We start from the raw sequence: 57,477 nt of genomic DNA, 5'->3' as shown, positions 1-57,477 counted from the left end.
TGGTTATTGCAAGCAGTTGACGCACCATTAGCAATGGCAATAGAGAAGGGATACTTTGCTGAAGAGGGAATTGCAGTCAGATTTGATCGGGGTTATGGATCGGCAGACTCAATTAACAAGATTGCCAGCGGTGTCTATGACATCGGAGAAGGTGATATGTACTCTATGATGGAGTTCAACCAAAAGAACCCAAACGATAAATTGGTTGCTGTAGCAATAAAGTATAACCGTTCGCCGTTTGCAATCGTCGCTCTTGATAATGCTGGAATTTCCTCTCCCCAACAACTTGAAGGCAAGCGATTAGCAGCCCCTGCGGGTGATGCGGCAAGGCGGCTTTGGCCTGTTTTTGCTCAAGCAACAGGAGTTAATCCCGATTCTGTCACTTGGAATAATGTTGAGCCAAGACTACGCGAAGCACTTTTGGTTCAAGGAGAATTTGATGCAATTTCTTGTTTCAACATTTCAAGTTTACCACCTTTAAATAAGCTAGGTTATGGTCCTGATCGCCTCAATACTTTTCTTTATGCGGATCATGGTTTGGATCTTTACGGTAATGCATTGATTGTGCGCGAATCTTTTGCGCAGCAAAATCCAGAATTAGTGAGGGCATTTGTCAGTGCGTATCTGCGCGGCTTACAAGATACGATTAGAAATCCTGATGAAGGTTTAGCTGCGGTGATGAATCTCAGCGAAGATGGATTGATGGATCAAACACAAGAACGCGAACGACTGCAAATTGCTTTAGATTCGCTGTATGTTAGTCCAGAAGTAGAGCAAAATGGTGTGGGTGGTGTCGATCAAGCACGATTGCAAAAAACGCTAGAACAAGTTGCAGAAGGCTTTGGTTTGGCTCAAGTTCCGACAGCAGAAGAAGTATTTAATGACAGCTTTTTACCACCTCAAGAACAAAGAGCAATTGTAAGGATACATGCGTGGCAGATCTAGATAACGCGTTTACTAATGCGACTTTGCCAGATCGTGAGGGGCGATGGTGCGTTGGCGTGGCAGAAGGTAAGATTGTTGCAGTTGTGGAAGGCAATCGCCTTGATGCTCAAAAAGTTTGGCATCTTGATGGCAAACTTCTAACTCCAGGTTTAGTTGATGCACACACGCACCTTGACAAAGCTTTGACCGCCGAGTCTGTAGGAGATGTTTTTGCTCAAAACGGACTAGCGACAGCGATTCAAGCTGTACGACAGTTAAAGTCACGCTTTACAGTTACAGATGTCGAACAGCGCGCCACGCAAGCTTTGCAGTGGAGTCTCGCAGCAGGAACAACCGCAATTCGCACAAATGTGGAAGCGGATAGATTTGTCGAGTTGCGGGCGGTAGAAGGATTGTTGAACGTACAGCGATCGCTGGCGCATCAAATTGATATTCAATTGGTTGCTTTTCCGCAAGAAGGATGGTTTGCAGTTCCCAATACACTAGAGTCGGGTGCAGGGTCATATGTCGAACAAGCGCTGCAACGTGGTATTAAAGTGATTGGCGGTAATGTCAATCAGGGTTTATGGTCATCGAGTCCCGAAGCGCAAGTTGATGCGTTATTTGATTTTGCACTGCGCTACGACTGCGATCTCGATTTACATCTCGATAACTGGGATGGCGTGGAAGCATTTACACTACCGTATGTCGCGCAGAAAACGATTGAACATAACTATCAAGGGCGAGTTGCAGTTTCACATATTGCTTCGCTGGCGTATGTTTCCAACAGTCAAGCCCAAGCTGCGATTGAACTAGTGAAAAACGCTGAAATTTCAGTCACCGTGCTACCAACGCGGATTAAGTTAACGCGAGTTGCTGAACTTCTCGAAGCAGGAGTCAATGTTGTTTGTGGAACAGATAACTTGCGCGATCCGTTTGTGCGTTATGGCGATGCAGATTTACTTAAAGCTTTATTGTTGCTGGCCCAGCTGACAGGATATATGGCAAATCGAGACTTGGAACGACTATGGCAAACAATTTCAGATAACGCCGCTAAAATGTTACGGTTGCCCTATGGAATTAAACTTGGTCATGCAGCAGATCTAGTTGTTTTCGATGCTTACTCAATTTCTGAAGCAATTCTCCATCAAGCAACACGATTAGCTGTCTTCAAATCTGGTCAACTCGTTGCAGGTAAAATGCACGATCAATCACCAAATTTACACAACCCTGATGTGATGAAGTCCACGGAGGTGGACAGGGTTTTTTAGCTGCGACTGAAGTCGCTAAGCGTCTTGTTTTTCTCACCTTTTACCAATGTCAGAACAAGCGATCGCCCAACTTATTGAAAAGACAGAAGCACTGCAAACCGGACATTTTCAGTTGGCGAGTGGACTTCATGCGTCTCGATTTTTTCGTTGCATCAAACTGTTACGCTACCCCCAAGCTGCTGAGATTATTTTTGCAGAAATCGCTCACCGTTTTGCGAATGAGAACATTGATTATGTTTTAGGTGCAAACGAAGCTGGAAGTATTTTAGCTTTTGAAGTCGCGAAGCATTTAGGAGTAGAAGTTGCGATCGCCTGCGAAAAATCAGGTACTTATAAGTTAATTGAAGGTTTTGCTTTTCCTGTTGGGGCACGAGTTTTAGTCGTCGATGACATCACGACCACCGGAGGTACTGCAAAACAATTGCTCGCGATCGCGCGTCAAGCGAGTGCTGAACCTGTAGGTGTTGGACTCGTTGCAACTAAAGGACTATTTAATATTGATTTATCTTGTCGTACCGAAGTCTTAATTTCACTTCAAGGTATGGATGCAATGTCCCCAGAAAATTGCACTTTGTGTCAGCAGCAAATACCGCTCACTACCTGAGTTGTGTATCCTGTTATCCTGTCAGGGTTACAAGTTGAATTTAAAATTTTATGCGTCCTCCAGGGTGGATCGGAATTGCGCTTGCCTTTTACGCTTTTATTGCAATTGGAATTGCAGAGGGAGGACTCGGAGTCTTATTACCCTCAATCTTGACTGCTTATAATCTTACTCCAGCGACGGTAACATTTTTATTTCTCAGTCAAGTCAGCGGTTACATGGTTGCGGCATTTTCTAGTAGTTTGCTAGCTAGCCGCATCGGATTAGCGCGGATGTTGTTGATGGCGTCAGTGACGCTAACGAGTGCGTTAGTCATTTATGCGATCGCTCCACGTTGGCATATTATGGTTGCGGCGGGAACGTTTTTAGGATTAGGAATTGGATTCATTGATGCTGGACTCAACACCTACATTGCCAATCAGCGTAACGCAAATATCATGGGCTTGTTACACGCATTCTATGGTGTTGGTGCATTACTTGGTCCTGCGTTAGCGACAACACTTCTCGCTTTCGGAATGAACTGGCGACGCATCTATTTGCACATCACTGCAATTGTCGGAGTTACTGTGATTGGGATGTTGTGGGCGGTTGTCTCTAACTATCAGCCGATGGCTAAGCGCGTTATTGCGCAGGATACCGATGCAAGAGCAAGTCTTAAACTAGCATTGAGAACACCCGCCGTCTTAGTCGCAGGGATCTTATTACTTGTTTATGTTGGTACAGAAGCCTCTTTAGGTAACTGGGCTTATAGTGTTCAAAGTTTAAGTCGCGGAACACCCGAAGTCGTTGCGGGTTACAGCGTTACTGCGTATTGGTTAGGGTTAACAATTGGACGCTTGATTATGGGGCGTTTTGTCGCGCGTTGGGGTGCAATTCGCACAATGGATTTAGCGATCGCGTTGTTGACAATCGGTTTAATTGCTTGGTGGTTGTTACCAAATCAGTTATTCAGTTTACCTGTGATTGGTTTTGCACTCGCGCCAATTTTTCCTGCAACGATTTGGTTGATGCCGCAGCGAGTTTCTTCTAGTATGGTGCCAGCGGCTATTGGGTTTATTACTAGCGTCGCCAGTTTGGGTGCGGCGACGATTCCAACACTTATTGGTTGGATTGCGGACTGGGCTGGGTTAGAAATTATTCCTGTATTGATGGTACCGCTTGCGGTTGTCGTGCTGGGGTTACACCGTTGGTTGGTTAGATATACGCCTATAAAGAGTGAACAAACCTAACTAGACGCAAAGTCAACATTATATAGCAGAGGTCAGAGGTTAGGCTTGAAAATGAGTCGGGGTAATGGTTATTCGTACCTTCAATGTCCTAACTATTCCAACAAGACTGCTATACCTCCTGAATGAATGCTTGATGAATAAATTCGCAGCTAAACGAACCCTGAAGTGTAACTTTGTACACTTTGTTTGGCTAGCCCCGACTTTAGCGGGAGGGCGTTTGTGATTGATGCTATTGATTACATTTTTGATTGAGGGGTAAGTTTCATTTCCGGTTGTAGCTGGAGGTTGGTTTCGGCAATTAGAAGTATAAGTAGGATAGCGAGCACGATGCCTGCGAGTAATAAAATAAGTAAAACTAAGTTATTGTTTTTCTGATTTTTCGAGTTACTGCTCGTAATTGTTTTTTCGGCCGTGGAACTTTTTTTATAAGGATCTTTCCATCCTCCTGTTTGCACAAGATTAGATAATCCCCGCCACACTCCGGCTGCAATTAAAGTTGATTCAGATTTAATACCGGTGACAACAAGTAAGGGCGCATTTTCTTTTGGTAAATTGTGTTGTTCGAGTTCGTAGGCGAGTTCGTCGCGTTGCTGTTTTGAATTTTTGCCAAGTTTTTTATCTAAATTGGCGGGAAAGTTGTGTACGCTAATAACTTCTTCAATTGCTAAATCATTTAGTGCATCGAAGTTGACTTGAAAACCATTGTTACTACTAAAAGTAACAGCATTGTCAATTTCTACTCTTAAATTTTCTCGCAGTTCATCGCGTAAAGCACACGATGCGAGCGCGCGTAACTTTTTTTCATTTACTTCTGTATCTTCTCCTACCCAAGCAACAGAATTTCGGATTATGCGTCCTTGAAAATCTTTTCTTTCGCTTGATTCTAAGCTAGTGATGAGTAGGAGGAGAGTGCTATTAAAACGCGCTAGAATTACTGACGGTGATTCGCTTTGAATTAAGTCATTGATGCGATTTCTTTTGAGAATATTCGGGACTTCGGGTTGCCAGCAATAATCATCGTCTGGAGCAACACCGCGACTTTGAATGTAGATATTCATAGTTCATAATATCTAATGAGTAGGTGGACATAATTAAATATCACACGTAACATTTGTCAGGTAATGGGTAATAGAGACTCTTTCCAATGACCAATGACCAGTTACCAAATACCTGCCCTTAAGTTATGTTTATTTTTACCCACTTACTTATGTAAATAGGATTTTGTAAAACAAACTATAGAGGCTCAGAGGTCGCGAAGGAAAGAGATAGAGAGAGATTTTAGAGGTTTTAACTAATTTTTAACAGTTCTTCTCCTTGAAGTAGGGCGAAGCCGTTGTTTGTTTTACATTCACTGGCGAATTGACTCACAGCTTGCTTCAGGTGATAATCTCTTCCTAGCCAGTCGCGGAGGAAACTGAATAGTCCCCAATTACGCGATCGCGTATCGATATGCAACTTTAAGATAAACCGCAATAAGTATCTTAATGGTTGTTCACTATTTTGCGGATTATAAACGGCATCATGGCTAATTTTACGGAAGCGAAAATGTGGTGTACTATTGTTCGTATCAATTCTGGAAAAAACGACGCTACCGACTGTTTGTACCGGAGTCACCACCGCAGCAACTTTAGGAAGTAGATTGGCTGAGTTAAATAAGTCAATAAGTTTGCTATATCCTTCTTTGACGCGTTGCAAAAGTTCTTTAGCAGAGGTTTTGCTTTGGAGATATTTTTCACATTTTACTGGCGCAAATATGACTAATCTTGGTGAATCTAAATCTTGATACGCCGTTTTGAATAAATCTGTCATTTGCTGCGGGCGATTAATAAATTCATGCCATTTACCATTTTGTTCCATCAACGCAGGTGCATCAATTGCAATGAGAACCGCGACACAATCAGTCAGTAAACTCTTGACAAATTGCTTTTTTTCTGGCGTAGCTTTTGCCGCATGATAGCCACCAGGATAATCTTGAAAATGTAATTGTAAAGAAGGTTTTTGACCTTTTTGCCCTAAACCAAAGATAAACGATCGCAACTCTTCCGGTTCGCCTTCGGTTCCTTGAATTCCCCCAGTTGCTTCAAAATCGTCAAGTAAAGTCTTCAGTTCCACTAACCTTTCTTGCAGAATTGCCGAACTTTCTTCATCAGGAGTAAGCTGTAAATTCGTTTTACCAATATTACTTTCAAATTGCTCATAAATTGCAGTCAGTAAAGTCGTTTTACCCACCCCACTAGGACCCAACATCGTAATTTTAATTTCGTGCATCAACCCTCATCTTTCCCCTATACCCACGATACTCAGACTCAAACAAAAAAACTCTCCTTATCTCTTTCCTCCGTGCCCTCTGCGCCTCTGTGGTTCGTCTCAATCGCCTCCACTTTACCCCAAAAACTGCATCGCCTTCGATCGATTCGCCGCCGTAGCGTGCGCGATCGCATCAAACCATTCCCGTCGCAGTCGCGTGCGATCGCCTAAAGCCATAAATTCCGCTTGCCAAACTTCCGCCCTTGCTTCTTCCAAAAAAATCCGCCATTCTGATTTTGCCCCTTCTGCGCGAAGAATGCGATCAACAAACTCTTCCACAATCGCAAACGCTGCTAAACTTGGTTCGCTGAGTAAGTCTTCTAACGCCGTCTCGCAGCCATACACCGCTTCTGCATGAAGAGTTTTTAAGTTAGATAAAATTTCTTTAGCCGCAGGCGATTTAGAAAGTTGTAACGTTGTTTCATCAGGAGTTAACCCATCTAAGCGCTTGCGAATTCGATGTTGAATCAATCCGCGATAAGAAATCTCAAACTCTGCCAAGATTTCAAATCCCAGTTTCAATGTAGGTAAAGTATCAGGTAGCTGCTGCGCAATTTCTTGTAGAAATTCCACACCTGTTGCAGAAGTTATACCACCTAACCGCGCTTGATGAATTAACACATCAGCAACTTGTGACTTTACCCGCGTTAGCGATCGCTGTAAACCAACATCCAAAGCTAAAAAATGCTGCGATAGATGTGCGCGAATTTCGTGCAAATACTGGTAGTAAGCATTCGGATAACCACCTGTGCGATCTCGTCGTTTTTCAATTTGCTCGATACTCGGAATTCCGGTATCCTGACGACACGCCGCAATTGCTGTGGCGACTTGTTGTTTAAAATCACTGTTTTGTTCGTTGCGTTGCGCTTTCAGATGTCGTAGCAGTGCTTCTAAACCACTTGTTAATTCATCCCACAATTGCTCAAACAACTCAACAAACAAAGGAAACCAATTCTCACCTACCGCTAGTGCTAAAGCTTTATTTGCTTTTTCTAACTCAATATTTACTGTGTTTTGAAGCCGCATGACTCGCTCTTGGCAAGATGTTGCATACTTCTCATCTAAAGTTGTAATATGCGCTGCCAGGTAGTCAAGAATTTGATCTAAAACTTGGTTTGCAGCCGCAGAATCGGCACAATTAGCAATAACACAATCAACTACCTTAATGTGTTTTTCAGCTAGCGTGTCGGCTAAGTCTTTGCAGTTGTTGAAGTTATCGCCGTTTTTCGAGTCAGCGGCGGTGCGATTTAGCACCATAAATGACCACAATTCGAGTGGCAAGTCAACTAACGCTGCGCGTGCCGTATCATACAACCGGACATCGACATCCGCCCAGTAGTCGCCGGAGGATTTGGGCATTCGCACAAACAACACCACATCGACATCGTTTCCCAGCGTTTTGACGAGTCTTTCCGCATCACCAACGCCTGTATCGCCTAATCCTGGCATATCAACTAAGGCAATTTGTCCCACATCCGCGTGCGGGAAGTTACAGACGATTTTTACTTCACGAACGGCAAGATAATTGAAAAATAGGCGCTGACCATCAATGGTATCTTGTGCAACGTATTCGCGAATTTCTTCTCTAGAGATTCTACGCGGCGAAGGCGATCGCAATAAGTGACGGTACTTGTCAATATTGGCGTGATATCTCCCTAAATGTTCGTACATCGCGCCTGGTTCAGCATATCCAGGAAGTTCGCGCGGTAAGGGTGGTAGTGGTTTACTCGTAAACTCGGTAAGTGTAATTGGTTTAGCGCCTAAGCGTAGTTGTTCGTAATAAGGCGCGATCACTTCATCCAAAAACGATCGCTCTGAATGAAACCATACTTCACCGTAAATATCCAGGCTCAGATTGTGATGAATTGTACTGCGTACACCTGTACAATGCTGGCGATCGCCATCAGGAATTTCGGCGGCGGTAAGTCCGGTTAAACTTTGCAGTAATCGACTTTTTCCTTGGCGGGCGCGTCCTACTACGCCAATATTTAATGTATTCCGTGCGAAACGCTGCTGAAGTTGTGCCAGTGTTTGTAATTCTACGGCAATGTTATTCTGTATCGATGCTAAATCAATTTCTTGCAAACGTCCCCAGCTATTGACATCATCTACTTGCGCGAGAATGTGTTGGCGATGCGCTTCGAGATTTTGTAGTGTTTGCGAAAGCGTTTCTAAATTTGCTGCTGTTGTCGCGATTTTATTGGCTAAAGGACGGCGTTTTTCGACAATGCTGGCAATTTCCTTTGTGCGATTGGCGTTCATTTGTTCGTGTTGTCTGAATGCAATTGCGAATAATTTCTGTTATGAATGGGGTTAGAGGGGTAAGGCTTGCCTTACCCCTACTGGCTGGCTGGCATACTTATTGCGTTAATCGCGCCGCATTAAACCCAACATCGGACCTAAAATTGCGCCGAATACGAAACCACCAGCGTGCGCCCAGTAGGCAACACCGCCGCCTTCCATTCCTATGTTAGTGCGTGCAGGTAAGCTAGCTAAACCGTAAAATGCTTGTTGGACAAACCAAAATCCTAAAAAGAAATACGCAGGAATGCGGAATGTCGTGATGAAAAACCCGATAGGAATTAAAGTTAATACTTGAGCTTTAGGATAGCGGAGAATATACGCGCCCATGACTCCGGCGATCGCCCCACTCGCCCCTAGCATCGGAGTCGTAGAATTTTGCGAAAAATACCACTGCGTTAATGCTGCTAAAACACCACAACTGAGGTAGAAAATAAGAAATTTGATATGACCTAAGCGGTCTTCAATGTTGTTACCAAAAACCCACAAAAATAACATATTGCCTCCTAAATGCAGGAGACCTCCGTGTAAAAATTGTGATGTCACCAAAGTCAACCATTCGGGAATTCCTTGATTAACAGGAACCGGACAGGTTGCTGATAGTTGACATGGCACGACTGCTGCCCGATTGAAAAACGCTTGTAATTCTTGCGGTGACAGCGTAATTTGATATAAAAAAATAAATATATTTGCGCCAACTAGCGCATACGTTACGTAGGGAGTGATCGATGTTGGGTTATTATCTCGCAGTGGTACCACAGATTTGCTTCCTATTCGTCAAATACAAATGCTAATGTATCGTCTGCCGCTTTACCACCACTAGTTATTCATAATAACTAAAAGCTCAATGCTTTGTTATTTTCAAGGATGTCTTTTTACAGTCAATTTTGTTTGTGATTCAATCTTTAGGCAGTTGTAATCGTATTTTCTCTCCAACTGAACAACAATGAATGCTAAATTTTAAAGCTATCCTACATAATTTTATTACAAAGTTAGATGGCAGAAGTAAAAGGAAAATGTTTTCCCTTTACATTCTGTACTTAGAGATATTCTTGCTGCGAATCGTCCTTAAATAGACCTAAGATTGGACCTAAAATCGCTCCAAAAACGAAACCACCAGCGTGCGCCCAATAGGCAATACCACCGCTTTCCATACCAATATTGATGCGGGCTTCTAAACTGGCGACGCCATAAGCAGCTTGTTGGAGAAACCAAAAACCGAGAAAGTAAAACGCGGGAAGTCGCACTGCTGGAAAGTAAAATCCTAAAGGAATTAATGTTAACACCTCAGCCGTGGGGAAGCGGATAATGTATGCACCCATCACGCCAGCGATCGCGCCACTCGCACCCAAAGAAGGAATTGACGAACTTTGCGAGAAGAACCACTGCGCCAATCCTGCTAAAACGCCGCAAGCGAGGTAGAAGAACAAAAATTTAAAATGTCCCAAACGATCTTCGACATTATTGCCAAAAATCCACAGAAACAGCATATTTCCTCCCAAATGCAAAAGACCACCGTGGAGGAATTGCGATGTAATTAACGTCGCCCACTCTGGTACAGGCTGATTTACCGGAATTCCTGCAAAGCTAGCAGATAACTCACGCGGTATGATCGCCGCTAAATGGAAAAATGCATCAAGTTGTTGTGGTGGTAGACTAGCTTCGTACAAGAAAGCCAGAATATTAGCCGCAATCAGCCCATAGGTCACATAAGGCGTAATTGATGTGGGATTATTATCTCGAATAGGAACCATGCGATTTATTGTGCGAAACTGGCAATCACAATAACCAATTTTTTAACTTATATCTTCTAACTAGTGGATGGATTTAGCAACGATCCGATGTGGGAGCATGACTTAATGCGGCTATACGTACGCGTAGCCCAGTGGGGGATGTGAGGGTAAACTCTTCCAATTCAACAATCACAATGCCCCAAGAGTTGATTTTATGACTCCTGAGGCATCAGTAGAGGTTGTCTTGTGCGAGGTTAATTTATGCCACGCAACACGCGAGGAGTAGGATTAGCCTTCAACAGTGATTTTGCCAATCATACCAGCACCACGGTGAGGTTCGCAGTAATAAGTGTAGTCGCCTGCGGGTGCATCTTCTGGGAAAGTGGTCTTGACTTGTTGACCTGGAGTCATCAGCAACTGCTTGTGAGACAGATTTTTCGCTAAATCTGCACTCTTAGTAGGATTATTCGCTGCATCGAAGACAACGTTGTGGGGAGGTACTTTGTTGTTCACCCATTCAACTGTGTCACCAGGCTTGATCGTCAGTTTTGCTGGATCGAAAACTAACATTCCTTTATCAGAACCTAGTTTAACTTGATAAGTTTCAGCTGCTGCTGTAGGAGCAAAGAACGCAAAGCTACCGACAACGAGTACGAGTGCTAATACAACTGTACCGAAGCGCCGCAAAGTTGCAGCAATAGATTTCATAGTTTTCTCCAAAGAGGTGTATTGTCGCTATTTAATTTTAAATAAAAACAAACACCAAGTACGACGAGTTGTCATAGATACATTTTTTCTTATCAAAAAAAAACGAGAGAAAGTTGCTTAGAAGCTTTCTGTACCCCAGCCTTTAGCCTTTTGTGCTGCTGTCAGAACAAACGCAGCTAAGCTTTCTATTTCCTCTTGTGTCATCCACGATTCAGGTACTTGACGACACCAGTACGTTTCTTCCGAACCATCATAAGTCATAGGTTGTCGAAGAAAGGCGACGAGATTATTCACATTATCTCTAGGAGGGTTTGCGCCTTTGAGTTTGTTGAGTGCTAGTGAAGTTTGCGGATCTGGAAGTGTTGCGCCGCCTACGTGACAGTTTAAGCAGTTATTTTCAAACAGCACTTTGCCTTGTGATATCTCTTCGAGAGAAAACTCGCGGGTAGTCCCTTGTTCGTCAACTTCTAGGGCGATTGGTTCTTTAAGACGCAAATAGCGCGCGAGATAAGGGTCAACAGCGGCATGGGCTGGGGGGGTAATCTGTAGTAACAAAACGACAACGATAGACAAAAGTATAATTACACGGCGCACACAGCTTGTACTTAACATTTATTTAGATTGAAACACGATTACGATAGGGTGAGTGGCTAGAAATGGAGATACTTGTAGAAAAAAGTTAAGCTTGCTTTCCAAATAATAGAAAAGCAATTAGCTCTTAGCTTTGATTTAGTTGGTTAACTATTCAGGGTTTTGCTAAAAACTAATTGCTATAAGCTCATCGCTTTTTGACAAGACTTTAGTAGTAAATCTTGCCGCCGCCCCAGCGATCGCCAACAATTTTCGGCTGAAGCAGAACATGACCTGCGATCGCCACTAAGTCGTCTTCGGTAAGATTCCGCATTGCTGGGTAAATATCCGCACTTTTGGTGCTTGGGTGTAACTCCGCAATTTCTTCTTCACCATCATAGGTGGTGGGGTTGTGCATATAATCGACAAGCCCTTCAATGTTGTTGCGGGGTGGTGTTGCTAAAGCAAGCGTTTCGGGATCTAGCCCTACGTTTTGGTTTGTCTTGGTGACACCTCCAGCATGACACTGCGCACAAGCAAAGTTAAATAAGCGTTTCCCTTCTTGGACTTGTTTGAGGCTCAGCACAATGGTATCACCTTGGTTATTCAGCGGTACTGTCCGTACAGCTTCGCTTAGTTCCACTGCGGCTGCATTGCCAACAATTACACCGAATGTCAGCAATATAGTAGCCACCGCAAGCCCGATCAATCTTTTAAACATTGTTTCCTCTTAAAAATTTCGACCTCAACACAGCTTTATAGCGGTAGCTTAATCTCTTTCTGAAGCACATTTCATTTGAGTTGTGATGGCGCTTGCCAATTATGGGCTTTGCACCTGGAAATACGCGACACTAATACAATTAGGTTCCAACGCAATATCATGTAGAAGTCTTTGTTTGAGAATCTGAATTCTTCTCCATAACGTGGGAAATAATTGCTTTGGCATCCTCTAAGGGCAGACGAGTCTTAGAGGACTTGTAAGCAATACCCAGTTGCTCGCACAAAGAAAATACTTCTTCTACCGTGAGGTTGTAGTCCGCTGCTAATTCTGCAATGGACACATCTGCAAAACCCATAATTAATGATTGTTAAGTGACAGTTAGAGATTAAGCTGCTCTAATATCAATATCATGTCACTGAGCAATTTGTTTACTTTTAATAAGGATTGGGGATCAATATAGAGGTCAGAGGTCAGGGAAGTTACGAGTTGTGAGGGGTAAGACATTTCTTACCCGTATGTGTTGAGTTGACAAACTTTTCACACTTCAAAACCTAAAACTAATCCTCGTTCCTCATCCCTCTCTGGCAGTTAAAGCAATTGTCTCTAGTTGCAATATCTGATGGTGAGTAGGAGCAACCGGTTGGTGCAGGTCGATTAGCTGCGCTAGAGTTTTTTTCAGTTGAGTTCTTGGCACGATCGCGTCGACAAAGCCGTGCTGTAATAAATCTTCGGCAGTTTGAAACTCTTCTGGTAACTTTTCGCGTAACGTTTGTTCGATAACGCGGCGACCGGCAAACCCGATCGTTGCTTTGGGTTCAGCGATAATGATGTCTCCCAACATCGCAAAGCTGGCGGTGACTCCGCCGGTTGTCGGATTTGTCAAAATAGGGATGTATAAGAGTCGCGCTTCGCGATGGCATTCTAACGCAGCTGAGATTTTTGCCATTTGCATAAGGCTGAGCATTCCCTCTTGCATTCTTGCGCCACCTGATGCACAGACAATAATCACGGGATAGCGCTTTTGGGTAGCGCGTTCGATTAAACGCGTGATTTTTTCGCCAACAACCGAACCCATACTACCGCCCATAAACCGGAAGTCCATCACCGCCAAAGCAACCGGAAATTTGTCAAGTTGCCCGAAACCTGTTTGGACAGCATCGATTAACCCCGTTTTTTCCTGAGTTTCACGAAGACGATCGCTATACGCTTTGCGATCGCGAAATTGTAGCGGATCAGCTGGACTGATAGATTCATCGAGTGGTTGCCAGGTATTCGCGTCGATCAATTGTCGGATGCGTTCGTTGCTATCTACCCGTACATGATGTCCACACTCTGGACAAACCATTTGATTGGCTCGCAGGTCTTTGGTATATGCCAAAACTCCACAAGCCACACATTTACTCCACAACCCATCAGCAATGTCACGCTCCTGACGTTCCTGGCTAATAGGACCAGACTTTCGCCGATTTGCAAACCAATCAAACAGAGACATTAAACTGTGCCATATTTTGAGTAGCATTATTTATATTAATCAAGTCGGGAGCCGCTTGGAAATAAACTCCTATAATTTTTAGTTTTGGATTGGCTCGCGACAGGCAAAAGGCAGGAGGTGAAAATCGAGATAATTGCTAATGTTGCAATTTTTAAAACGTTCTAAGCTTACAGTGCGATCACGATTAATAGTTCATCAGTAAAAATCCGGGCGAGATAGCCAGTCAGTTTATGGCTCGTTATCATCAACTTCAATCGGACTGAGTAAAAGTAACGCTGCCCATTGGTCTTGAGCGTGGACTTGTACAGCGGCTGGGCTACCACTGCCAAAATAAGACGTTATTCCCAAATCAACTATGCGCGCTGGAATGTCGTGCGCCGTTAACAATTGACACATTAACTCGGCTTCCCAGCGCCTGCTCGTAGTTCTTAGCGTAATCCATGACACAAGAAGATTTTAGCAAAACCGAGGATTCAGGATAGAACTGGGGAGCCGTTACTAGATTCTAAATCGCGGGAAAGATTAACCGGAAATACGCAGCGAGAATCGCGTCGCCGCTAAAAATTGTAATGAATGCGCCTAGTGCGAGAAAAGGACCAAAAGGCATTTTTTGCCGCCGCGAGAGGATACCTAAAGCGATCGCCCCGCCACCGATAAACGCGCCAATAGCACACGCTAGGAACCCCGCTAACAAGAGATATTTCCACCCTAACCAGGCGCCTAACATCGCGGCTAATTTGGCGTCTCCTGCGCCCATTGCAGCTTGTCCTAGCGCCAGCGAACCGAAAAGCGCGATCGCATCAAATATCCAAATTCCCAACACCGCGCCAACAACTCGCGACATCAAGTGATACACGACTCCATTGACAGGGGCTTGTACGATTAAACCTGCGACGACACCAAAAACCAAACCGATCGCGAGTCCTGATTTTGTCAAGCGATCAGGTAGCGTCATTGTATCGAGATCGATGAGTGACAGCGCCAATAGCCAACTGCAAAATATCCAATATCCTACAGTTTGAATCGAAATACCAAACTGCCAAAAAACGAGTAAAAATATCAAGCCCGTCGCGGCTTCTACTAGCGGATAGCGGACTGCGATCGCCGCATGACAGTGACGACAGCGCCCTTTTAATCGTAGCCAACCTAAAACGGGAATATTTTCCCCTTTACCTAAGCGATGCAAGCAACGCGGACAGCGCGAAGGCGGTGAAACGATTGATACTCCAGCTGGTAAACGGTAAACAACGACATTGATGAAGCTACCAATTGATGCTCCTAATGCAAATACAATGAAATTTGCGAAGCTCGTAAATAGAAGGTCGATCATTAAGAGTAACTACAAACAGACGTAGGGCTTTTTTCTTTAATTATGTTTCCCTACTTTTTTTGAAGCACTCGCAATCAGTGACTAAAAATCAGATTCGTCTTCGTTGCTTTCAATTTCAACGATGGGGATGAATTCCTCTAAAGGTAGAAGAATTGGTTTTTTGGAAAAAAGTAACCTCCCACGATAGGTTAAGCGATTAATTACCACGCCTGTTGGTTGTTCTGCGGTGTCTGGTCGCAATTCTCGATAGGTGAGATATATTTGACGAGCCGCTCTTAGCAGTATAGGGTCACTCAATTCTAGTAGGTCGATTAAGATCGTTTAGATTTTATATGCACTACTAATTTTTGTTGCACCTTGCTGTCAGTTTTAATGAGTTAACTCGCCACTTAAAACTTCAATTAAAGCTTCACCCATCGCCCGACAGCCCAAGAGATTCATTCCTGGAGACATAATATCGCCGGTGCGATCGCCGCGGTCTAAAACTTGCAATACCGCATTTTCAATGCGATCGGCGGCTATTGGTTGATTTAATCCGTAGCGCAGCATCATCGCCGCACTCAGAACTTGCGCTAGAGGATTCGCTTTATCTTGTCCCGCGATATCGGGGGCGGAACCATGAACAGGTTCAAACACTCCAGGACCAGAAGCGCCTAAACTTGCAGAAGGTAACATTCCGATACTTCCTGTTAACATCGCCGCAGCATCCGAAAGGATGTCACCGAAAAGATTACCAGTAACAATCGTGTCAAATTGCTTGGGATAGCGCACTAACTGCATCGCGGCGTTATCAACGTACATATGCGAAAGTTCGACATCAGGGTATTCGGTGGCTAATTGGGTAATGCGATCGCGCCACAACTGCGAGACTTCTAAAACATTCGCTTTATCGACTGAACAAAGTTTTCCTTGACGTTTTTGTGCGGTTTCAAACGCGACACGCCCGATGCGATCAATTTCGGCTTCGGTGTACGCCATTGTATTCACACCGCGTTTTTCTCCGGTTTCGGTGGTAAAAATGCCTTTGGGTTGACCAAAATAAACTCCGCCAGTGAGTTCACGTACAACCATGATATCTACGCCGTCAACAACTTCCGGTTTCAAGCTAGAGGCATCGATTAGCTGTGGCAGAATTTTAGCTGGGCGCAAATTGGCAAATAACCCCAAACCCGCACGCAATCCAAGTAATCCGGTTTCTGGGCGTAAATGACGCGGTAGATTGTCCCACTTGTAACCACCAATCGCCGCAAGTAAAACAGCATCACTGTCTTTACACATTTCTAATGTAGTCGGTGGTAGCGGTTCTCCTGTCGCATCAATCGCCGCACCTCCAATCAGGGCTTCTTGAAATTCAAAACGAATATCTAGCTGCTTACCCACTACCTTCAGTACATCTACCGCGACTAACATAATTTCTGGACCAATGCCATCGCCTGGTAAGAGGGTTATACGGTACTGAGTAGTCATAGTTTTTCTGGCAACGCTTGCAAGTCATTGATCATACAGCAAAGGAGGGGTGAGGGATAGAAGTATTGAACATGGTTACAGTTTTGAGAACGTATTATGTATCGTTGAAGAAATACGCTACGCTCGTGAAAATGTTTTATTAAGTATTTATGGCAAGCGAACTCGCGGTTCGGACTTGCGGTTTAACGAAGCAATTTGACCGTCATATTGCCGTCAATGACGTTGATTTGCAAATCGCAGCGGGTGAAGTCTATGGGTTAATTGGACCTAATGGCGCGGGTAAAACAACGTTAATTCGGATGTTGGCGACGGCGGAAGAACCGACTAAGGGTGAGATTTATATTCTTGGCGATCGCCTACGATTAGACCAAAGTAATGTTACGCTGAAACGCCGCTTGGGTTATCTCCCTGACGATTTTCCTTTGTACGATAATCTCACAGTTTGGGATTACCTCGATTATTTTGCACGGTTATATTTCCTCAAGGAACCGCGTCGCACGCGACGATTACATGAAGTTTTAGAACTTGTGCAACTGCAATACAAGCGCCAAAGTTCTATCGCCACGCTTTCGCGAGGAATGAAACAGCGTCTAAGTCTAGCGCGAACAATTCTACACGAACCAATTTTACTCTTACTTGATGAACCGGTTTCAGGTCTTGATCCTGTTGCGCGAATGCAGTTCCGCGAAATTATCAAGGTACTCCAAGAAGCCGGAATGACAGTTTTAATTTCCTCGCACGTTTTAAGTGATTTAGCCGAATTATGCACGTCGGTGGGGATTATGGAACTTGGTTATCTCGTTGAGAGTGCGCTGTTGCAAGATTTGTATTGGCGTTTAAGTCGTCGTCAAATTTTGTTATCAACTTTAGGCGATTTAAAAGAACTCCAAATAGAATTAAAGAACAATCCTTTAGTCAAAGCGTGGGAAGTTATCAATCCAAAGCAGGTGCGCGTAGATTTTGATGGTGATGAAAAAGCGTGTGCAGAATTGTTGCGATCGCTTGTTAGTGCAGGTATCACTTTGAATGATTTTCATTGTACGCAAGACGACTTAGAAACAATTTTCCTCAATTTAGGTCATCACCAAGCATCCTAGACTAAAACTTAAAAGCTGGCGATCGCACTAACTTTGAAAGTTTATAAATCGAACCAGAGGAAAGATGAAACTGAAGTGGATTGATCGCTTAGGAGATTTGAATCCTCAATTGATGCGAGAAATTCAAGAAATCCGCATTAGTCATTTATTAATTGCTACCATTGTTTCGCTGCTGGGACAGTTTTTGTTAATAATATTTTTTCAAAGTCAACTCCCTCTGGATTTTGATCCTACAATACCAATTATCAATAAATATTGCCTCACTAATTCTTACTGTCTGCGAGATTCTGTAGGATTTTTTGTGATTCATTGGCAACTATGGTGGGCAAATTTATTTACAATCCTCAGCATACTTGGAGTTTTGATACTTTTAGTGGGAGGTGTTTATTTATTAGTTTATAATTTAGCCAATGAACAGCGGCGAGGTACACTAAATTTTATTCGTCTTAGTCCCCAACCGCCGCAAATTATACTATCTGGTAAGTTGTTGGGAGTTCCTAGCTTACTGTTTTTAGTAGCTATCTTGGCTATTCCACTACATTTATACGCGGGGCTGAGTGCTGAAATCTCTTTATTTTTAATTCTTGAGTTCTATATTTTTTTACTTGCTGGATGCTTTTTCTTTTATAGTACAGCAATTTTATTTGGCTTAGTTAGTTCCTCCTGTGGATTTGCTCCTTGGTTGGCTAGTGGTGCAGTTCTATTATTTTTGCTTACAACTCATTATTCTGTTACAGGTACTTTAGTTGATTGGCTATTTTTATTTTCTCCAATGCAAATAATCTCTTATTTAATTAAAGCAACTCATTTAAATTTAAATTATATAGACGAGGGGCTACTTTTGCCCACATCGCTTTACTCAAGGCATTGGTATAATGTTTTGCTAGGTGCAAATGCTGCCAATTTAGTTATGAGTGCGTTATTGAATTACAGCCTCTGTAGCTATTGGATTTGGCAAGCAATCAAACGATGTTATTCGCATCCTCAAAAAACTTTACTGAATAAACAACAAAGTTATCTTTTATTAGTTTTTTTTGAAACCGTCATTATAGGTTTTACTGTAGTCAAAGGAATTGTGCCTGCATGGAAGGAAGGAATGATTTACCATTATCGGTTTTTACTCATGTTTAACTGGGTTATGTTTTTGGCATTAATTCTATTCTTAAAACCTTCCAGACAAGGCATACAAAGTGATGCAAGATATCATCATGGTGAACAACCAATTCAAAATTTGGTTTGGAGTTCAGTCCTGTCAGTAATAGTGGTTAATTTAGCGATCGCCTCAATATTTTTAGTTTCTTGGATACTTTTTAGCTTAGAAGCATCAGAAAAAATACCAGCCTTATTTAGTTTGTTAATTTGCTACAATTTCATTTTGTTTTGTGCAGTAATTACGCAAATTATTACATTAAGAATAGTTCAAAAGCCAGCACTTTGGATAACTGGAGTTTTTGCCATTGTTACAATCTTACCTGTTATAGTTCTGAACTTACTGGCGCGTAACTCCAGCGATAATTCCCTGCTGTGGTTGTTTACGCCTTATGCTTGGGTAGTGACTCAATCAACTAGTCAAGTTAGTATTTGGCTAGTGATTGTGATGCAATGGAGTATCTTGGGATTATGCACTTTACAGCTGATGCATGACATCAAAAAAATTGGTGAATCAGCATCTAAATGATTATTTGTGAGTCAAGATTTACGCAACAAGCGTCATAATTATTGATTGTGAGTTGCTAAGATTGATTGCCTATCAAATGATTTCAAATTTAGATTTTTCCTGAAGCTAGGATCAAAGGTTGAGCTAATTCACAAAAGCCTTTACCCTCAGCAGCATCGGTGATATACCTCGGCTGATAAGCAAGTTTCTCAATGTAATGCAACACGTTGGAAACGCCCACAGAAAGCGGAAATTTGCTCGCATCAAATAGACTTTCGTCATTTGGGCTGTCGCCTACAGTGATAACTTGCTCTAAAGTCAGTTGAGGATAGTACTGGTGTAAAACTTGCAATAACCCGACAGCTTTATCTTGCCCAAGTGGTTTAATGTGACACTGTACATTACTGTAGGTAAAGCCCCAACCTTGAACCTGACAAAGTTCTCCTAGTTTTTGCAGTTGAGTAGGATTCAGCCCAAAGACATCAAATGTCCAATCGGTGATGCGAAAACAATTATCATTCGATTCGCGAATTTGAGGAAATTCAGTTTGAAGTTGTTGAAAGCATTGCGCGAGTTTTGTACGGTGCTGAGTTAGATTAGGAATCGCTTTTAAAAATAAGGGATTTTCGTTACCGGATTGATAGAATAAACCACCATTTTCGGCGATCGCTCCTGCGATGGGTAAATAATTTGTTAAACCACTTACCCAACCTGCCGAGCGTCCTGTAACAATTAACACATCAATACCTGCGGACGCTAAGTCTGCTAATGCTTGTAGAAGCTCCGTTGTGAATTTACCATTCTGCGTTAGCGTACCATCCATATCTGTAGCTACCAACCGAATATTGCGAGCATGGGTAGCAACGAATTGTGACAAAGGAGCAAAGGTCATAGGTTATTTTATCAAGTGCGATCGCTTTGTGATTTGACTGTGTACCAACATCTTAGGTTTTACCGTTATCCTTAATTAATACTCAAACGTCTGCACTTTGCTCAAGCTCAAACCGCGAATCAGTTGCTGTAATTTGTTGTGAAAGTCCAATTTAACCGCGCTACATTTGTTGTGTTGATACTTGCCTATCTCTTTGTTGCAGGATTTGGATTTTTCAACATGGCAAAAATGCCGAAATACACAAGTGAACTACCAGCTGGTATACTCAGTGAAATTGAAGTTTCTTTGCTGCATCCAGCCCAGCCAGCGTTGGGTTATCGCGAGGTAAACTATCGCGTTCAACAATTCAAAGCCATGAGTAGCAAAGAGTTGGATGCTTATCTGCGCGAACACTTTCTTCCGGTGGCGATCGCACCTGATGGACTTCCTTATGTCGTGGATCATCATCATCGCGCCCGTGCTATCCAGCTAACAGGGCTAAGAAAAACCGTATACATCAAAGTTTTAGAAAACTGTAAAGACTGGACAGAAGCGGAGTTTTGGCAAATGATGCAGAAGAATGCGTGGGTTTATTTGTATGACAAGGATGGAAATTCCATCGAACCCAATGAAATACCTGCTAACTTAGCCCAATTGCAGGATGACAAGTATCGGAGTTTAGCTTGGGCTGTTTTGGAAGCAGGCGGGTATCAAGAATCTAACGTTCCCTTTCAAGAATTTATGTGGGGGAATTACTTTCGCCAACGTATATCGTTTGAGGACACGGACGAGGAATTTACAAAAGCGGTTAATGAAGCACTCATTCTGTGTCGAAAACCGCAAGCGAGTAAATTACCAGGTTATATAGCAGGGGTTGGGGAGGGGTCAGCGTCAAAAGCTAAGTGAAGCAATAAAAACTCCTGTGCGGAGGTATTTGAAGGTAAGCGCATTAACAAGGCAATGCCTCTGATCTTTATTACAAATCGGATACTTTATACCATTTGACTGAATGAGTAATTTCTCCTCTGCTCTCTATTTGTAGCAACTTCAAAACGAAACAGTATGAAACTACCGTTACTTCAATGCCTTTTTTACTAAGCTTGGAATCTGAGAAGGGCGATCCGCAACAGGGACTTTGGCTTCCTGAAATGCGGTGAGTTTACTTTGGGTAGTCCCAATATTCACACCGCGTCCGACAACCGCAGCAAGAGTCCCTGTATGTCCCCAGTGTTTACCTGGGGGCGCGTTTCTACCAGCAATATAAGCAATCACGGGTTTATCGATTGTTTCGGCGATATAACGGGCGGCGGCTTCTTCGCTATTTCCTCCAGGTTCTCCGACTAAGACGATCGCTTGGGTATTTTCGTCTTCATCTAATATTTGCAGCCATTGCAGGAAAGAAGATCCTGTAATCGCGTCACTGCCAATACAAACACCAATTGATTGCCCTAAACCTGCTTTAGTTAACTCTAAAGCGATTTCATAAGTTAGCGTACTACTGCGGCTGACGATTCCCACAGATCCTGGAGTATAAAATTCACTCGCATGAGTTCCTAAGAGAATTTTTCCTGGGACAATAATTCCAGGGCTATTAGGTCCAACGATTAAAGTTTCTGTCGCTTCAGCTTTACGCAATAGATGCACCATATCCATCGGTGGTACTCCCGCAGGGATAATGGCAATTTGGCGAATTCCAGCCGCGATCGCTTCCAAAGCCGCATCGAGTGCTTGATACGGAGGCACTAAGATAATTGTCGTGTCGATCGCCCCAAATGCTGCTACTACTTGTTCGACTAAATCAAACACAGGGATATCATCAAGCTTTTGCCCACTTTGTCCTGGACTAATTGCCGCGATCACATTTGTGCCATAGGCTTTCATGCGGGCGGCGTGCGTTGCCATAAGTGGTTCGCAATTGCCCTGGATGACAACTTTACTTTCTGGGGTTAGTTTCATTTTCTTCTTCCAGAGGACTTGGCAAAACGCGCTACTTGTGATACCGCTTCATCTAGACTTTCAGCAACAGAGACTTGCACTGTAGCAAGTTGTTCTTTCGCAGCGTCTATCTCTGCACCTGCAAACCGCACAATGACGCGTGGCGAGTATGATTGCGTACGCGATCTGTTAGTGGTCATTCGTTCTCGACGCTGCACAAAATTCACAATCACTTGTGCTAGTTCTGCGGGGGTTGGCACCGTACCGAGAATATTAACTAACACAACTTGAATATTTTTTTGTTCGCTCAAGAATTCGAGTCCTTGTTGCAGGCGATCGCTAAAGCTGGGTGTTGTTGCATTCCAACTTCTGCCATGTCCAATATTGAGACAAATTGCTGGCTTACTTCCAGCATCGGTAAGTAAATCCATCGTCGCCATGACTAAACCTGCGCCGTTACCCAAAACCGCGATATTGCTTGCCGGATCGACTTCATCCCAAGTTCCTAATTCTAGCGAATACTTGCGTCCTTTCTCGCGCTGTACCATTTTTTCCGCCATCGCGGCGACATCAGAATGACGCGCGATCGCGCGGTCGTTGACGCTGACTTTGCCATCGAGTGCCATAAGTTCTCCTGTCGAACTGACACCGAGAGGATTAATTTCCACTAAGTCTAGGTCTTTCTGTACGAACAACTGATACATTTTCTCGATGATGCCACTGACTGATTGAATTAGCGGTCCGTGTAGACCCATTTTGATCGTTAAGCGTCGCGCATAAAATGGGGAAAATTCTTGGTCAACGACGACTTGCTGTAAGAGTTCGGGTGCTGATTCGACATCAATACCACCTTGGGGAGAACCTAAAAGTAGTGGTCGATGCGCCGCTGCATCTAAGACGATAGCTAAATAAAACTCTTGATCCGCGTCGTATTTGGCTTCTGCGAGCAAGACTTCGGGTAATTCACCCAAAATTGATAAATGAAAAATTGTTTGCGCAGCGGCGATCGCATCGATTGTATTCGTCACAAATCGCACTCCTCCTGCCCTACCTCGACCACCAACACGTACTTGCGACTTAAGTACCACAGGATAAGGAATTTTGAGCCGTTTGATATCGCTAGGGCGGTCAATGCGTTGCGACGGCAAGACAGGTATGCCCATCTCCCTAAACCATTCCTTTGCTTGGTACTCTAATAGATCCATGTTTAGCTTGTTACGCTCAGCTTTGAGAAGATTAAGAAAATAGAAGGTAGAGGGCTTTGATGAATTTTCATCGATAAATTTGGCAGATTAACTATGGACAAGAAATGCCTTGTCTCGACTGCAATGCCTTATACCTCAGTATCGTATTTCTGGCGCTGTGTTTCGCAAAACACATCTGTTGTTTATTTTTCATCACTCAATAGAGGAACTTGCCGCAATCAAGCTAGAGTGAGATATAAATGCTTCCCTTCTGCCTTCTACCCTCTCAGTTGACCTCCAACCCTTTCTTGAACTGATTCATACTTTAACGTATTGGTTATCGCTATTTCTTCATCCCTGATAATTAATTCCTTAAAGCAATTTCCATAGAAATCAACTACATAACTTTTTACTTCCTTGCTGCTTGACTAGTTTGCCAGTCTTTTGCTACCAGATCTATACCATAAAATTTCTGCCAAAAAGCGTCTACTATTTTTGTTGGCAATACTTTGGTCATCATAAATATTAAGATTCTGCCACCTGTTGCCGCGACATAACGCGGACGTGGGTTACGCGCAACTAACGCTTTGATAATGACTTCAGCAACGCGCTCGGATTTCCAAGCTTGACGACTTGTTTGTGATTCTAAGTTTTTGAGTTTGGTAAATGCCGTACGGTAGGGACTTTTTTCTGGCGCGGCAACATTTTCTTCTACTGCTTGGGCTGATGCGGCAAAAAAGTTAGTGCTAACAGGTCCAGGTTCGATGACACTAACTTTAATATTGAATGGCTCAAGTTCCATTCGCAAGGCATCACTCAACCCTTCTAATGCAAATTTCGACGAACTATATAAACCTCCGAAGGGAAAAGCTAATCTTCCTCCCAAGGAACTAATATTAATAATTCTGCCGCCACCTTGATTTCGCATTTGCGGCACAACAGCACGGATCAGCGCCAGTGGTGCAATTAAGTTAACTTGGAATTGCTTTTGAATTGCTTCGATAGGAATCAATTCCACAGGTCCCATTTGTCCGTAACCGGCATTATTCACTAAAGCGTCAATGCGACCAAAGTGTGCGATGACTTTTGCGACGATTGCTTCAACTTGCTCAATCTTTTCTAGATCTGTAGGTACTATTAAGACTTCGGCTCCCACTTTGCGGCAAAAATCAGCGACGTCTTCGAGTTTCTCGACACTGCGGGCAGCGATCGCTAACCGAATACCCATGTACCGCTCGGATAAAGTTTTTGCCAGCGCCGCACCAATGCCCGTGGAAGCTCCAGTAATCAGTATTACCTGTTCCGATAAAGAAGACATATTTAGGTTGCTTATTTATTTCATATTGTCTTCTAATTTAAAACGCAACAATATCAACTCAGGAGAGATTTTTCCACTACTTGACCAACTGTGCGGCAGCATTAAAGAACTGTCTACAGAGCCCTTGTGTCACTAATATTGCCGTAATTAAGTTAGCAAACGCCAGAATAAACAAAATTAATATTTGGTACGATGCCGCATCGAGGGGATCGACACCACTCAAGAGTTGACCTGTAATAATTCCTGGAAGTGTCACAATCCCTACGACAGTCATTTGGTTAAGAATCGGAATAAGTCCCGCTTTGATGGCATCTCGGCGATACTGTGCGACGGCTTGTTGGGGAGTTGCACCTAAACTTAAATGCGTTTCGATTTCTAACTGACTTGCATTAATTGTACTGACAAGGCGTTCTCCGGCGATCGCTGCGCCATTAATCGCACTACCAAAAACAATTCCTGCAAGTGGAATGAGGTACTGTGGTTCGTACCACCGCACAGGTTGAATAATCAGCAGGTTTGTGTAAGCAAGCGTCACCGCCGTGCTGAGAAAGATTGCTCCCCACACTAACGGCAAAACAAAAGGAATTTTTTTACTAATACGATTACGTGCGACAACCGCCGCGATCGTCAGCATGACTGCTAAAATTGCCAAAACTGCCCAAGGATTATCCAGCGCAAAGACAAACGCCAAAATATACCCAACTACCAACAGTTGTAGTATTGTTCTTCCGGCGGCGATCGCTAAGCTGACTTCGAGTCCTAATCGTTCCCAAGCCGATAACCCAATGGCGATCGCAATTAATCCCACCGCAAACATCAAATCAAGTAAATCTAAGCTAATTAATCCTGTTGAGTTCATAGTTTTCTTCCTGAGGAACGAGGGGCTAGTGACTAGAGAAACCCAATCCCTGACCTTTGACCTCTAACCTCTCAATCGTGAAACAACTTATTGAATTTCTCATTCTAAAAGCTTAAAAGAAGCCGAAACTGGATTTTCTTGTAGCACGACATTTGATTTGATATTTTCAAGAATAAATACTCATGGATCTAAGCGTGAATATCCCTCCTCTAGATTTGGTGCGACAGTACACAACGATTGAAGCGGAAGTAAGTGATGCTGTTTTAAAAGTTTTGGCTTCTGGTGGTTATATTGGCGGTCCTGTTGTCAAAGACTTTGAACAGCAGTTTGCTAATTATACAGGTGTTGCTGAATGCGTTGCGTGTAATTCGGGTACAGACGCGTTATTTTTAGCACTCAAAGCCTTAGAAGTTGGTGCAGGCGATGAAGTCATTACCTCACCGTTTACTTTCTTTGCGACGACTGAGGTGATTACAGCGGTTGGTGCAACGCCTGTTTTTGTGGATATTGACGCGGCGACGTTTAATCTCGATGTAGAGAAATTAACCGCTGCAATTACGCATAAAACTAAAGCAATCATGCCCGTTCACTTGTTTGGACAGCCTGTGGATATGACGGCGGTGATGAAAATTGCCCAAGCAAGCAACTTATATGTTATTGAAGACTGCGCCCAGTCTACCGGGGCGATGTGGGAAGGGCAAAAAGTAGGTAGTATCGGGCACATTGGTTGTTTTAGTTTTTACCCGACAAAAAATCTGGGAGCGTGTGGTGATGGTGGTGCAATGACGACGAATGATGCGGTGATCGCGGCAAAAATCCGAATGCTCCGCGAACACGGTAGTAGAACGCGCTATATCCATGAAGAAATAGGCGTGAATAGCCGACTAGATGCGATCCAAGCGGCGATTTTACAAATCAAACTCCGCTATCTCGACCACTGGAACGAACAACGACAGGCGATCGCGCAACGCTATCACGAATTTTTAGCGCACATTCCCACCGTTGCGATTCCGCAGGAACTTACACGTGGTGTTGGCGTGTGGAATCAGTATACAATTCGGCTAGCAAAAAACGACAGCAACTATCGCGATCGCGTCCGTCAAATGCTGCAAGAACGCGGTGTGAGTTCGATGGTTTACTACCCGCTGGCGCTACATTTACAACCAGTTTATGAAAATCTTGGTTATCAACCAGGTAGCTTGCCAGTTTCAGAACAAGCTAGCCGCGAAGTTCTGTCTTTACCAATGTTTCCAGAAATGACAATCGAGCAGCAAGATAAGGTAGTTTATACGCTGAAAGATTGTCTGAGCTAAAGCGGTAATAGGTAATTGGTAATCACTGAGAATTACACAACTTCAATTACCCATTACCTGTTACCGATAAATGATTTACACCAAAGTGTAATTTCGCGTCGCTAATGCATCTACTAAGCCACGCACCGCAGCAATCATCGCGACTTCGCTGTTCAGCTGATTGATTGCCGAACCAACGCCAACACCCGCAGCCCCAGCGGCGATCGCCAGTGGTGCCGTGACGCTAGAAATTCCTGAAGCACAGAGTACCGGAACCGATACAGCGCGAGAAATTTCGTAAGCAGCGGCTAAAGTAGGTGCCGCTTTTTCAATCAGTCCTAGCGTTCCTGAATGCGCCGGTTGACTGCTCGTTCCGCCTTCGGTTTGGATAATGTCAGCGCCAGCTTTGACGAGTTCTTCGGCTAGCTGCACTTGCTGATCGAGTTCGAGAATATGCGGAACAGTAACTGATAGCGTGATATTGGGTAAGCGCGATCGCGTAGCTTGTGTTAACGCCAGCACTTCTGCGGCTTCAAATCGCCGCCCTTGCGCGTAGAAACTATCAAAGTTGCCAATCTCGATTAAATCAGCCCCAGCTTCTTGCGCAATGACAAACTTTTCGGGTGCAACTGCTGATACACAAATTGGTAAATCTGTCAAGCTTCGAGCAAGTTTTATCAGTTCAGGCTCAGCCGCAATATCGACAAAAGTAGCACCACCGCGATCGGCTGCAATGACCGTAGCAGCAACTCGATCTGCGTCAAAGTTATTCAAGCCACTGATGATTTTGATGACGCGTCTTTGTTCAAAAGCGCGCTGCATTTTAAGATGCATTGTCATGATTTATCCGACACAGCTACAAAGAAGTTACGCTATGCATTGTGACATTCCTCAGTAGCTAGAAGCTAGGGGAAATATGGAAAAGTTTTGAGTGGTGAGGTTTGAATTAAAGAAATATTGTTCACTCAACATTGAGAATTCATAACTTTCTTAGCACCGTGAAAACTTTAGTGAAACGGCATAAGTCCGCACGGTGACACGCGCTAAGTTCGTTTTTAAACAATCTCACCGAAATTGAGCCATGGCTCAGATTTTTACTCAAAATTGTTATGACAATCTGCAAAGTGTCATTCATCCTCCTCAAAGTTTAGCGAGAACCGATATACACTTCTAATTGTGTGAGGAGTAATACGAACAAAAAAGCTCTCGGGGTCGAAACACGGCAAGACTCCCAAGAGCTTTTTTTAACAAGACAGCCTAATGAAAGCAATTGCTGGCTGGTAGCAGTTATATCAGCGGACTACTGTGGAAGCGGCATATCGGGCGCATCGGTGGAATATTCTTCAGCAGTGCTAGGACCAACGACTAAAAGATCGCTGGTTGCAGTAATCTTTCCTGAACGATAAACGTATTCAACAGCTTGTCTTAAAGCTTCAACACGATCCATCGTGACATTCTGCGGCGGAAGAAGATCGAAAATTCCCAAACGTTCTAACCGACGCTTGACTTTGTCTGTCGCCCCAACGATAAAGACTTGACGTCCTTGTTCTACCGCATCCTTGATGGCATTTTCGATCGCTAATGAAGCTGTTACACCAAGGATAGGTACATCGCTCAAATCTAAAATGAGAACGTCGTGGTCTTGCATTGCGGTATGTTCGCGGGCGATCGCTTTCGACAATCCAAAAATCATTGGTCCACTGAGGTAGAACAGCAACACGCGACTATTCGCTTGCTCAAGTAGCTGCTTTTCTTCTTGACTCAGGATAATGTCATCATCCGTATCGCTAATCACTTTGACATCTTGCGACTGATGCTGTGATAGCCGTTCGATCGTCAGGATGTTTGCAATAAATACGCCAACACCCACTGCAACAATCAAGTCAACAAATACAGTCAGGAACAGCACGCCGTACATGATCAGCGTTCCCTTCAGCGAAACTCGATGCGCGCGCTTGAGGAAACTCCAGTCAAGAATATCAATTCCCACCTTCAGCGCAATCCCCGCGAGTACTGCCATCGGAATTGGTTGCGTTAAACTTGCTGCTCCCAATAAGACAACGAGTAAAATGATAGCGCGAGTCAGTCCTGAAACTGCGGTGCTAGCACCCGCTTGGATATTAACTACCGTCCCCATCGTTGCGCCTGCGCCAGGTAATCCACCGCATAGTCCAGAAACCATGTTGGCAATACCTTGACCAATCAGTTCTTTGTCTGAATTGTGTTGTGTCCGCGTGATGCTATCAGCGATAACGGCGGTAAGTAGGGTATCAATACATCCTAGCATTCCTAACACAAGACCATCGACTGCCATAGTGGTCATTTGTCCGGCAGTAAAGACGGGCATTTGCAACTGTGGCAATCCGGTAGGAATCTCACCGATGCGGCGAATCTCAACGCCTTGAAAAAAGATGAGAGACACTATTGTGCCAACAATCAAGGCAACAAGTTGCGGTGGGACGATGCGCTTGAATTTGCGTGGCATGAAAAACAGAATTGCCAAACTTAGCGCGCCTAGAATAGCTTCCGCAGGATTAATATTGGAGAATAACTGCGGTAAGCTTTGCACTGTACCGAGAACGCCGCCTTTAGGAGCCGCTTGTCCTAAAAACGGAGCAATCTGCAAGATAATGAGGATGACTCCAATCCCAGACATAAAGCCTGAAATCACGCTGTAGGGCATCAACGTGATGTATTTTCCCAGCTTGAATACGCCAAAGAGGATTTGAAATAGCCCTGCTAGCATGACGACTGTAAACGCCATTGCTAAGCCATTTTCTGGGTTGCTTGCAGTCAAACTGGCGATAATTCCAGTAATGACTACCGTCATCGGTCCTGTTGGTTCAGAAATAAGTGTGGGCGTACCGCCAAACAGTGCTGCAAAAAAGCCAACGCAAACAGCACCGTAAAGACCTGCTACCGCACCTGCGCCAGAGGCAACACCGAAGGCTAGCGCGAGGGGTAACGACACAATTGCAGCCGTGATTCCACCGAATAAATCACCGCGCAGGTTGCGAAAATGGATACGATTAGTTAATTGCATTCTTAGGCTATAGTTATGAATCAATCAAAGTATCTCTATGCAATAAAACCAGACAAGAAATAAGGTGTATTTCTTGCACTATTTACGCATGATGAAATGTATAAATAGCTGCCTGGGATCAACGAAGAAAGAAGAAACAACGTACTTGCTTTCACCGATTTTCAAAAATGCACTATTTAAAATATAGTGATATGCTCCTTAAGGAATAGAAGAATATGCTCAAGCAGTACGTTAAACAATAGAATACAGCTTCTAATGCAGATTTAGTTTAGTCTAAGTCACTAATTATTAAAGAAATATTAAATATTACTAATAGAGAAATCTCTATGGATTTTAGACAGAGTAATAAAGAAGTCTAAGTAATAATTTAAATTAACTAAAATTATTCTATAAGAACAAAGGATAATTTGTACCAACTGGGCTAATGGCTAGTCGCTAACAGCAATAAACAATAACTCCAACGAAAGACTTCGGATCTGCTGATGTTGTGCTGTAAATTTCAGTTGCGATCACGCGCAAATGTCCGATTTCTCCTTATGCTGGTATAGTCGCAAGTTGATAGCCGTGACCGATGACAAATCCGCGTGTGTTATGCCTGGGGGAAATTTTATTTGATTGCCTTGCCGATCAAATCGGGCGATCACTTGAACAAGTCGAATCGTGGACACCATACCCAGGAGGCGCACCGGCAAACGTCGCGTGTGCTTCAGTTAAGCTAGGAACACCCTCTGGATTTGTGGGGTGTGTCGGTGAAGATGAGCCAGGAAACGCCCTTGTACAGCTATTACAAAAAGTAGGTGTAGATACTACAGGCGTGCAACGTCATCCTAGCGCACCGACGCGACAAATTTATGTGGTACGTTCGGAATCTGGCGATCGCACGTTTGCAGGTTTTGGCGAATTTAAAACCGAAGACTTTGCAGATACGTACTTGCAAGCTGACAAGTTACCCGTACAACTCTTTGAAAGCGCCGACTTTCTTGTCTTAGGAACTTTAGAACTCGCTTATCCAGATAGCCGCGCTGCGGTCTTTCGCGCTTTAGACTTAGCTGAGCAGTATAATGTAAAAATTGTCTTAGATGTCAACTGGCGTTCGGTATTCTGGGATAGTGAGGCGACTGCACGCGAAATTATTCCCAAACTTTACAACCGCATCGATTTTCTCAAACTTTCACAAGAAGAAGCCGAATGGTTATTTGAAACCACCGATCCAGGCGCAATTAACTATCGGCTGGAATCGATTGAAGGCGTACTTATCACCGCTGGCGAACATGGCTGTGCTTACTGTTTAGGAGAAAATGAAGGCAAAGTTCCCAGTTTCCCCGTTAAAGTTGTCGATACTACAGGCGCAGGAGATAGCTTTCTCGCCGCGTTCATTCACCAGTTAAATCAACAAGGTATCAGTAGTTTACAAGATCCAAACGTTGCGCGCTATATCGTGAAGTATGCAAACGCCGCAGGGGCATTGACAACAACAAAACCAGGGGCGATCGCTTCGCAACCCACCGCAGCCGAAGTAGAATCGTTTCTAGCTACTAACCACTAGCTACTCGTCACTTATCTTTAACTCATCTTTAACTCAACTGACTCCGAAAGCGATTGACACTCACTGTCAACAAAACGACAACAAAAGTGAAAAGTGCCAACACGTGCGGGAATAAAATATCAATACCAACACCTTTTAGGAGAATTCCGCGAGAGATGGCGACAAAGTGACGCAGGGGATTGAGTAGTGAGAGGTATTGAAAGAAAACTGGCATACTTTCAATCGGTGCGATCGCTCCTGAAAGTTGAATTAGTGGTAAATTGATAAAAAATGAAGTTAAAACGACCTGTTGCTGGTTTTTTGCTAGAGTCGCTAACATCAATCCAAAACCAATTCCTACAAATAAGTAAAGTCCCCCAAGCGTCAAAAATAGCAACAAGCTTCCTTGTAGCGGTACTCTAAAAACGATACGAGCGACGCTGAGTGCTAATAGTATATCTCCCATCAACAGCACAAACAATGGAGCAATTTTTGCTAATAGAATTTCCCAAGCATCTGCGGGAGTCATTAACAATTGTTCTAACGTTCCAGAGTCTTTTTCGCGTACCAATGTTGTAGAGGAGACAAGTGTACTTGTTAAGGTAATTACGGTTCCCAAGACTCCAGGAACTAAAAACCAACTACTTAATAAACCAGGATTGTAGAAGAAAACGCTTTGTGCTTGTACTAAAGGTGGTGTCAGATTCTCATCTAAACTTCGACTATACTGATTAACGATCTGAGTAGCATAACCGCTAGCAATTCCTGCGGTATTTGCATCAACTCCATCAATTATCACTTGCACTTCCGCAGTTCTATTTTGTGCCAAATCGCGATTAAACTCTGGAGGAATCACTAGCCCAGCCGTAATTTGTCCCAGGCGTACTTGCTGCGCAATTTCTTCTTGACTCAAACTGTAATTTTGCGGAATAAAGATTTGATTTTCTGTTAATGCAGCAACTAACTCGCGACTTTCGTAGGTATTAGCATAATCTACAATTCCTAACTTGAGGTTTTGGACATCGGCATTAAGTGCAAAACCAAAGATTAAAAGTTGTACTGTTGGTGGAAATAATAGTAAAAAAAGTAATTGTTTGTTTCTTATTATTTGATTAATTTCTTTAATACATAATGCCCAAAAGCGACTTTCTAGAAGGTGAATAAGGAATTTCATATAGAAATAGAATGTAAAAGGAGACTTCTGATTTTTTTTTATTTAGTATGGTAATTGCATTCGGCTTAATGCTTTTCTTGCTGTGTTAAATAGTAGCAAGCCGATAACTATGAGAACTAGGGGAATAAACCAAACTCCTATCCAACCTGTACCACGGACAAATGCATCGCGGCTGAGTTCGATGTAGTAGCGAGCGGGTAAAATACTAGAAATGAGCGATAGTGGAAAAGGAATGTTACTCAAAGGATATATAAAGCCAGACAGTAAGAGTGACGAAAGAAAACCAATTGTTGCAACTCCTTGTACCGCAGCGTTTTGATTACTCGCTCTGACTCCGATGAGTAAACCAAATAATACACTTGTCCATAAATAAAGTGAAGTTCCCAGAATAAACGCTGTTGGTTCAACAGCAAAACTTAGCTGAAATAAGAGTGAACCTAGGCTGATAATGACAATTGCTTGGGCAATACCAATCAGGAAATAAGCAAGTCCTTTACCTAATAATAATTCGGCAGCGGTGAGGCTGGAAGCGTAAACTTGTAGAATCGTACCGCGTTCTTTTTCGCGTACCATTGCGATCGCCGCCAGCAATGACGGATAAATCCACAAAATTACGCCATAAACTCCAGGGACAATATACAAGGACTCTCGACGTCCTGGATTAAACCATATCCGAATTCTCGCTACAATATTAGGCTGTTCTTGTTGGATACCAGAAGTTTGTAAAAAAGCATTGGTTGTCGCTCTAAATGAGTTTTGAATAATTCTGGCATTGTTAGCGTCAGTCCCATCAATTAACACTTGTATGGTAGTAGGTTGATTTGAGTTAATTTGTGCGTCAAAATCAGGCGGAATGATTGCACCTGCATTGGCAATTCCTCTTTCTAATGCTTCTACTATGTTATTTTCCCAGCGCGTAGGTTGAAATTGATTCGTCGCCATTAATTGCTCAATATAACTACGACTAAGCGGACTATTATTTAAGTCTTGAATGACAATCGGAATATTTGTTGCTTCTAAACGAATCGCAAAACCAAAAATAAATAAAGTGGCTAAAGGTAATAAAATTGCTAACGCAACCGTAAGGCGATCGCGTCGAAATTGTGCTAGTTCTTTAATACACTGTGCTAAAATTCGTTTCATTTAATAACTTTTCCATATAAACGCAAGGAATTTGTGTGCCGGAACTCAAGGCATGAAATGAGCGTTCCAATACTTGATAGCCATGTGCTTGATAAAAAGGCTCAGATGTTGTTGAAGCTATAAGTTTGAGCTTTGTGATATGTTGAAATATTGCTTCTTTTTCTACAGCATTCAGAAGCCGCGTACCCACTCCTCGACGAGTGTAATCAGGATGAACATAGACAGCATATATTTCATTTTTGAACAAAGAAGAAAATCCTGCAATCGCTCCCGCAATTTCAGCAACAAATACTATTTCACCTCTTTCGAGTAGTGCTTTGCGAAAATTTTCTGGTTCAGAGCTACCTATCCAGGCTTCAATTTGCTCAGGTGTGTAATTGTTTGCACATAATGTACGTACAGATACACAATGCACATGACATATAGCTTCTGCATCTTCTTGCCTTGCTTTGCGTACTGTAATATCTCTCGGTGAGTTTTTATTCATGATTCTGAACACGGACAAGTAATAGCTTCGTTACAATTAAGAATATTTAATACAGTTGTATTTTTGCTGATTGTCATAAAATTCTAATAAAAACCCTATGCATTCCTTCAAAGCTGATTACCAAACGCTGTACGAGACAGATTATTTAGAATGGATTGAGTCAACTGTAAAAAAACTACGAAGTCAAAATTATGAAAGTGTTGACTGGGAGAATTTGATCGAGGAAATTGAAGATATGGGGAGGGGTGAACGCAGAAGTTTAGAAAGTAATTTAATTGTAGTTTTGCTTCACTTACTCAAATGGCAATATCAACCTGAATACAGAAGCGGTAGTTGGGAAAGCAGTATCATTGAACATCGCAGGCGGATTAAAAAATTACTCAAAGAATCTCCCAGCCTTAAGCCTTATCTGGAAAGCATCTTTGCTGAAGCTTATACAGAAGCAGCCAAACAAGCAAAAGCAGAAACCGGATTACCTTTGGAAACATTTCCTACGCAATGTCCATATGAGTTGGTAGAAGTAGTAAATGATGAATTTCTACCAGAGTAAGATTATTCACAACTATAACTTGCACGTTGCACGATACCGATAAATGCATCTTCTAAAGAAAAGGGAATTGGGCGAAGTGCGTGAATTTGTAATTTTGCCTCCTTTAAAGTTGAACGAAGTTGAGAAATTTCTTCTGGATGATCGAGAACAACATGAAGTTTCTCGCCAAAGATTGATACGCGCCAAGGTTCGAGTTGCGTTTTGAGTAAATTCGATGCAACTTGTGTATTATCGGTAATGACTTCTAAAAGTTGTCCTGGTTGTTCGGCTTTGATTTGACTCGGTGAACCTTGCGTGACGACTTCCCCCGCAACCATAAAGCCCATACGATTGCAGTGTTCGGCTTCTTCGAGATAGTGTGTAGTTACTAAAATTGCGGTTCCGTTGCGAGCAAAATCTTCTATTAAGCGCCAAAATTGTCGCCTCGCTAGCGGATCGACACCGGATGTGGGTTCATCAAGAAATAAAATTTCCGGTTCGTGCATTACTGAAGCCCCGAAGGCAACTCGCTGCTTCCAACCTCCAGGTAATTGCCCCGTAATCATATCTTCTTGACCCACCAAGCCACAAGTTTCTAAAACCCAATTGATGCGATCGCGTCGTAATCTCCTCGAAACTCCATACACTCCGCAATAAAATTCCAAATTCTGCACAACGCTCAAGTCATCATACAGCGTAAACTTTTGGCTCATATAACCAATCCGCTGTCGCAGTTGATTACTCCGTAAATTTTGCGTTTCTCCCGCCAGCGAAATCTTACCACTGGTTGGTTCAAGCAATCCGCATAGCATTTTAATTGTCGTTGTTTTACCTGCACCATTTGCCCCCAGCAACCCGTAAATTTCCCCATAGCGAATTTCTAGATTGACTCCTTTAACGGCTTGAAAGTTACCAAAAACCTTTTGTAAGTTGTTTGCACCAATTGCAACTGATGAAGTAGAAGTATTATTCCCTCGCTTTTTTCTGGGAAAGGGAATAAACGGTGGATCGGAACCCGCAGTGCGTAAGCGCGTGACAAAGACATTTTCTAAAGTGGCTGCGCCAGTTTCAATTGTGTCTAACGGGATTTTGTTTTGATGCAATAATCTGCGAACTTGTGCTTTACCTTTTTGGGCGTTTGGTACTAAAACATCGAGGCGATCGCCAAAACTCTGCACATCTGCGATCGCTTGATAATACCGCTGGGCATCAATCACATCAATCTGAGAATTCGACTCTGCGTCTGTGGATAGTAAAATCTTTTCTGCGACTTCGAGGGCTTGTAAATTTCCTGTCCGCACTTCTAAGCGTTCTAAACCTAAATCATCGCGCAGCTGTTTGAGTGTACCAATTTGCTGAATTTGTCCTTCATACATTAACGCAATGCGGTTACAGCGTTCAGCTTCATCAAGATAGGGTGTTGCGACAACAATCGTCACGCCTTCATTCGCTAACGTTGCGAGGACATCCCAAAATTCCCGCCGCGATACCGGATCGACACCTGTCGTTGGTTCATCTAAAAGTAAAATCTGCGGTTGAGATACTAACGCACAACAAAGCGCTAATTTCTGCTTCATCCCTCCTGAAAGTTGTCCTGCGAGGCGATCGCCGAATCGTTCTAATCCCATTAATTTGAGATATTTATTTCGCCGTTGTTGCAGTAAATCTGAAGGAATTTTACGTAAGCCTGCACTATAGCTGAGATTTTCGTTAATACTCAAATCGAGATAAAGTGAAAATTGCTGAGTGAGATAACCGATACTTAACCGTGCATCGCGGGGAGGTAACCCCAATACTTGTACAGCACCTTCACTCGCTTCCATCACTCCGGCGAGGATGTGAAACGTTGTCGTTTTTCCCGCGCCATCGGGGCCAATTAAACCAAAAATTTCTCCTTGACGTACTGTAAAATCAATTCCACGAACGGCGACAAATTTACCGTAGCGTTTCTCTAGTCCTTCAACTCGAATGACTAATTCTGTCGTTAATGCTGTTGTATCTGTAGTTGTCATTGAAGTTGCAATTTTTTTATTGAGTCAGAATTTCCCCATCGGCTGGCATTCCTGGCTTTGCAAATCCTTGGGGATCGTCAATACTCAGCTTGACGCCAAAAACTTGTCGTACTCGATCTTCACGGAAGTAGATATTTTCTGGAGTAAATGACGCTTGCGTATCAATTGCGGTGACTCTTGCCGCTAACGGGCGATCAGGGGCAGAATCGAGAAAGACATTCGCACGTTGTCCAACGCGCACATTGCCAATTTGTCCTCCAGGAATGAAACCCCGCAGATAAACCGTGTTGGGATCGATCACTGTTAACAATGTTTTACCTGTCGCTACAACTTCCCCAGGTTCGACACTACGAGTTAACACGACACCATCAATCGGGCTGACAACGTTGAGATCGGTGATTTGTGCTTGAATTTGTTGGCGGGTAGCTTGCGCATTTTTAACTTCGGCTTGGGCTATTGCAAGTTGCGATCGCGCGACATCGAGTTGTCTGCGTAAAGCATTCAATTGCGTATTACGAATATTCGGGTTCAGACTAGCGGTTTGGGCTTGCACTAATCCGCCTTGGGCTGCGTTGACTTGTCTTTGTGCAGCACTGATTGCGGCTTCTCGGCTTTGCAGTGTGGCTTGGGCGGTTTGAAAGGTTGCTTGCGTTTGATCGAATTGCTGCTGTGTAATCACGCCTGCTTGTAGTAATTGTTGAAAGCGATCGCGTTCTTTCTGGGCTAAATCGAGTTGCGATCGCGCTTCAATAAATTGTGCTTGTGTTTGATTTAACTGTGCTTCGGCTGCGGCTACGTTTGCTTCTGCTTGCGCAATTCGTCCTTGAGCGTCTCCCTGCGATTGTTGTAAATTAAACTGTGCTTCTTCAATTTGGCTTTGGGCAACGGCAATTTGCAACCGTGCTTGTTGTTCTTGTTGCTGCGCAGCACTTAAACGTGCATTTGCGCCTTGCAATTGTGCTTGAATTTCTGCATCATCGAGCCGCACAATCGTTTCATTCTTACGAACCGAATCGCCTTCTCGCACTGTCACAAGCTCAATCCGACCACCTACTTTAGCCCCTACATTTATTGGATAGCCTTCAATTCGACCGCTTAGCTGTAGTGCATCAGTTCTCGGACGCGATGAAAAGTACCAAATTGAAAAACCAACTGCACCAACAATGATTAGCCCAAGCGGAATCAACAAACGCGGATTGACTTTACGACGTACTTTCGCTGAGAATTCAGGCGTTTGGGCGGGTTTTTGCGGCTGTGATATCAATTGCGACATCGGTTTTTAATTTTGAGTTAGAAACTCTTGCCCTTGTTGTTATCGCAGGCATGACTGTTGTTTGTAATACTATGAGTCTTTATAAGACCAAAGTGCTGATAAAATCATACTAGACCGTACAGTATGATTAAACAAGCCTTTTTACAAAAATTTAAGCTTTGAGCAATATGGCTAACTCCCCACTGAGAAATTCGCATTCAGCAATAAACTACCTCAATGAAGTCGGTGTATTAGCCGCGCAGATTGAGTCAGAACCTCTGGAAAGTGGCAATACGAAGCGCGAACAGATTTTGCAAGGCGCGATGCAGGTTTTTCTCAAACAAGGTTATGCCAAAACAAGCATGGATCGCGTTGCTGCTGCTGCTGGTGTATCCAAACAGACGATTTATAGTCACTTTCAAGATAAAGAAGGATTGTTCGTCGCGTTGATTGAGCGCGTGACGATTCGTAGCTTTTTGTCTGAGTTTCAAAATCCGTTTGAAGGCGAACCACAAACCGTATTGCGGAGAATTGCGGAGAAGTTTTTAGCTAAAATGGATGACCAAGAATACATTGCTTTTTTTCGGTTAGTTATTGCTGAATCGGCGCGGTTTCCTGAATTAGCGCAACTTTATACGCGCACAGTTGTCCAGTTTGGATTTCAAAATCTCAGCAATTACTTTACAGCACATCCAGAACTTAATATTGCCGATACCGAAGCAACAGCCCGCATTTTTCTTGGTTCTTTGGTTGCATTTGTTTTAGCACAAGAAGTCTTGCATGGTAAGCATACTATGCCCATGGAAAAAGAGCGCTTGATTAGTAGTTTGATGAATTGCGTTTTGTGTCAAGCGTCGCTTAACTGAAACGAACCTTACTAATCACTGATATCTCATTCCATCAGGCAGAATTGCGCCTTCAAGCCTAGCACGCGATAAATCAGTGCCATCTAAAATTGCACCTACTAAGTTCGCATTTCTCAGATCAGCGCGTGACAGATTAGCACGACTTAAGTTTGCACCACTCAAATTGGCGTTTCTCAGCCGAGCGCGTGATAGATTAGCATGACTTAAATTGGAGTCGCTAAGATCGGCTCTGTCGAGTCTGGCTTTCGTTAGGTTGATATTACTTAGATCTCTGCCTCTGAGGTCGATTTGTTTTAAGTTTGCTCTTTCTAAATTTGTTTCTAGAAAGTTTGTTGGAGTCCTTCCTCGACTTTGCGTTGGTTGGATTCCAGCAACAGTTGCTGTTACTAGACTGCCTAAGATAAATGCTGCTGCAATTGCGATCGCATTTAGGGGGAAATTGCTAAACTGTAATCTACGCGTTGGTTGTTTAGAATTTTGCTGCGCCTGAACTTGGGCGATCGCTTTTTGGATATATTCGGGTGGAATTCTCGCCTCCAAACCTGCTTGAATGATTTCTTCAGCCGAATAGCTTTGGTTTTTCTCTGCGTATAATCGTGCAGCCCGATCAAATATTTCTGGTATTTTATCTGCGGGAATCTTTGGCTGATCTTTCATAAAACACTTGTCAAATGTGATTGAGTAATATGACTCTTTGATTTAGAAGTTTATAATTTCAAATGCTGGCTCTAAAGAAATTTTATTCTGTTGACAAAACTTGCTAAAATAGTATCCTTATCCTTAATAATTTAGGAAAGCTGATTCACTACAAAAATAGTAATTAATGATTAATGCTCCTATTATAAACTGTAGAAAATCGCTGAAGTTATAAAATTTGTTTCAACACTTAAAATATTCATATTACTCGCCACATTATCTTCTCAGCACTCTTATGCAATCAGCAACGCAATCGAGTTATAGGATGTTTACGTGGTACGACAATTGAGTATACAACGCCTCAGTACAACTAGTATCACTTTAGCAGTCGCAGAACTTACACAACGCGATCGCGATCTAGCAAGCATTGTTAAAAAATGGGGACATCCACCCAACTGGGAACGCGAGACAGGTTTTGTGGGATTGGTGCGCACCATTATTGGACAACAACTATCGGTAGCATCTGCCAAAGCAATTTTCACGCGCTTATCGCAGCTTGTCCTGCTAACACCTGCAAACTTTTTACAGTTAGATGATGCGCAACTGCAAGCAGCAGGATTGAGTCAGCGCAAAATATTGTATTGTCGAGAATTAGCACGAGCGATCGCAACTAACGTCATTGATTTAGACAAACTAGCGCTGATGGATGATGCAAATGTACGCTGTCAACTACGACAAATCAAAGGCATCGGTGACTGGACAGTTGATATTTATTTACTCATGTGCCTACAACGCCCTGATGCGTTTCCCAGTGGCGATTTAGCGTTAGCCATTGCGTATCAAAAACTTAAACGTTTACCAAAGCGCCCAACTCCAGTGGAACTCGAAGCAATTACTGAGAAATGGAAACCGTGGCGGGCAGTTGCAGCGCGAATTCTCTGGCACTATTACCTTATGCAAAACAAGGCTTAATTTGATTTGTGTAGGGTGCTACAAATACTGATTCCAGCAGCTACAAGGTGAGAGCAAACTGATAGGGTTGCTAGCATATTGTTAATAACAAGCTCAACAGGTGTATGAAAATCAGAGCAATCATTCATCCGGCAGAAGAAGGCGGTTATTGGGCAGAGGTTCCCGCATTTTCTGGTTGTATCACCGAAGGTGACACGATGGAGGAGGTAATGGCAAATTTAAAGGATGCTATTGAAGGGTGGCTTGATGTTGCCAATAGTCACAATGCCATTGATTCAACCGATCAAGTTGTTGAAATTGCAGTATGAAATTGATTTCTGACAAGTGGCTATGCAAGATTGTTGAGCAAAAGGGCTGGGTTTTGCAAAGAATTACGGGTAGCCACCACATCTACGCAAACCTTAAATCAAATCAAATTCGGTCAATTCTTGTTCACCGCAATCAAGATTTAAAAAGAGGAACTTTAAGAGCCTCAATGAAAATAGCTCAGTTATCTGAGGAAGATCTACTTTAAGTGTAAGTTGTCATGGTGTCTTAACTCTAAATCGTTGCTCCTTGCGGGTTTGTCAACTGGTTTGTGTCAAGCATGATTCGTCAAGTAGAAAATCGCTCTTCAAAAGCGAACACAAATCGATTCAAAGCGGCCTTCCAATCCTTTTTTTAGAAATGTTTTGGAATGCAAGATACACGAATTTGAGCGCCGACTCGTCAGTGGGAAAGGTGCGGTGGTTGTTCAAGACTGTTCGCCGTGTCATGTTGAGTGATTCAATCGCATTGGTGGTATAGATCGTAAGGATTTCAACTGGAAAGGCAAGCAACCCGATGAGGCGCTGCCAATGAGCCATCCAAGACTTGCTAATAATTGGATACGGCTTGTCCCATTTCTCGGCAAATGTCATCAATTGTTGTTCTGCCTCGGCTTCGGTGCTAGAGGTGTAGATCAGCTTGAGGTCAGCCGCTGAGTGCTTGATAAACTCCTAACCAAGTTATCACTCGACTATGAGATTTGCCATGTTGGTTGTGTCGTAACGGAGATGCCACGTAAACAATGCCTTCGCGCAGTTCGGCTTTCCTGATGTAGGATGCAGCCGCATAACGTCGCTCGAATTCAGGGCGAGTCAGGCGATCGCCACTTTCAAGCGGTGGAAGTGTATTGTGTTGTGTATGAGTAGATTGGCTCACCGAATGCGTAACCATTGTTCAATCCTCGGAGTTGCCAGCTAAGATTTACTCTAGCCAATCTCAGTTTATTTCAGTTGACGCTACTATCTCGCTTTCTCGCGTTAAATCAACTTGACTGCACGTAGACCAAATAGTAATCCTACCGCAAGGGCAAAAAAAGCACCCAACATGACGATGTAAGCGATAACTCCAAGCATTTTTCTGTTCCCGTTCAAGAGTTTTCCCAGTACACTGGGTATTAAAAAATATTAAAGCATATACTGCATGACAAGTGGCATCACCCACAAGGGACTTACTTACCGTTGTGAATACGATAAAATAACAGCGCAATGCTGCTGCTTTGGTAATGGGTTTTATTAATGCACACGATTCGGCTAAGTTTACCGCAACAAGCTTATGATATTGTGATCGCACCTGGCGGAATCGCCAAGCTAGGGGAATTGATGTCGGGCTTGAATCTAGGTAAAAAAGTCTTGTTGGTTTCCAATTCCACGGTGTTCCAGCATTATGGCGGTCGCGCAATCGTATCCCTCGAAAATGCTGGCTTTGAGGTCAGCAGTTGCAACTTACCCGACGGCGAACAATACAAAACACTCACCTCAGTCGAAAAACTCTACAATACAGCTTTAGAAAACCGCCTAGAACGCTCTTCAACGATGGTTGCTTTGGGTGGTGGTGTCATTGGTGATATGACAGGTTTTGCGGCGGCTACGTGGCTGCGCGGTATCAATTTTGTGCAAGTTCCAACGACACTGCTAGCAATGGTAGATGCAGCGATCGGTGGGAAAACTGGCGTGAATCATCCGCAGGGCAAGAATTTAATTGGTGCGTTTTATCAACCTAAGTTAGTACTAATTGATCCGCAGGTACTACAAACATTACCCGAACGCGAGTTTCGGGCGGGAATGGCGGAAGTCATTAAGTATGGCGTGATTTGGGATGCAGAATTATTCGCGCAAATGGAAGCGTGCGATCGCTTAGATCACTTTCAGTATTTAAGCGAAAACTTGTTACAAGAAATTCTGATGCGATCGTGTCAAGCCAAAGTCGATGTGGTGAGTAAAGACGAAAAAGAAGCTGGATTACGCGCAATCCTCAATTATGGACATACAATTGGTCATGCAGTCGAAAGTTTAACAGGGTATCGTGTTGTCAATCACGGCGAGGCGGTGGCGATTGGAATGGTAGCTGCCGGACAACTAGCTGTTAATCTGGGTTTATGGGAGCAAGCATCGCAAGATCGTCAGTTGGCATTGATTCAAAAAACGGGGCTACCGACCAAGTTACCAACGGGAATTGATCGTGATGCGATCGTGGATGCCTTGCAAACTGATAAGAAAGTTAAAGCAGGTAAAGTGCGATTTGTCTTACCAACACAGATGGGTGTCGTGAAAGTAACCGATCAAGTTTCTTCACAAGCTATTTATCAAGTCTTGCAACGAATGTATATTTAAGGAACTTTTGTGATACATTCTGCTTTTATGATTCTCAAACCTTGAGTTTCAAAAACTGAACAACGCTCCGCAAGTTTTGCCATAGCAGGCACTATTCCTTGCTTAAACCTTGCTTCTGCCATTGCTGCTGCTGGTTGATATTGGCTAATCCAGAGATTATTCTTGACTTCCCACGCACCGCGATCGCTAGGTAAATAAGGCGAGAGTAGGCGATCGCGATTTACCACAAAAAAATCTACATTATATTTTTGAATAAAGCTTAACAACTGCTCGCGATTGGGGCTGTATTGAGCATTGATCAAGTCAAGAAGTCGCTGCCGAATCTGGTTGTAGTATCCTGTATGGTAAGGAATAGCAAATTCCCTTGCTACTAGTACAGAGCGATTGGTAAACGCTGGTAGATTACTTGCTTCGCGTTCTAGCGAGGCGATCATGGTATCTTTTGGTTGCTGGGCAAAAAAAGCATACAATTCAGGAAACTTCCCCACTTGATAACCCGTATCTGGAAAGTTAAAGTCTTTACTCAATAAAAGCACTGGGTATGAAATTAAACCTATTGCTAAAATTGCGGCAAGGAAAATTGTGCCAAAGCTTTGTTTACTCGTTGTGTTGCTTCTTGCTACCAAAATTGTGTCTATGAGTATTAGTAAAAAAACTCCCGTAGCAACAGCTATTATCTGTCGTAAGCTAAATGTTGTGTAAAATACAAGCAAAACTCCCAGAAGTACTGTTAGCGAGGCGGCTACCATGCTTTTTCTGAGAATGCTTTGCTGCGCGCGTAGCTTGACACGAAATGCTGCATCTAATAATACAGTGAGCGCAATTCCAGCAGCAATTGCTGTTAGCATTCTTAAACTCGGTTGCGTGTAGCGACTAGGTAAATAAAGCTTAAACAGCAAAAGGTGTGCTGCTAAAAATAAGCTTAGCGATACTAAAGCTGTTTGCGGCAAGATGATGACGGCGCTGGTAATCTCTTTAACAAGGGGAAAACTAACATGGTATCGCCATAACAACGGTAACAGTAAGCCAACACAAAGCAGTAAGGGAAAATAGTTATAGGGTAAACCTCGCCATTCTCCAGGGAAAAACCCACTACGGCTGGCAAACAGCCAAAACTCTCTTCGATTTGCAATAAAAAAACTGGTGCGCCCCTCAGCAGAAAATTCTGGCATTGCTTGCGCTTGTGTGAGTGTAAATGTCTGCCCGAATTCGGAGGGAGTTAAGATATAAGGTAACATCACCAATACAGCTAATCCTAACCCAATACCACACAATAGATAATTTTTCCGATTTTGTGACAAACTTAATTTTCCATTTTCCCAACTCAGGATTCGTAAAAACAAGATACCAGCTACAATCAGGATAAATGAGGGGTAGAATAGTCCGATTAAAAGAACAGTAGCTAGACAAGGCAGGAGCGATCGCCGTAGCAAATAGTATAAAAATGCTAGAAATAGAGGATATGCAAAAGCTCGTGCTGTACCAGTAGCTAAGTCATCCTTCAACCACAGATTTTGATTGAGGATCAATGTTGCCAGAAATCCGGCGGTGGGCACAGGCAATATTTGCATACTAACTCCAAAGCAGTATGCTGTAGCTACCAAACCGAGCAAAACTGGCACAATCTTACTCACAACCACTGGATCGATACCTGCAATTGCAAAAGCTCTGTAAAAAGCTGTATATCCTGGTGGTGCTACTGATAAATAGTAATCAGCAATGAAATCATTGGGAAACAACGATGAGTCCAAAAATCGCCGCATCCAGACGACGTGTTGTCTAGCATCATCTTGTACAACGTAGTTACTTCCAAAAGCTTCATCGAGCGACAGAAAACTGAATAGTAAAGCAAAAGTTATGCTTAGAGTAAACCAAAATATAAATTGACGGCTGGAAGTTTTAGTCGTTGGAGCCGTGAGAAATTTGTGCACGCCTGTCATGAGCATAGCAGAAAAATTACACTAATCGCAGTTGCTTGGGAGCGAACGTGCTCAAAATGATGTTTACTTTGCTGAGGCAATACATTCGGCTTGCATTACAACTAACCCTTGAGACTCAAACACCGAACAGCGATCAACCAACTTTGCTAAAGCCGGAACTAAGCCTTGTTCGAGTCTAGCTCTAATTGCTTGAATTTCGGGCTGAAACTGTCTTTGACTCAACCACCGATGGCGTACTAAATATTCAGGCGTAAACGCGGCGCGATCTACTAACCACAAATCAACTCCATACTTTTGAATTAGATTCTCTGCGTCTGTCAAGTTTTGACTATACTGCGCGCGAACTAGATCAGTAGCCCGTTGACTAAATTCACGCTGGTATCCTACATGATAAGGAATAGCAAGTTCCCGACTCGCGAGGACTGATCGCTGCGAAAATGTTGGTAAATTATCAGTTTCTTCTGTGAGCGATGCAATCAAAGTATCTTTTGGTTGCTGCTTGAAAAACTCATACAGTTGTGGTACATTACCCGTAACATAACCAGGGCTAGGGAATTCTTGTCCAGTCACTCGCAAAAAACTAGGATATAAAATTAGAACTGCGCCAACTAATGCGGTTGCACCTAGTGTTAAGAATTTCCGTACTGTTTGTTGTTCTGCCCAACGAAACAGTGCGTCTAGAATTAATATTAATGAAATTCCTGTGGCGATCGCTAACACAATCCGCAAGCTATGTTGCGTGTAGCGGCTAGGAAGATAAAGCTTAAATAACACTGCGTGCGCAGCGAAGAACATAAAAAATGAAACTAGTACAATGTCGAGTAAAACTCGCACCTGCTTAACGTACTTAACTAAAGCAAATGGACGGGGAAATAGTAGCAGACTAGGTAACAAAAAACCGAGCCAAATTGGTGGCGAAAGGAAAAACGGCTGTATTGATGCTCTCCAAGTCGGTTGACACCACTCATCAGGTAAAAAACCGCTACGCCTACCACAAATCCAATACCTCCAAAGCCCACTCGCAAAAAATTGCGTGCGCCCTCCAGGTAAAAAATCAGGTAATGCTCTTGCTTGGGCTTCACTAATCGTAGGACCAAACGGCGACGACTCGAACACGTATGGTAACATCACTAAAAAAGCAACTACCAAGCCTGCTGCACAAAAGAGATAATCGTTGCGATTTCGAGATAAACGAGGACGCGATCGCTCGTAGCAGACTAACTGTAAAATTAAGACTCCGGCAGAGATCAGTAAAGTTTGCGGATAAAATAAACCTTGCAGTGCGATCGCCACTAATGTTGGTAGCCATGAACGTCGTAGAAAGTAATATAAAAATGCTAAAAACAATGGATACAAAAAAGCTCTCGCTGTCGCCGAGCCTAAATCTTCTTTGAGCCAAATGGTTTGATTAAGCAGTAATGAAGCCACAAATCCTGCTGCAGGTACGGGAAGGATTTCTAGACACACACCAAAACAGTATCCAGTAGTAACTAGCCCTAGCACGATTGGCAAAACTTTACTCAAAAACAGCGGATTAATCCCCACACTCGCTATAATTTGATAGAGCGCAGTGTATGCTTGCGGCGCAACCGACTGAAAATAATCGGCAATAAAATCGTTAGGAAACAACTCAGGATCGAAAAACCGCTGCATCCAAAACACGTGCTGTCGCGCATCATCCTGCACCACGTACTCACTGCTAAACGCTTGCTGAAGTCCTAAAATTCCATAAATCAATGCAAACGTCATACTCAGGCTAAACCAGAACATTACCTGACGGTTGAATGTTCTAGCCACAGGAGTCGTGAGCTGTAAATATTTGTTTAACATGGCAGGTGTCATGTGCGTTTGTCGAGCATGTCAGCTAGTAGGGCGAACATCATCATTTGGGTAGCAGTCACAAAGAGAATCAACGTTCTCTCAGTTAAGTCACGACGAATAAATAGATCTTCAAATAATGTAATGAAAAAGCCAGCAAAGAAAACACTAGCAATTGGTAAAAATACGCGCAAAGGAGCAAAATACACTCCTGTACGCAAAATAAGTTGAATAAACCGCAACGTATCGCGAATTGGCTTAATTTTGCTCTTACCAACTCGATGATGAAAATCTATCGGCTCAAAATGGACAATATAATTATTTGTTAGCATTGCCACAGTAATCGTGGTTGTGAAGCTGAATGTGTTAGGGAGAATATTTAAATACTTTTCCGCGATACTCTTACGAAACACCCGTAGCCCACTGTTAAGATCTGGAATGCGATGCCTTGTTATCCATTGTGCGAAGTGTACAAGAAACCATTTTGGAATTCTACGGATACGCGAATAGCGCACATTTGCACCAATTCTCGCGCCCACAACCATATCTGCTTGAGTTGCCAATCTCACTAATTCGGGAATTCGTTCGTTAGGATATGTACCATCCGCATCAGTGATGACAATTAACGGATACTTGGCGTGTCTAATTCCTGTTTTAAGCGCTGCGCCATAGCCTCGGTTGCGGCGATGATGAATCACAGTAACATCAGTGCGCGCAAGTAAAATCTTACGCGTGTTATCAGTAGAACCATCATTAACAGCAATAATCTCGTAGATGCAATCAGTTACTTGCAGCGTCTGCTGTAGATGATCGAGCGTTGATGTAATCCCATCTTCTTCATTATAAACGGGAAGAACTAGTGAAAATGGTGGGCACTCAAGTGGTGATGACTTCAAGTCTGATGGGTAGGCGTCTTCATTCAGTAGCTTTTCCCGCATAAAATTTTGTAACCGAATTATGTGAAATATTGGAAAATCGGAAACGAAGACTATGAAATGTTAGGGTACAGCGAAGACGTTGCGTATGATTAATAAAATTATGAGTTTTCGAGTATTTTGTCAACGCTGGTTAATTTAGAGTAATTAATAAATTATTTACGAAATTGCTGAGTTACTCTAGCAAGGGTATAACGTGGATGGATTCGCATTGCCCACAATATATGCGAAACCGCAGCAGCAGTTTGACCTGTTTCATAAGATTTGCGCGCGTGTTCGTAGACAAAATGCGCAAACATTTTGGGATGAGCTTTAAATAGCGATTCATGTTTGTGAATTAAGGTATTAAAGTTTTTTTGACGTAATGATGGATTACGCGAGACTCGTGGACTGGAATGAGAAAACAATCGATAGGTAACAACAGGTACACCAAGTAGTGAACAAACTTGATTAAGTCTTAAAAATAATTCGGTATGCACGCGTGAGGAGAAAGATTCATCAAATCCACCAAGTCCTAAAAGTACCTCGCGTTCTACAACCAATGTCTGTTTAGTGAAAAATGATTGTCCTGGTGCAATGGGTTCTAAGCAAAAATGCTTTCCTTTTGCGAGTGTGGGCGGTAAGCGGGTATCGGTAACTCTACCATCCGCGTTGACAACTTCTATGCCGGATAGCACTCCTACCGGTTTCGGTAAATCTGTTTTTTCAACCGCTGCAAGTGAGACAGCAACAAGGTGCGGTAGCATTTCGTCGTCGTCATCAACAAAAGTAATCCATTGTCCGCGAGCAGCTTTAATACCAGCGTTACGAGCTGCGGCTCCGCCTTGATTGACTACTTGACGAAGAATTCGTAGTCGCGGGTGTTCTGGTAATGACACAGGCTGCGGCGAAGCGTCATCGACAACAACCACCTCGAAATCTTCTACCGTTTGCTCTAAGGCACTTTTGACAGCGCGTGGTAACAAGTGGGGTCTGTTGTACGTAGGAATAATAATACTAACTAGCGGATTGCGCATTGTTTCAAGTTGCAACTGCCTACTTCTTTATGACTTTCCAAGTTCGAGGTTGATAAAATAAACACCTACTGATAGTTTTGTCGGCTTGAACAGTAAATCGAAAAGATTCGACAATATCAAATGAACATACACCGCTTCTAATGTAGATTTTTGCACTATACACGCCAGGTATCAAACAACAATACGGCATTTGTATTTGTATCTCTGTCGAACCTGGAGCAATTGTTAAAATCTCGTTGTCACTAGCGGAAGTTAGATATAAGACGCGATCGCTTTCGCCAGATAAAGATGTTACTAGAATGCCAACGTTGGCGTTATCGATGTACTTGTGAGCGAAGCATTCTACGCATAGACTTGTAGGTTCTCCGGACATGGGAGTATCTAAGATATTTCCTTGCTCATCTTTAAAACAAACTGAGATAATATCTAACCCAAAACTTTCTTCAGGAGATTTTTTAGGCAAAATCAGTGGTCCTGTTGCCTTTTCCATACCACTGAGACACAGGTCTTCTTCATATTTGCGTACAACTGCTTCGGTTTCTCCTGAAGTTATTAATTGCCCTTTGGCTAAATAGATTGCTGTATTACAAATATTTAGGATACTATGCGAGTTGTGCGAAACTAATACAAAAGCTGTTCCGTTCTCGCGCAATTTTGCGAGCTTCCGGTGGCATTTCATTTTAAACTTAATATCGCCTACTGCTAGCACTTCATCGATTAGCAAAATATCTGGGTCTGTGTGAACGGCACACGCAAAACCTAGCCGTGCTGCCATACCAGAACTGTAATTTTGTACTGGAGCGTCAATTGCATCCCAAATCTCTGCAAAGTCTACAACTTCATCAAATTTTGCTTTAATCTCTTTTGTAGACAAACCCAAAATCGACATGTTGGCATAAATATTTTCTCGTCCTGTCAAAATCGGATTAAAGCCAGCACCTAAGGCGATTAATGGTGCTAATCTTCCTCGAATTTTGACTGAACCTGTATCAGGGTTAATCAAGCCACTAATAATCCGCAAAAGCGTACTTTTCCCCGCACCATTTGAGCCAACTAAGCCTAAAGCTTCACCACGTCGCAGTTGAAAACTGACGTTTTTTAATGCCCAAAATTCTTGCGATCGCAAACGAGTACTTGTTCGCTTTCTTCCTAATAACTCTGTTGTAATATCCTGAACGCCATAGAGTAAAGATCGCCTCAAGTTGCGGCAAAACTTTTTAGAGAGCCTCTCTACGCTGATCACTACCTCGCTATCTTCAGGCTCAACTGTAATCTCTCTGTCGCTCAATTCAGTTGTCATTAAGAGCTTATCCTTTCAATCACAAAAGGCATAGATACGCGGAATGCTATCCATGCTAGCAATAATCCGATAAAAGCAAAGAGACTTGCAACCCAAAATCCGTAAGGATCGGAAACAACTCCGGTTGTTGCTAATTCTCGCGTTGTCACTAATAGGGGCGTGACAGGATTAAGATTGACGAGCAGCCCAAAAGTTCCTTGACTAGGCACTGGAAACACGACTGGTGTGATAAATAGCCAAAACCCTGTTATCATCGTTACTCCTTTGGAAACATCTTGATACAAAGCGCCGAGTGGAGCTAGCAATATACCGAAGAATGTTCCTAGCATAACTAAATGAACCAGTCCGACAACCGCCAAAATCACCGTCCATCCGACTGAAATCTGAAACCAGAGAAACAAAGCGACAAGCAGTAAAAGTTTAATACTAAAGTTAAAGAAAACTTCTCCCACTTTTGCTAAAACGATTGCCTCGCGAGGAAAATTGACTCGTGCTAGCATCGGCTTAGCTACTGTTACAGCTTGTACAGGACCATTCAAGGCTTCTACAAACGTTTGCCATAACGCTGTGCTAAACATCACATAAGCAGGATAAGGTAGATCTGTCTTACCCACGTTGATGACGTTAGCGTCACTTGCTAGTGTAAATCCTGCTGCCATAACGATTGGTGGTAAAAAAGCCCAAGCAATGCCAAGAAAAGACTGACGGTACTGTGCGGTTATATTGCGTACCATCAATCGCCAAGCTAATTCCCGCGAAGCTAGTAAGTCGTACCCCATCTGCTTAAATAACTGAATTGGATGTCGCAGTTTACTGTGTGGCGTATAAATGACTTCAGGCGGTATTCGTCGTAGGCTAGAATTTTTCAAAATCTGTCCTCTGATGCACCGTTAAACTGTGGTTGGGGACTTTTGTTGTTGTAATTGGGGTGTTTGATGCTGCGTCAGAGGTTGCTTTCGGGCATAGCGATCAGTAAGATATTTGTTGAGTGCTTTGTCCACATTAACAAGCAGATTCTCTACTTTCTTACTTGGGCGCTTCAGCACCATTTTACTGATTTTTTGGCTGAATGGCTTGATAATCGTCATTTTTCGCCGCCAGCCTAAACCGCTATAGCGATTTTTAAAGTACTCGTCTTCGGTAAGGTTCCACTTATCGCGTAAGCGGTGTAAACTTGCAAGTTCCCATGCATCACTCCACCGCAGCATATAGAAGGGCATATCGGTTAATTCTAGCGGTGGTCCTGGTACGTAAGTAACGAGCGAATCTGGTTCTAAGTAAACATTTCCACCCGCTTCCATCACAGTCATACAGAAGTCTACATGTTCTTTAGTATTTAACAGCGCTTCGTCGAGCATGCCTATTGTTTCAAAGATCGCTGTACGTACCATCATGCAATGAAACTCAGCAAGTCCGGTTTGCTGTCTTTGCAGTTGCGGACGAACATCAGCGACTTTGCGCCCTTGCTTGTATATTTTTTCAATAATCCGGCGGCGCGGGCGATCACCTTTCGTCTCTATTTTGACTCCTGATTCTCCACCTGCACAATGCACTTCTTCATGAACTGGTTCGCCTTGGCAGATCAGCGGACTCACAACAGTTGCGTTTGTTTCTTCAGCACACTTTACGAGTTGTCGCAGCCAACCTGGAGTAACAACGACATCGTTATCGATAAAAACGACATATTCCGTGTTTACTTGGGCTAATCCTAAATTTCGGGCTTTATTAGGCGAGAGATAGTGTTCGGTGCGAATGAGTTGAAACTGCTTTTCTTGCGCTTTTTCTTCTAGATAACGCTTGATTTTCGCTGGCGAGCCGCCATCAACGTAGACCAACTTAAAGGGTATCTGCGTGTTTTCATAGATACTCTCTAATGAAGCTTGCGTGCAGCTAAAACGCTCGCGTGGTGACACAACAATCGTAACTTGTGGTTTTGACATTGCCGAAAACTCCCTTCTATAGTTTTTTGTAGTTTCAAATATTTGTATATTTTTGTAAAGATGAGCGCGGTCACGAATAACCGGAGAAAAATGCTTACAGTTGTACTAAGCTAATAAGTCATATCTGTATTACTCGCTACACTACTTGCCACTACTTGAGGACTCATACGCACAAAACCTTGCGTTAGCAATTGTTGGTAAATTTCTACTAGTTCATCGTTGAGTTTATAGAGATCGTAACCTGCTTCTACTTGCGCGCGCGCCGCTCGTGTAACAAAATCCCAAATTTGCGGATTGTCAAGAAGATAACTTATCTTCTCCGCGATCGCGTCGGCATCGCGCTCTGGTACTAAAAATCCTGAAACGTTATCTTGAATAAGTTCAGGAATTCCGCCATGATACGTAGAAACCACAGGTAATCCGATTGCCATTGCTTCTTTTAATACATTCACTGGAGCATCTTGATCGCCACTTTTGGCGGTTACACTTGGAGCGATAAATATATGCGATTTTTTCAGAACCTCAATAATTTCTTCTTGATCTTTCCACCCCAGCAGCTTGACTGTATCATTGACACCCAATTCTGTAATAAGTTGCTGCAATTGTTGCTTAAGTGGTCCATCACCGATAATTTTGTATTCAATATTAGGCTTTAATTTAACTAGCTTAGCGATCGCCCGAATGGCATATTCTATGCCTTTCTTTTCAACTAGGCGTCCACTCGTTACAATTTGAACTGGAGTAGAGATATTTAATGTAGGAGGGTTAAAAATAAATCGCTCACAGTCTAGCCCTGAGCGATGTACCATAACTTTATTTTCTGGACAACCTAGCTTGAGTAGGCGCTGTCGAAAATACTCGCAGTTTGTCATAAAGAAATCACCTACATTAAATAGTTGACTATACACACCATCGCCATACTGCTGAATAAATTCGCTAATATCAAAACCACGAAAGGAAACTACTAACTTACCTTGCAGTAAACCAAATTTTCGCAGCGACATTGCTTCGAGTCCACACAAACCAAACTGGCAATGGACAATATCATATTGATTAGGTTTATCTAATAGTGGAATTACTTTATACAAAAGTCTTAAGGACAAAGCGTTCCGGCGATAGCGAAAAATATTGAGCGCCTCTAACCAAATCTTTGGACTTTTACCTAACTTCGTTGCTAGCAACCCAAATCCTTTGAGAACTCGCCATAAAAAATTCTTAGGTAAATCTGGAACACAGTAGTAATACGTTTGAGCTAATAATTGATATTTTTCAACATCTGGATGTACTTTCGACGCTTGGATTTCTGAGCCTTTGAGTGCATAAATATCAACTGAATGACCTCGATCAATCAATCCAGTGATTTGATTAAGAATAAACGTTTGTGATAATTCAGGAAAGCCTAAAACAACGAAGGCTATTTTCATACTGGCTCAACCGTTTACATTTGTATGAGTAACGTCGTACTCACTTATTTGCTAGCCAACATAACTTACTTAGTTGTATTTTATCTACAGCTTGAGTTTATCAATTTTTTTTTCTAAGTTTATGAGAAGTTTTTCATTTTTTGCGAAAGATTATCTAGATTTCTCTTGTTAACTCACGTTGAATAAGCACAACCAATAGTGTTGTTTTTATTACATTTTACCTATACATGCGTTTACAGTAATATCAACAATATCAATATACAGTTATATTTTTGACTAAGCAACAAATTTGTTTTTTGATAACCAAGTTACAAACTAGGTTCTTCTGCAACCCAACCCAGCGAGGAGTTATAGCGAACTTCAAAATGCAAATGCGGCTCGGTTGATGTAGGTTCTCCTGTTGTTCCTACAGTTCCAAGCGCTTGTCCTAATTGTACTGATTGCCCCGTAGTGACATTAATTTTTTGTAAATGGGCGTAGCGAGTTTGACGTCCTCCCACGTGGTTGACAACAACGAGATTACCATAACTGCCTTGTTCGCCGGCAAAAGCCACGGTTCCAGCAGCAACGGCTTGCACTGAAGTTCCTGTAGGTGCTAATAAATCCACACCGCTGTGAAAGACAACTTCATTTGTATTTGGGTTAATTTGCCAACCATAGCCCATCGCTACCGTTGCTTTGGTTGGTAAAGGATATCCTGTCAGTACGCTACTTGCACTTGTGTTAGGGGCTTCCGGCGACCAATTGACACCAGGAACAAAGACAAATTGCGATACAGGTTGACAGCCATTAGCTTCAAACAAAACATCAGCGCGAACTTTGTACTTTGTGGCGATTTGCTGCCAAGATTGGTTGAGTGGAACTTCGACTTGAATTCCATTGGACGGTGGAATGATGATTTCACTACCAACAGTGAGTTGTCCTGTGCGCAGCGTGGGATTGAAACCGATGAGAGTGGCAGCAATTAGATTGTATTTTTGGGCGATCGCTTCTAGAGTTTCGCCAGGCGCTACTTTGTGACGAGTTAGCCGCGATAACGCAGGTTGAGGACAACCGCTAGCCGCCGTTGAAGTGTTATTAGGTGCAGAATAGGCGGGAGCGAAGAGAATTAATAAGCCCACAGGTAGTGCCGTTAACAGTGTCGAGTAGCGTAAAGTCATCATACTGGTGCAAGGTAAACGCGCTCGTTAAGATTGTCATGAAGAGCGAACGAGATCTCTACCTAGTATCTATTATCTTTTTGCGCACTGCCAAAAAGAAAAAGCACATCTCGAAATTGCTGAATTTGTTGACTAAACTTAGAAGTTAGCATCTACTTGCTGTGTATAGGCGGAAGGAGTATGAGTTTATCGTTCAAAAATTTGACGGCGGCGGTGATTTTGCTTGTGATAGGAGGTGGGGCTGGGTGGTGGAGTAGTCGCTACTTCTCAGGTCAGCACTCGCTAGAAGATTTAACTACAGTTCCAGTTGTAGTGCCACCTGTATCAGGACTGGTAATTCCGGAAGCAACAAATAGCACAACCCGCAACGATGACCGCAACTTTATCGCCTCAGCAGTAGAAAAAGTAGGACCTGCGGTTGTTCGCATTAATGCGACGCGCAAAGTCGCCAACCGACTTCCCGAAGCTTTCAATAATCCACTGTTCCGCAGATTCTTTGGTTCAGATCAAGAAATTCCCGAAGAACGCACTGAGCGCGGTACAGGTTCAGGTTTTATCCTCAGCCAAGATGGTCGCGTCTTAACCAACGCTCACGTTGTTGCTGAAACAGATACCGTACAAGTTACGCTCAAAGATGGTCGAAGTTTTGAGGGCAAAGTTGTTGGAGTAGATACAGTTACAGATGTTGCAGTTGTTAAAATTAAAGCGAATAATTTGCCCGTCGTCAAGTTAGGCAACTCACGCAACTTATCTCCAGGACAATGGGCGATCGCGATCGGTAATCCGCTAGGATTAGATAATACTGTCACCGTCGGAATTATTAGCGCGACAGACCGCTCTAGCGCTCAAGTAGGTGTTCCCGACAAACGCGTTAACTTCATTCAAACCGATGCTGCAATCAATCCTGGCAACTCAGGTGGTCCGTTGTTGAACGCTGAGGGTGAAGTGATAGGCGTCAACACGGCAATTCGCTCAGATGCACAGGGACTAGGTTTTGCAATTCCGATTGATACCGCAGCGAGAATTGCAAATAAACTGTTTACGAAAGGACGCGTCGAACATCCTTTCTTAGGCATCCAAATGATCGACCTCACTGCTACTGCTAAAGAAGAAGTCAATCAAGAAACGAATTTAAATGTACAGCAAGAGCAGGGTGTATTAATCGTGCGCGTTATTAGAAGATCTCCCTCATATCGTGCTGGTCTACGTGAAGGCGATATCATTCAAAAGATTGATGGTAGACAGATTCGTAAAGCCGCTGAAGTTCAAGAGCGCGTTGAATCTAGCAATGTAGGTGCGGTGCTAAATCTAGAAATAAACCGCAACGGCAAAATTAAAACTGTTCAAGTAACGCCAGAAGCTTTTCCTATGAACGAACTTGGTTAGAAGTTCCAACTGCTTGTGCAATTTCTAATTATTGCTCCCCAGTAGAATCACGCGGTAAAGAAACAGAATCTGCCAAATCATCAAGATGCATTCGCTGTTCCATCTGACGCAGAAAATAACCTGTCATCATTGCCGAGGCAAGCAATCCGGCTAAGTTATCGCGGTCTGTAGAAATTTTCACGTTAAAATTCTCAGAAGGAAGCATACCAACTAATCCTTGGACATTCTGAGAAATAATTTCTTTTATTTCTGGACTAACCGAGCGAGCTACGTGCGCTAAAATCTCCGGTGATTGACGTTGCAGATAGTTTAATAATGGATTTACTTGCGACTCTTCTTGAGAATCATCACTGAAAAAGTCAGGATCAAAGACCATGGGCAGTTATGTTTAGCTGTGCTAATATCTAATGTAACTCATTGTAATAGATAGCACTTCTTGCCTTAAAGTAGTTACTAATACACAGCGGTATGACATCCTGTAGAGCAGTTAATCTTTGAAACAAATCGTCTATGCTTGCTCTTCTGGTAAAGGTAATTGCGCATCATCAGTACTTAGTAGATGTGGCAATTGTTCAAGCTGAAAGTATTGATAAAACTTATCAGTGACATCGAGTAAAAAAGAGCGACCGTCTACAGGGCGGCGTTTGCGCACAAAACCTTGTTCTACGAGTTCCTGAACATGTTGATATGCTCCTGAACCACGTAAGGTGACGAGTTCGGTTTGGGTAATGGGATTCCGCAGGGCGATCGCCGCTAAAGTGCGCAAAGCGCCGACACCAAGTTCGACCGGAATCAGCGTTTGCACTAGTTCTTGAAAACTCGACCGTAGTTGTAAGCTGTACGTACCTGAGACGGTTTCGACGACCTCTAAGGCGCTATCACGATGCGCATAGTCATCGATCAGTTCCATCAGTCCCTCCTCAACGGTGTAGCGATCGCATCCGGCATACTCAGCTAATTGTGCGATCGACAGTGGCTGACCCTTAAGATATAAAATTGCTTCAATCTTATTTGCTAAACGCATTAACTAGAGGTCAGAGGTCATGGGCTAGAGTTAGGGTAGGGACAAAGAGCACGAGGATCGTAATTGGTGAACAAAATTCATTTGACGATTCTTCCTCTGCTCTTTGTTTCTCCAAATTTTATTGCGGTTGTACTAAATTTTCTGCACCGCGAATCACTTTAGCAGAGATTATTTTATCTCCTTCTTTGAGTTGTTCTAGCACTTCCTTGCCTTCGGTCAAATAGCCAAACACCGCATAGCGACCATCTAATAGATTACGCCCTGCGGGAGTCAGTTCAGGTTCAAACAAGAAGAAGAAAAATTGTGAGGAACCACCATTATTGTCGAACTCTGGGCGTGCCATCGCCACAGCACCGTAGGCGGAGAATGGTAATACAGGTTCTTCGCGATAG

The 57,477-nt window shown here is 43.1% G+C and carries 58 protein-coding genes (2 of these 58 running past the window's edge); 16 read left to right on the top strand and 42 right to left on the bottom strand.

What is annotated here, in order from left to right; all coding sequences use genetic code 11:
• The 4 genes in view from NIES1031_RS05770 to NIES1031_RS05755 are tightly spaced (at most 50 nt apart) and all read left to right on the top strand, a layout consistent with a single transcriptional unit that may run on beyond the window.
• On the top strand, positions 1-945 hold the 3' portion of the coding sequence (locus tag NIES1031_RS05770) for an ABC transporter substrate-binding protein (RefSeq protein WP_073548540.1). It extends 165 nt beyond the left edge of the window; 945 of the gene's 1,110 nt are visible here — the last part of the coding sequence; the start codon falls outside the window, past its left edge; the stop codon is at positions 943-945.
• Positions 933-2,195 carry an amidohydrolase family protein gene (locus NIES1031_RS05765; protein ID WP_073548539.1) on the top strand — a complete coding sequence of 421 codons (1,263 nt, stop codon included), beginning with the start codon at positions 933-935 and terminating at the stop codon, positions 2,193-2,195. The genes NIES1031_RS05770 and NIES1031_RS05765 overlap by 13 nt, the downstream gene beginning before the upstream one ends.
• A gap of 46 nt (positions 2,196-2,241) precedes the next feature.
• Positions 2,242-2,799 (top strand): orotate phosphoribosyltransferase, encoded by a 558-nt coding sequence (locus NIES1031_RS05760; RefSeq protein ID WP_073548538.1) that lies wholly within the window; start codon positions 2,242-2,244, stop codon positions 2,797-2,799.
• A gap of 50 nt (positions 2,800-2,849) precedes the next feature.
• Positions 2,850-4,025 (top strand): MFS transporter, encoded by a 1,176-nt coding sequence (locus tag NIES1031_RS05755; RefSeq protein ID WP_073548537.1) that lies wholly within the window; start codon positions 2,850-2,852, stop codon positions 4,023-4,025.
• Positions 4,026-4,261: 236 nt separating this feature from the next.
• On the opposite strand, the gene NIES1031_RS05750 is transcribed toward NIES1031_RS05755, so the two are convergent.
• From NIES1031_RS05750 to leuB, 14 genes are all read right to left on the bottom strand, one after another.
• On the bottom strand, positions 4,262-5,083 hold the full coding sequence (locus tag NIES1031_RS05750) for a hypothetical protein (protein WP_073548536.1): 822 nt from the start codon (positions 5,081-5,083) through the stop codon (positions 4,262-4,264).
• Positions 5,084-5,312: 229 nt separating this feature from the next.
• Complete coding sequence (locus tag NIES1031_RS05745; protein ID WP_073548535.1) at positions 5,313-6,293, bottom strand: Rab family GTPase; 981 nt, start codon at positions 6,291-6,293, stop codon at positions 5,313-5,315.
• A 114-nt stretch (positions 6,294-6,407) separates the two neighbouring features.
• Complete coding sequence (locus tag NIES1031_RS05740) at positions 6,408-8,594, bottom strand: hypothetical protein (RefSeq protein WP_073548534.1); 2,187 nt, start codon at positions 8,592-8,594, stop codon at positions 6,408-6,410.
• 105 nt (positions 8,595-8,699) lie between these two features.
• The gene (locus tag NIES1031_RS05735) at positions 8,700-9,392 is read right to left on the bottom strand and encodes a rhomboid family intramembrane serine protease (protein ID WP_073548533.1); all 693 of its coding nucleotides are present in this window, start codon (positions 9,390-9,392) and stop codon (positions 8,700-8,702) included.
• A 281-nt stretch (positions 9,393-9,673) separates the two neighbouring features.
• Positions 9,674-10,387 carry a rhomboid family intramembrane serine protease gene (locus NIES1031_RS05730; protein ID WP_073548532.1) on the bottom strand — a complete coding sequence of 238 codons (714 nt, stop codon included), beginning with the start codon at positions 10,385-10,387 and terminating at the stop codon, positions 9,674-9,676.
• A gap of 267 nt (positions 10,388-10,654) precedes the next feature.
• Positions 10,655-11,074, bottom strand: a complete 420-nt coding sequence (gene petE / locus NIES1031_RS05725; RefSeq protein ID WP_015189025.1) for a plastocyanin — start codon at positions 11,072-11,074, stop codon at positions 10,655-10,657.
• Between the two features lie 117 nt (positions 11,075-11,191).
• On the bottom strand, positions 11,192-11,647 hold the full coding sequence (psbV2, locus tag NIES1031_RS05720; RefSeq protein WP_236738734.1) for a photosystem II cytochrome PsbV2: 456 nt from the start codon (positions 11,645-11,647) through the stop codon (positions 11,192-11,194).
• 226 nt (positions 11,648-11,873) lie between these two features.
• Positions 11,874-12,365, bottom strand: a complete 492-nt coding sequence (gene psbV, locus NIES1031_RS05715) for a photosystem II cytochrome c-550 (protein WP_073548530.1) — start codon at positions 12,363-12,365, stop codon at positions 11,874-11,876.
• A gap of 157 nt (positions 12,366-12,522) precedes the next feature.
• On the bottom strand, positions 12,523-12,720 hold the full coding sequence (locus NIES1031_RS05710; protein WP_073548529.1) for a translation initiation factor IF-2: 198 nt from the start codon (positions 12,718-12,720) through the stop codon (positions 12,523-12,525).
• Between the two features lie 216 nt (positions 12,721-12,936).
• Positions 12,937-13,857, bottom strand: coding sequence for an acetyl-CoA carboxylase, carboxyltransferase subunit beta (accD, locus tag NIES1031_RS05705; RefSeq protein ID WP_218596681.1), 921 nt, complete (start codon positions 13,855-13,857; stop codon positions 12,937-12,939).
• 228 nt (positions 13,858-14,085) lie between these two features.
• Positions 14,086-14,304 (bottom strand): putative signal transducing protein, encoded by a 219-nt coding sequence (locus NIES1031_RS05700; RefSeq protein WP_073548527.1) that lies wholly within the window; start codon positions 14,302-14,304, stop codon positions 14,086-14,088.
• A gap of 58 nt (positions 14,305-14,362) precedes the next feature.
• Positions 14,363-15,184, bottom strand: coding sequence for a prepilin peptidase (locus NIES1031_RS05695; RefSeq protein WP_073548673.1), 822 nt, complete (start codon positions 15,182-15,184; stop codon positions 14,363-14,365).
• 84 nt (positions 15,185-15,268) lie between these two features.
• Positions 15,269-15,484 (bottom strand): hypothetical protein, encoded by a 216-nt coding sequence (locus tag NIES1031_RS05690; protein ID WP_236738733.1) that lies wholly within the window; start codon positions 15,482-15,484, stop codon positions 15,269-15,271.
• A 72-nt stretch (positions 15,485-15,556) separates the two neighbouring features.
• Positions 15,557-16,654: a 3-isopropylmalate dehydrogenase gene (gene leuB / locus NIES1031_RS05685; RefSeq protein WP_073548525.1), complete on the bottom strand. Its 1,098-nt coding sequence runs from the start codon at positions 16,652-16,654 to the stop codon at positions 15,557-15,559.
• Positions 16,655-16,803: 149 nt separating this feature from the next.
• Here leuB and NIES1031_RS05680 point away from each other — a divergent pair, with 149 nt between their 5' ends.
• Together NIES1031_RS05680 and NIES1031_RS05675 are read left to right on the top strand one after the other, a co-directional pair.
• Positions 16,804-17,751: an ABC transporter ATP-binding protein gene (locus tag NIES1031_RS05680; RefSeq protein WP_073548524.1), complete on the top strand. Its 948-nt coding sequence runs from the start codon at positions 16,804-16,806 to the stop codon at positions 17,749-17,751.
• Positions 17,752-17,935: 184 nt separating this feature from the next.
• Positions 17,936-19,429, top strand: a complete 1,494-nt coding sequence (locus tag NIES1031_RS05675; RefSeq protein WP_143167714.1) for an ABC transporter permease — start codon at positions 17,936-17,938, stop codon at positions 19,427-19,429.
• A gap of 88 nt (positions 19,430-19,517) precedes the next feature.
• Here NIES1031_RS05675 and NIES1031_RS05670 read toward each other — a convergent pair whose 3' ends face one another.
• The gene (locus NIES1031_RS05670; RefSeq protein ID WP_073548522.1) at positions 19,518-20,300 is read right to left on the bottom strand and encodes an HAD family hydrolase; all 783 of its coding nucleotides are present in this window, start codon (positions 20,298-20,300) and stop codon (positions 19,518-19,520) included.
• Positions 20,301-20,438: 138 nt separating this feature from the next.
• Here NIES1031_RS05670 and NIES1031_RS05665 point away from each other — a divergent pair, with 138 nt between their 5' ends.
• Positions 20,439-21,185, top strand: coding sequence for a ParB-like protein (locus tag NIES1031_RS05665; RefSeq protein WP_218596680.1), 747 nt, complete (start codon positions 20,439-20,441; stop codon positions 21,183-21,185).
• A 168-nt stretch (positions 21,186-21,353) separates the two neighbouring features.
• Here the strand turns inward: NIES1031_RS05665 and NIES1031_RS05660 are convergent, their stop codons facing one another.
• The 4 genes from NIES1031_RS05660 to NIES1031_RS05645 form a co-directional block, all read right to left on the bottom strand.
• On the bottom strand, positions 21,354-22,235 hold the full coding sequence (locus NIES1031_RS05660; protein WP_073548521.1) for a succinate--CoA ligase subunit alpha: 882 nt from the start codon (positions 22,233-22,235) through the stop codon (positions 21,354-21,356).
• A complete protein-coding gene (locus NIES1031_RS05655; RefSeq protein ID WP_073548520.1) occupies positions 22,232-23,419 on the bottom strand; it encodes a succinate--CoA ligase subunit beta in 1,188 nt (395 codons plus the stop codon). The genes NIES1031_RS05660 and NIES1031_RS05655 overlap by 4 nt, the downstream gene beginning before the upstream one ends.
• 388 nt (positions 23,420-23,807) lie before the next feature.
• The gene (locus NIES1031_RS05650; RefSeq protein WP_073548519.1) at positions 23,808-24,716 is read right to left on the bottom strand and encodes an SDR family oxidoreductase; all 909 of its coding nucleotides are present in this window, start codon (positions 24,714-24,716) and stop codon (positions 23,808-23,810) included.
• Positions 24,717-24,792: 76 nt separating this feature from the next.
• A complete protein-coding gene (locus tag NIES1031_RS05645; protein WP_073548518.1) occupies positions 24,793-25,575 on the bottom strand; it encodes an ABC transporter permease in 783 nt (260 codons plus the stop codon).
• A gap of 182 nt (positions 25,576-25,757) precedes the next feature.
• Between NIES1031_RS05645 and NIES1031_RS05640 the strand changes: the two genes are divergently transcribed.
• A complete protein-coding gene (locus NIES1031_RS05640) occupies positions 25,758-26,888 on the top strand; it encodes a DegT/DnrJ/EryC1/StrS family aminotransferase (RefSeq protein ID WP_073548517.1) in 1,131 nt (376 codons plus the stop codon).
• Positions 26,889-26,963: 75 nt separating this feature from the next.
• On the opposite strand, the gene NIES1031_RS05635 is transcribed toward NIES1031_RS05640, so the two are convergent.
• Positions 26,964-27,707: a DUF561 domain-containing protein gene (locus NIES1031_RS05635; RefSeq protein WP_073548516.1), complete on the bottom strand. Its 744-nt coding sequence runs from the start codon at positions 27,705-27,707 to the stop codon at positions 26,964-26,966.
• A gap of 460 nt (positions 27,708-28,167) precedes the next feature.
• Entirely contained in the window at positions 28,168-29,910 is a 1,743-nt protein-coding gene (gene bicA, locus NIES1031_RS05630) for a bicarbonate transporter BicA (RefSeq protein WP_073548515.1), read from the bottom strand.
• A 571-nt stretch (positions 29,911-30,481) separates the two neighbouring features.
• Between bicA and NIES1031_RS05625 the strand changes: the two genes are divergently transcribed.
• Positions 30,482-31,456 carry a carbohydrate kinase family protein gene (locus tag NIES1031_RS05625; protein ID WP_073548514.1) on the top strand — a complete coding sequence of 325 codons (975 nt, stop codon included), beginning with the start codon at positions 30,482-30,484 and terminating at the stop codon, positions 31,454-31,456.
• A 28-nt stretch (positions 31,457-31,484) separates the two neighbouring features.
• On the opposite strand, the gene NIES1031_RS05620 is transcribed toward NIES1031_RS05625, so the two are convergent.
• From NIES1031_RS05620 to NIES1031_RS05610, 3 genes are read right to left on the bottom strand one after another with little or no spacing between them, the layout of a single operon-like run.
• The gene (locus NIES1031_RS05620) at positions 31,485-32,609 is read right to left on the bottom strand and encodes an ABC transporter permease (RefSeq protein ID WP_073548513.1); all 1,125 of its coding nucleotides are present in this window, start codon (positions 32,607-32,609) and stop codon (positions 31,485-31,487) included.
• A gap of 42 nt (positions 32,610-32,651) precedes the next feature.
• The gene (locus NIES1031_RS05615; RefSeq protein ID WP_073548512.1) at positions 32,652-33,752 is read right to left on the bottom strand and encodes an ABC transporter permease; all 1,101 of its coding nucleotides are present in this window, start codon (positions 33,750-33,752) and stop codon (positions 32,652-32,654) included.
• A complete protein-coding gene (locus NIES1031_RS05610) occupies positions 33,724-34,239 on the bottom strand; it encodes a GNAT family N-acetyltransferase (protein ID WP_073548511.1) in 516 nt (171 codons plus the stop codon). The genes NIES1031_RS05615 and NIES1031_RS05610 overlap by 29 nt, the downstream gene beginning before the upstream one ends.
• A 97-nt stretch (positions 34,240-34,336) precedes the next feature.
• On the opposite strand from NIES1031_RS05610, the gene NIES1031_RS05605 reads away from it, so the two are divergent.
• Entirely contained in the window at positions 34,337-34,789 is a 453-nt protein-coding gene (locus tag NIES1031_RS05605; protein WP_073548510.1) for a DUF29 domain-containing protein, read from the top strand.
• A gap of 2 nt (positions 34,790-34,791) precedes the next feature.
• Here the strand turns inward: NIES1031_RS05605 and NIES1031_RS05600 are convergent, their stop codons facing one another.
• Together NIES1031_RS05600 and NIES1031_RS05595 are read right to left on the bottom strand one after the other, a co-directional pair.
• Positions 34,792-36,780, bottom strand: coding sequence for an ATP-binding cassette domain-containing protein (locus NIES1031_RS05600; protein WP_073548509.1), 1,989 nt, complete (start codon positions 36,778-36,780; stop codon positions 34,792-34,794).
• Between the two features lie 16 nt (positions 36,781-36,796).
• The gene (locus NIES1031_RS05595) at positions 36,797-38,053 is read right to left on the bottom strand and encodes an HlyD family secretion protein (RefSeq protein WP_073548508.1); all 1,257 of its coding nucleotides are present in this window, start codon (positions 38,051-38,053) and stop codon (positions 36,797-36,799) included.
• 167 nt (positions 38,054-38,220) lie between these two features.
• Between NIES1031_RS05595 and NIES1031_RS05590 the strand changes: the two genes are divergently transcribed.
• The gene (locus NIES1031_RS05590) at positions 38,221-38,898 is read left to right on the top strand and encodes a TetR/AcrR family transcriptional regulator (protein ID WP_073548507.1); all 678 of its coding nucleotides are present in this window, start codon (positions 38,221-38,223) and stop codon (positions 38,896-38,898) included.
• A gap of 15 nt (positions 38,899-38,913) precedes the next feature.
• On the opposite strand, the gene NIES1031_RS05585 is transcribed toward NIES1031_RS05590, so the two are convergent.
• Entirely contained in the window at positions 38,914-39,555 is a 642-nt protein-coding gene (locus tag NIES1031_RS05585) for a pentapeptide repeat-containing protein (RefSeq protein ID WP_073548506.1), read from the bottom strand.
• Positions 39,556-39,867: 312 nt separating this feature from the next.
• On the opposite strand from NIES1031_RS05585, the gene NIES1031_RS05580 reads away from it, so the two are divergent.
• The 3 genes from NIES1031_RS05580 (at position 39,868) to NIES1031_RS05570 (ending at position 41,020) form a co-directional block, all read left to right on the top strand.
• Positions 39,868-40,506 carry a DNA-3-methyladenine glycosylase family protein gene (locus NIES1031_RS05580; RefSeq protein WP_236738732.1) on the top strand — a complete coding sequence of 213 codons (639 nt, stop codon included), beginning with the start codon at positions 39,868-39,870 and terminating at the stop codon, positions 40,504-40,506.
• A 104-nt stretch (positions 40,507-40,610) separates the two neighbouring features.
• Positions 40,611-40,814 (top strand): type II toxin-antitoxin system HicB family antitoxin, encoded by a 204-nt coding sequence (locus NIES1031_RS05575; protein WP_073548505.1) that lies wholly within the window; start codon positions 40,611-40,613, stop codon positions 40,812-40,814.
• Complete coding sequence (locus tag NIES1031_RS05570; protein WP_073548504.1) at positions 40,811-41,020, top strand: type II toxin-antitoxin system HicA family toxin; 210 nt, start codon at positions 40,811-40,813, stop codon at positions 41,018-41,020. Before NIES1031_RS05575 ends, NIES1031_RS05570 begins: the two co-directional genes overlap by 4 nt.
• Positions 41,021-41,141: 121 nt before the next feature.
• Here the strand turns inward: NIES1031_RS05570 and NIES1031_RS05565 are convergent, their stop codons facing one another.
• The 3 genes from NIES1031_RS05565 to petL all read right to left on the bottom strand — a co-directional run bounded on the left by NIES1031_RS05565 (position 41,142) and on the right by petL (position 41,885).
• Positions 41,142-41,405 (bottom strand): transposase, encoded by a 264-nt coding sequence (locus NIES1031_RS05565; protein WP_236738731.1) that lies wholly within the window; start codon positions 41,403-41,405, stop codon positions 41,142-41,144.
• Positions 41,406-41,457: 52 nt separating this feature from the next.
• Positions 41,458-41,703, bottom strand: a complete 246-nt coding sequence (locus tag NIES1031_RS05560) for a hypothetical protein (protein WP_218596679.1) — start codon at positions 41,701-41,703, stop codon at positions 41,458-41,460.
• An 86-nt stretch (positions 41,704-41,789) separates the two neighbouring features.
• Complete coding sequence (gene petL / locus NIES1031_RS05555; protein ID WP_073548502.1) at positions 41,790-41,885, bottom strand: cytochrome b6-f complex subunit PetL; 96 nt, start codon at positions 41,883-41,885, stop codon at positions 41,790-41,792.
• Between the two features lie 162 nt (positions 41,886-42,047).
• Between petL and aroB the strand changes: the two genes are divergently transcribed.
• Positions 42,048-43,142: a 3-dehydroquinate synthase gene (gene aroB / locus NIES1031_RS05550; RefSeq protein WP_073548501.1), complete on the top strand. Its 1,095-nt coding sequence runs from the start codon at positions 42,048-42,050 to the stop codon at positions 43,140-43,142.
• On the opposite strand, the gene NIES1031_RS05545 is transcribed toward aroB, so the two are convergent.
• The 9 genes from NIES1031_RS05545 to NIES1031_RS05505 form a co-directional block, all read right to left on the bottom strand.
• A complete protein-coding gene (locus NIES1031_RS05545; protein ID WP_073548500.1) occupies positions 43,139-45,082 on the bottom strand; it encodes a hypothetical protein in 1,944 nt (647 codons plus the stop codon). The two genes, aroB and NIES1031_RS05545, sit on opposite strands and share 4 nt — an antisense overlap.
• Positions 45,083-45,145: 63 nt before the next feature.
• The gene (locus NIES1031_RS05540) at positions 45,146-46,879 is read right to left on the bottom strand and encodes a hypothetical protein (RefSeq protein ID WP_236738730.1); all 1,734 of its coding nucleotides are present in this window, start codon (positions 46,877-46,879) and stop codon (positions 45,146-45,148) included.
• 41 nt (positions 46,880-46,920) lie between these two features.
• A complete protein-coding gene (locus NIES1031_RS05535) occupies positions 46,921-47,838 on the bottom strand; it encodes a glycosyltransferase family 2 protein (RefSeq protein WP_073548499.1) in 918 nt (305 codons plus the stop codon).
• 152 nt (positions 47,839-47,990) lie between these two features.
• The gene (locus NIES1031_RS05530) at positions 47,991-48,851 is read right to left on the bottom strand and encodes a glycosyltransferase family 2 protein (RefSeq protein ID WP_073548498.1); all 861 of its coding nucleotides are present in this window, start codon (positions 48,849-48,851) and stop codon (positions 47,991-47,993) included.
• 19 nt (positions 48,852-48,870) lie between these two features.
• Positions 48,871-50,151, bottom strand: coding sequence for an ABC transporter ATP-binding protein (locus tag NIES1031_RS05525; protein ID WP_073548497.1), 1,281 nt, complete (start codon positions 50,149-50,151; stop codon positions 48,871-48,873).
• The gene (locus tag NIES1031_RS05520; protein WP_236738729.1) at positions 50,151-51,020 is read right to left on the bottom strand and encodes an ABC transporter permease; all 870 of its coding nucleotides are present in this window, start codon (positions 51,018-51,020) and stop codon (positions 50,151-50,153) included. Before NIES1031_RS05520 ends, NIES1031_RS05525 begins: the two co-directional genes overlap by 1 nt.
• A 21-nt stretch (positions 51,021-51,041) precedes the next feature.
• Complete coding sequence (locus tag NIES1031_RS05515; protein ID WP_073548496.1) at positions 51,042-52,091, bottom strand: glycosyltransferase family 2 protein; 1,050 nt, start codon at positions 52,089-52,091, stop codon at positions 51,042-51,044.
• 110 nt (positions 52,092-52,201) lie between these two features.
• Positions 52,202-53,515 (bottom strand): glycosyltransferase, encoded by a 1,314-nt coding sequence (locus NIES1031_RS05510; protein WP_073548495.1) that lies wholly within the window; start codon positions 53,513-53,515, stop codon positions 52,202-52,204.
• Positions 53,516-53,823: 308 nt separating this feature from the next.
• Entirely contained in the window at positions 53,824-54,678 is an 855-nt protein-coding gene (locus NIES1031_RS05505) for a peptidoglycan DD-metalloendopeptidase family protein (protein WP_143167713.1), read from the bottom strand.
• A 177-nt stretch (positions 54,679-54,855) separates the two neighbouring features.
• Between NIES1031_RS05505 and NIES1031_RS05500 the strand changes: the two genes are divergently transcribed.
• Positions 54,856-56,061 (top strand): HhoA/HhoB/HtrA family serine endopeptidase, encoded by a 1,206-nt coding sequence (locus NIES1031_RS05500; RefSeq protein ID WP_073548493.1) that lies wholly within the window; start codon positions 54,856-54,858, stop codon positions 56,059-56,061.
• A 28-nt stretch (positions 56,062-56,089) separates the two neighbouring features.
• On the opposite strand, the gene NIES1031_RS05495 is transcribed toward NIES1031_RS05500, so the two are convergent.
• From NIES1031_RS05495 to NIES1031_RS05485, 3 genes are all read right to left on the bottom strand, one after another.
• A complete protein-coding gene (locus NIES1031_RS05495; protein WP_073548492.1) occupies positions 56,090-56,437 on the bottom strand; it encodes a DUF760 domain-containing protein in 348 nt (115 codons plus the stop codon).
• Between the two features lie 132 nt (positions 56,438-56,569).
• On the bottom strand, positions 56,570-57,085 hold the full coding sequence (scpB, locus tag NIES1031_RS05490; RefSeq protein ID WP_073548491.1) for an SMC-Scp complex subunit ScpB: 516 nt from the start codon (positions 57,083-57,085) through the stop codon (positions 56,570-56,572).
• Between the two features lie 118 nt (positions 57,086-57,203).
• Positions 57,204-57,477, bottom strand: the 3' end of a protein-coding gene (locus tag NIES1031_RS05485) for a peptidylprolyl isomerase (protein WP_143167712.1). 827 nt of this gene lie beyond the right edge of the window; 274 of the gene's 1,101 nt are visible here — the last part of the coding sequence; its start codon lies off the right edge, out of view — the gene reads right to left on this strand; it ends in the stop codon at positions 57,204-57,206.

It is taken from the genome of Chroogloeocystis siderophila 5.2 s.c.1, from assembly GCF_001904655.1.
GTDB lineage: Bacteria > Cyanobacteriota > Cyanobacteriia > Cyanobacteriales > Chroococcidiopsidaceae > Chroogloeocystis > Chroogloeocystis siderophila.
The sequence above is the reverse complement of the archived record's forward strand: the minus strand, read 5'-3'. Positions and strand labels throughout refer to the sequence as shown.

Excerpts from the sequence above, each read along its gene's own strand:
- NIES1031_RS05660 (WP_073548521.1), bottom strand. The coding sequence starts at position 22,235 with ATGAAACTAACCCCAGAAAGTAAAGTTGTCATCCAGGGCAATTGCGAA.
- NIES1031_RS05740 (WP_073548534.1), bottom strand. The coding sequence starts at position 8,594 with ATGAACGCCAATCGCACAAAGGAAATTGCCAGCATTGTCGAAAAACGC.
- NIES1031_RS05590 (WP_073548507.1), top strand. The coding sequence starts at position 38,221 with ATGGCTAACTCCCCACTGAGAAATTCGCATTCAGCAATAAACTACCTC.
- NIES1031_RS05680 (WP_073548524.1), top strand. The coding sequence starts at position 16,804 with ATGGCAAGCGAACTCGCGGTTCGGACTTGCGGTTTAACGAAGCAATTT.
- accD (WP_218596681.1), bottom strand. The coding sequence starts at position 13,857 with ATGTCTCTGTTTGATTGGTTTGCAAATCGGCGAAAGTCTGGTCCTATT.
- NIES1031_RS05760 (WP_073548538.1), top strand. The coding sequence starts at position 2,242 with ATGTCAGAACAAGCGATCGCCCAACTTATTGAAAAGACAGAAGCACTG.
- NIES1031_RS05655 (WP_073548520.1), bottom strand. The coding sequence starts at position 23,419 with ATGGATCTATTAGAGTACCAAGCAAAGGAATGGTTTAGGGAGATGGGC.
- NIES1031_RS05575 (WP_073548505.1), top strand. The coding sequence starts at position 40,611 with ATGAAAATCAGAGCAATCATTCATCCGGCAGAAGAAGGCGGTTATTGG.
- NIES1031_RS05560 (WP_218596679.1), bottom strand. The coding sequence starts at position 41,703 with ATGGTTACGCATTCGGTGAGCCAATCTACTCATACACAACACAATACA.
- NIES1031_RS05545 (WP_073548500.1), bottom strand. The coding sequence starts at position 45,082 with ATGACAGGCGTGCACAAATTTCTCACGGCTCCAACGACTAAAACTTCC.
- NIES1031_RS05640 (WP_073548517.1), top strand. The coding sequence starts at position 25,758 with ATGGATCTAAGCGTGAATATCCCTCCTCTAGATTTGGTGCGACAGTAC.
- NIES1031_RS05600 (WP_073548509.1), bottom strand. The coding sequence starts at position 36,780 with ATGACAACTACAGATACAACAGCATTAACGACAGAATTAGTCATTCGA.
- NIES1031_RS05535 (WP_073548499.1), bottom strand. The coding sequence starts at position 47,838 with ATGCGGGAAAAGCTACTGAATGAAGACGCCTACCCATCAGACTTGAAG.
- NIES1031_RS05605 (WP_073548510.1), top strand. The coding sequence starts at position 34,337 with ATGCATTCCTTCAAAGCTGATTACCAAACGCTGTACGAGACAGATTAT.
- NIES1031_RS05730 (WP_073548532.1), bottom strand. The coding sequence starts at position 10,387 with ATGGTTCCTATTCGAGATAATAATCCCACATCAATTACGCCTTATGTG.
- NIES1031_RS05620 (WP_073548513.1), bottom strand. The coding sequence starts at position 32,609 with ATGAAATTCCTTATTCACCTTCTAGAAAGTCGCTTTTGGGCATTATGT.
- NIES1031_RS05610 (WP_073548511.1), bottom strand. The coding sequence starts at position 34,239 with ATGAATAAAAACTCACCGAGAGATATTACAGTACGCAAAGCAAGGCAA.
- NIES1031_RS05585 (WP_073548506.1), bottom strand. The coding sequence starts at position 39,555 with ATGAAAGATCAGCCAAAGATTCCCGCAGATAAAATACCAGAAATATTT.
- psbV (WP_073548530.1), bottom strand. The coding sequence starts at position 12,365 with ATGTTTAAAAGATTGATCGGGCTTGCGGTGGCTACTATATTGCTGACA.
- petE (WP_015189025.1), bottom strand. The coding sequence starts at position 11,074 with ATGAAATCTATTGCTGCAACTTTGCGGCGCTTCGGTACAGTTGTATTA.
- NIES1031_RS05650 (WP_073548519.1), bottom strand. The coding sequence starts at position 24,716 with ATGTCTTCTTTATCGGAACAGGTAATACTGATTACTGGAGCTTCCACG.
- NIES1031_RS05595 (WP_073548508.1), bottom strand. The coding sequence starts at position 38,053 with ATGTCGCAATTGATATCACAGCCGCAAAAACCCGCCCAAACGCCTGAA.
- petL (WP_073548502.1), bottom strand. The coding sequence starts at position 41,885 with ATGCTTGGAGTTATCGCTTACATCGTCATGTTGGGTGCTTTTTTTGCC.
- NIES1031_RS05495 (WP_073548492.1), bottom strand. The coding sequence starts at position 56,437 with ATGGTCTTTGATCCTGACTTTTTCAGTGATGATTCTCAAGAAGAGTCG.
- NIES1031_RS05750 (WP_073548536.1), bottom strand. The coding sequence starts at position 5,083 with ATGAATATCTACATTCAAAGTCGCGGTGTTGCTCCAGACGATGATTAT.
- NIES1031_RS05510 (WP_073548495.1), bottom strand. The coding sequence starts at position 53,515 with ATGAAAATAGCCTTCGTTGTTTTAGGCTTTCCTGAATTATCACAAACG.
- NIES1031_RS05645 (WP_073548518.1), bottom strand. The coding sequence starts at position 25,575 with ATGAACTCAACAGGATTAATTAGCTTAGATTTACTTGATTTGATGTTT.
- NIES1031_RS05505 (WP_143167713.1), bottom strand. The coding sequence starts at position 54,678 with ATGATGACTTTACGCTACTCGACACTGTTAACGGCACTACCTGTGGGC.
- NIES1031_RS05500 (WP_073548493.1), top strand. The coding sequence starts at position 54,856 with ATGAGTTTATCGTTCAAAAATTTGACGGCGGCGGTGATTTTGCTTGTG.
- NIES1031_RS05670 (WP_073548522.1), bottom strand. The coding sequence starts at position 20,300 with ATGACCTTTGCTCCTTTGTCACAATTCGTTGCTACCCATGCTCGCAAT.
- NIES1031_RS05565 (WP_236738731.1), bottom strand. The coding sequence starts at position 41,405 with ATGACATTTGCCGAGAAATGGGACAAGCCGTATCCAATTATTAGCAAG.
- NIES1031_RS05615 (WP_073548512.1), bottom strand. The coding sequence starts at position 33,752 with ATGAAACGAATTTTAGCACAGTGTATTAAAGAACTAGCACAATTTCGA.
- NIES1031_RS05710 (WP_073548529.1), bottom strand. The coding sequence starts at position 12,720 with ATGGGTTTTGCAGATGTGTCCATTGCAGAATTAGCAGCGGACTACAAC.
- NIES1031_RS05635 (WP_073548516.1), bottom strand. The coding sequence starts at position 27,707 with ATGACAATGCATCTTAAAATGCAGCGCGCTTTTGAACAAAGACGCGTC.
- leuB (WP_073548525.1), bottom strand. The coding sequence starts at position 16,654 with ATGACTACTCAGTACCGTATAACCCTCTTACCAGGCGATGGCATTGGT.
- bicA (WP_073548515.1), bottom strand. The coding sequence starts at position 29,910 with ATGCAATTAACTAATCGTATCCATTTTCGCAACCTGCGCGGTGATTTA.
- NIES1031_RS05525 (WP_073548497.1), bottom strand. The coding sequence starts at position 50,151 with ATGACAACTGAATTGAGCGACAGAGAGATTACAGTTGAGCCTGAAGAT.
- aroB (WP_073548501.1), top strand. The coding sequence starts at position 42,048 with ATGCACACGATTCGGCTAAGTTTACCGCAACAAGCTTATGATATTGTG.
- NIES1031_RS05625 (WP_073548514.1), top strand. The coding sequence starts at position 30,482 with ATGACAAATCCGCGTGTGTTATGCCTGGGGGAAATTTTATTTGATTGC.
- NIES1031_RS05530 (WP_073548498.1), bottom strand. The coding sequence starts at position 48,851 with ATGCGCAATCCGCTAGTTAGTATTATTATTCCTACGTACAACAGACCC.
- NIES1031_RS05515 (WP_073548496.1), bottom strand. The coding sequence starts at position 52,091 with ATGTCAAAACCACAAGTTACGATTGTTGTGTCACCACGCGAGCGTTTT.
- NIES1031_RS05745 (WP_073548535.1), bottom strand. The coding sequence starts at position 6,293 with ATGCACGAAATTAAAATTACGATGTTGGGTCCTAGTGGGGTGGGTAAA.
- NIES1031_RS05755 (WP_073548537.1), top strand. The coding sequence starts at position 2,850 with ATGCGTCCTCCAGGGTGGATCGGAATTGCGCTTGCCTTTTACGCTTTT.
- NIES1031_RS05570 (WP_073548504.1), top strand. The coding sequence starts at position 40,811 with ATGAAATTGATTTCTGACAAGTGGCTATGCAAGATTGTTGAGCAAAAG.
- scpB (WP_073548491.1), bottom strand. The coding sequence starts at position 57,085 with ATGCGTTTAGCAAATAAGATTGAAGCAATTTTATATCTTAAGGGTCAG.